Genomic DNA, 55691 nt, shown 5'->3' on the forward strand with positions numbered 1-55691 from the left:
GCAGGTGCCCGGCGTCTTCCAGCAGGCATTCCATCTGATGCGGTCGGGCCGCCCCGGCCCGGTCCTCATCGACCTGCCGATCGACGTCCAGCTGACGGAGATCGAATTCGACCCGGAGACGTACCAGCCGCTGCCCGTCTACAAGCCGGCCGCGTCCCGCGCCCAGATCGAGAAGGCGATCGGGCTCCTGCTCGCATCGGAGCGCCCGGTGATCGTCGCCGGGGGCGGCATCATCAACGCCGACGCCTGCGAACTCCTCGTGGAGTTCGCCGAGCTGACGGGTACCCCGGTCATCCCGACCCTGATGGGCTGGGGCATCCTCGCCGACGACCACGAGCTGAACGCCGGCATGGTCGGCCTGCAGACCTCGCACCGCTACGGCAACGCGAACTTCCTGGAGTCGGACTTCGTCCTGGGCATCGGCAACCGCTGGGCCAACCGGCACACCGGAGACCTGGCCGTCTACACCAACGGCCGTACGTTCGTCCACGTCGACATCGAGCCCACCCAGCTCGGCAAGATCTTCGCGCCGGACCTCGGTATCGCCTCCGACGCCAAGGCCGCGCTGGAGCTCTTCGTCGAAGTGGCGAAGGAGCTCAAGGCCGCCGGCAGGCTGCCGGACCGCAGCGCGTGGGCCGCCTCCACCCAGGACCGCAAGGCCCGGCTGCAGCGACGTACCCACTTCGACAACGTGCCGCTGAAGCCGCAGCGCGTGTACGAGGAGATGAACCGCGCCTTCGGACCGGAGACGCGCTACGTCACCACGATCGGCCTCTCCCAGATCGCGGGCGCGCAGATGCTGCACGTCTACCGGCCGCGCCACTGGATCAACTGCGGCCAGGCCGGTCCGCTCGGCTGGACCATCCCGGCCGCGCTGGGCGTCGCCACCGCCGACCCCGAGGGCCAGGTGGTCGCGCTCTCCGGCGACTACGACTTCCAGTTCATGCTGGAGGAACTGGCGGTCGGCGCACAGCACAACATCCCGTACGTCCATGTCCTGGTGAACAACTCCTACCTGGGGCTGATCCGCCAGGCGCAGCGCAACCTGGACATCAACTTCCAGGTCAACCTGGAGTTCGAGAACATCAACTCCCCGGAGCTGGGCGTCTACGGCGTCGACCACGTCAAGGTCGTCGAGGGCCTGGGCTGCAAGGCGATCCGGGTCACCGAGCCGGACCAGCTGCTGCCGGCGTTCGAGGAGGCCAAGAAGCTGGCCGCCGAGTTCCGGGTCCCGGTGGTGGTCGAGGCGATCCTGGAGCGTGTCACCAACATCTCGATGGGTGCCGCGGGCATCGACGCCATCAACGAGTGGGAGGACATCGCCACCGAACCGGGTCACGCCCCGACCTCGGTCCGCCCCTTCGTCGCGAGCTGACCACCCTCTCCTCTGCCGCCTGTGCGGGGGCGGACCGCCGGAACCCGGTGGTCCGCCCCCACACGTGTGTCCGGGCCTCGCGAAAGCGCCAACTCCCCCTACCCGTAGTACTTCAGGGTTACCGGGAAGGTGACCTCCCCGGGTGGACGCCGACCACGAGGTCCGCTCCCTAGCTTCTGTACCGGAAGCACCACTGACCGACTCCACGGACATCCGGTACGGAAGGAACATCCCTCATGGCGCCCAGCCCGCCCAGGAGCCGTCCGCGCAGGAACCTTCCGCGCGCCGTCCGGACGCTGCTCGCCTCCCTCGTCATCGCCGCGGTCGCCGTGCCCATGGCGGGTGCGGCTCGGCCCTCCGCCGTCCCGGCGCCGGCCCCGGCCCCTCTTGCCCCGCTGCGTGCTGCGACCGCCGCGGACCTCGCCGCCCGGTACGCCGTCAACCGCGGCTCCGTCCTCGCGGCCGAGCGGATGGCCACCCGCCACGGCGACGGCAAGCGGGCCGCAGCGCTGCGCGGTCTCGCCGACCCGGCGCGCCACTTCTTCTCCTTCGACGGCCGCGACGGTGGCCGCAGCGTCGAGGTCTTCGGCGACCTCTCCAGGGCGCGCCGGATCGCCGTACTGGTCCCGGGGGCGGGCATCAGCCTCGACCGGTACTGGCGGCTGCGGGCCGGCGCCGTCGCCCTGCGCCACGAGATGGGCGAGGGGGCAGCGGTCATCGGCTGGCTCGGCTACGAAACGCCGGACACGGTGAGCGGGGCGTCGGTGACCACGGGCCGGGCCGACGGCGCCGCCACCGAACTGCGTACGTTTCTCGCCGAGTTGAAGCGTGCCGAGCCGACAGCCCGGACCTCGCTGCTCTGCCACTCCTACGGGTCCGTCGTCTGTGCCGAGGCAGCGCCAGGGCTGGCGGTCGCGGACATCGTCCTGTACGGCAGCCCCGGCACCGGCGTCGACAACGTCGCCGCACTCCACACCCCGGCCACGGTCTGGGCAGGCCGGGGCCGCGACGACTGGATCGCCGAGGTGCCCCACGTACAGCTTCGGCTGCCGTTCGTCACCCTCGGGTTCGGAACGGACCCGGTCTCCCCGGAGTTCGGTGCCCGGCGCTTCGCGGCGGGCGACGGCGGCCACAGCGACTACCTGAAGGCCGGCTCCTCATCGCTGGAGAACATCGCCCGGATCGTCTCCGGCCGGGCCCCTGCCGAGGAGGGCCGTCATGCGTGAACTCGTCCGCAGGATCGACGCCGCCACCCCGCCCGACCGCGACCGCGCCGTCGACGCCCTGCGCGCCCTCGCCATTCTGGGCGTGGTGCTCGGCCACTGGCTGGTGACCGCCCTGATCGCCGACACCGGCACGGTGCGTGCCGCGAGCCCCCTCCAGCACATGCCCGAATTGACCCCGGTCTCCTGGCTCTTCCAGACACTCGCGGTGTTCTTCCTGGTGGGCGGCCAGGTCGGGGCGAAGAGTTACGCCTGCGCCCGCGCCCGCGGCACCACGTACGGGAAGTGGCTCGGCGCCCGTACGATCCGGCTGTTCAGGCCGGTCGCCGCCGTGCTGGTGGTGTGGGCCGTGATCGCGGGCGTGCTGCTCGCCTCCGGGGTGGGCACGGAAACCGTGCACGCGCTGCTCAAACTGGTGCTGTCACCGCTCTGGTTCCTGCTGGTCTTCGCGGTGCTGACGGCGGCGACCCCGCTGGTGGCGAAGCTTCATCCGCTGTGGCCGCTCGCCGTCGTGCTGCATGTCGACCTGATCCGGTTCGGGCTGGACGGTCCCGCCGGGCTCGGCTGGATCAACGTGGCGGCCGGCTGGATGGTCCCGTACTGCCTGGGCGCGAGCTGGGCCCGCGGCGGCCTGCGGAGCCGGTCGACCGGATGGGCCCTGCTGCTCGTCGGCGCCGCCACCAGCGCCGCACTCGTACTGTGGGCCGGCTACCCGGCGTCCATGGTCGGTGTGCCCGGCTCCAGGATCTCCAACCTCGACCCGCCCACCCTCGCGGCCGTCACCTTCGGCCTCGCCCAGTGCGGCGCGGCCCGGCTGATGCTCGGCCCGCTGCGACGAGTCCTGCGACGCCCCGCGGCCTGGGCGGCGGTGGCACTGGTCAACCTCTCCGCGATGACCGTGTTCCTCTGGCACCAGACCGCGATGATGGCGGTCACCGCCGTCGGACTCCTCGCGGGCGAGGCGTTGCCCGGTCTGCACACCGTGCCCAGTGACTCCGGCTGGGTGTTCGCACGGCTGGCCTGGCTGCCGGCCTTCGCCGTGGCGCTGCTGGTGTGCTGGGCGGCGTTCCGCAAGTACGAGGAGGGGCGGCCACGGAAAAGCGGCCGTATCGTCCGTGAGGGGCGTCCTGCCCGGGAGTCGGTGATGCGCCGTGCCTAAGGACTGTCCCGTCACCCCTGGCGGGCGCACGACGACAGCTACGGCACCTCGCTGCGTTGTCGGAACGCCCGAATACGACCGGTATGAGCCCGTCCCTCCGCCTTGCGATGCACCGCATCCGACGCCGCGCGCTGATCGACCAGGGATAACGGGACAGTCCGTAGTCTGGACCGGACGAGGGGGTCAGTGGTGAGGGACGGAAAGCGGTTGAGGGCCGCGCTGCGGAGGGCCCCGCGCGCGTTGTTCGAGGATCTGACGGCGCCCGCCGATCCGCTGCCGGCGATGGGGGAGCCCGGATGGCCGGTCTGGCGTCCGGTGTTCGCGATGGCGCTGGTCATCGGCGCCGTGTTCCTCACCGCGTTCCACATGACCCAGCTGAGCCCGGCCGACGGTGGCTCCATTCCCCCGTACGCGGTGCTGCTGGGCATGGTGCAGGGCGCGGCGCTCGTCGCCGGGATGTTCCGCCCGGTGGCGGCCTGGTGGGTGTCGACGATCGTCCTGGCGGTCACCGTGCGGCTCTCGGAGCCCGACATCAGCAGGGACCTGCTCTTTCCCTGGACCGTCCCCGGGTTGATCCTCCTGGGCGGAGCGCTGTTCCTGCTCGCGCTGCGGGTGCGGCCACGCCGCGCGGCCGTCGCGGTGGCGATCACCCTTCTCTCCGGGCCGGTGTGCACCGCCTTCACCACAGGGCACAACTACGACATCTTGCGCGGAGCGCCGTTTCTGATCGCAGCCGTGGTTCTCGGCACCGCCCTGCGGGGGCTGCGGGTGACCCGTAGTCAACTGGTCGTCCAGGAGGAACTGACCGCCGGGGAGCGGGCCCGGCGCACCCTGCTGGAGGAGCGCAACCGGATCGCCCGCGAGCTGCACGACGTGGTCGCCCACCACATGTCGGTGATCTCCATCCAGGCGCAGGTCGCCCCGCACCTCGTCGAGAACCCGTCCGACGAACTCAGGGAGAACCTCGCCGGCATCCGTCAGAACGCTGTCGAGGCGCTCACCGAACTACGCCATGTGCTCGGCGTTCTGCGTTCCGAGGACGCCCTTTCGAAGGGGGCGAGCCACACCCCGCAGCCCACTCTCGACCGCCTGGACGAATTGCTGGCCAATGTGCGCGGCGCCGGGCTCGTGGTCACCACCGTCACCGCCGGCGCGGCGCGCCCGCTGCCGCCGAGTGTCGAACTGTCGGCGTTCCGGATCGTCCAGGAGGCACTCAGCAACGCGATGCGGCACGCGCCCGGTGCCCAGGTGCGGGTGGAGACGGCGTACGGGACGGCCGGGCTCACCGTCCGGATCACCAACACCGCGCCGGACGGACCCGCCGCGCCGTCGCGGGGCATGGGTCACGGACTGCTCGGAATGCGCGAACGCGCCGCGATGCTGGGCGGCGAACTCGTCACCGGACGGACCCCGGACGGCGGCTACGAGGTCACGGCTATCCTGCCGGTGAGCGCCCCTGACCTGGCCGCCTTACCTGCTGAGGACACACTGTGACGAGCATCCGCGTACTGATCGCCGACGACCAGGTGATGGTCCGGCAGGGTTTTACGGTGCTGCTCGACGCCGAACCCGGCATCGAGGTCGTGGGTCAGGCGGTGGACGGCCTGGACGCCGTCTCCAAGGTCGCCGAACTCGCCCCGGACGTCGTCCTGATGGATGTCCGGATGCCCGTGCTCGGCGGTATCGAGGCGACCCGTCGCATCACGTCACCGTACGACGCACAGGTCAAGGTGCTCATCCTGACCACCTTCGATCTCGACGAGTACGTGTACGAGGCGTTGCGCGCGGGCGCGTCCGGCTTTCTGCTCAAGGACGCTTCGGTGGAGGAACTGGCCCATGCGGTCAGGGTGGTGGCGGCCGGTGACGCGCTGCTCGCCCCGAACATCACCAAGCGGCTGATCGCCGAGTTCTCCCGGATGACCGCCGCTCCCAGGGCTCCGCTCAGGGAGCGCGTCGGCGATCTGACGGAACGTGAGACGGAGGTGCTGTCCCTGATCGCGCAGGGGCTGTCGAACGCGGAGATCGCCACGCGCCTGGTGGTGGCCGAGCAGACGGCGAAGACCCATGTGAGCCGGATCCTGGCCAAGCTGGGGCTGCGCGACCGGACCCAGGCGGCGGTCTTCGCGTACGAGACGGGCCTCGTCCGCCCGGCCGGTTACTGACGCACACACGCAAAGGGCTGTCCCGTAATCCCTGGTGGATCGGCCCGCGGCGTCCGATGCGGTGCATCGCAAGGCGGAGGGACATCCTCATACTGGACGTATTCGGGCGTTCCGACAATGGGGCGAGGTGCCGTAGCTGTCGTCGCGCGCCCGCCAGGGATTACAGGACAGCCCTAAGGGCGGGGAGCCCGGGACCGTCCGTACTCGCCGCCCTGCAAGAGGGTGGTGACCGCCCGACGGCGAGAGGCCGGCGCGACCGTTTCGTTCGCGCCGCCGGGCGGAGTCCTGTGTGCGGGTTGTGCCGGGACCGCAGCGGCGGGCGACGGGCGGCCGGGCCCGCTCTCTCAGGTCGAGAGCGGCGGACGGCTGCCTTCACCACCGCACTGGCTCGCACGCCGCCGCGGTCCTCAGTGACGTCCGTCCCGCCGGATACCCCTCAGGGCCGGCCGGACGGACAGCGCAAGGGAAATGACCTCCCGTCAGATCCTCTGCGCGGTATCGGTGTTCTAGTCCTCGCGCAGCGCGCTGACCGCTTCCTCGACGCGCTTGCCGTACTCGGCGTCCGCGGCGTGGAAGTGAGCGAGGTTCTTCTCGATCACGTCGTCGCGGGTGACCTGGGAGAGGCCTCCGGCGATGTTGGCGACCAGGCGGCTCCTCTCGTCCTCGGACATCAGCCGGTAGAGCTCGCCCGCCTGGAAGAAGTCGTCGTCCTTGGTGTGGGCGGGCGCCGCGTGGGTGCCGGTCCAGCCGTGGACGGCGAGCGGCGCCGAGAGCGCCGCCTCGGTCTGGGCGGGACCCGCGTACGAGTTGGGCTCGTAGTTCTTGTCGTGCCGCGCCCCGTTGCGGGTGGCGTGCAGACCGTCGCGGCCGTAGTTGTGGACGACGGCGGTCCGCGGCGCGTTCACCGGGAGTTGGGTGTGGTTGACGCCGAGCCGGTAGCGGTGCGCGTCGGCGTAGGCGAACAGGCGGCCCTGCAGCATCTTGTCCGGGGACGGCCCGATGCCCGGCACGAAGTTGTTCGGGGAGAAGGCGGCCTGCTCGACCTCGGCGAACACATTGTCCGGGTTGCGGTCCAGGACCAGCCGGCCCACCCGCTGCAGCGGGTAGTCGCTGTGCGGCCACACCTTGGTGAGGTCGAACGGGTTGAAACGGTAGTCCGCGGCCTCGGCGGCCGGCATGACCTGCACGTACAGGGTCCAGGACGGGTTCACGCCCCGCTCGATGGCCTGCAGCAGATCCGTCTGGTGGGAGTTGCCGTCCCTGCCCGCGAGTTCGGCGGCCTGCTCGCTGGAGAGGGAGCGCACACCCTGGTTCGTCTTGAAGTGGTACTTGACGAAGAAGGCATCGCCCTCGGCGTTCGTCCACTGGTAGGTGTGCGAGCCGTAGCCGTTCATGTGACGGTACGAGGCGGGGATGCCGCGGTCGCCCATCAGCCAGGTCACCTGGTGGGTCGCCTCCGGGGCGTGCGCCCAGAAGTCCCAGACGTTGTCCGGCTCCTGACGGCCCGTGAACGGGTCGCGCTTCTGCGAGTGGATGAAGTCGGGGAACTTGATCGGGTCCTTGATGAAGAACACCGGGGTGTTGTTGCCGACCAGGTCGTAATTGCCTTCGTCCGTGTAGAACTTGAGGGCGAAGCCGCGCGGATCGCGTACGGCGTCGGCGCCGCCCAGCGAATCGGCGACCGTCGAGAACCGGATGAAGGTCTCGGTGCGCTTGCCGACGGCCGAGAGGAAGTCGGCACGGGTGAAGCCGGTGACGTCGTCGGTGACCTCGAAGTAGCCGTACGCGCCGGAGCCCCGGGCGTGGACCACGCGCTCCGGAATGCGCTCCCGGTTGAAGCGCGCGAGCTTCTCCAGCAGGTGCTGGTCCTGAAGGAGGATCGGGCCACCGACGCCTGCGGTGGTGGAGTTCTGGTTGTCGGCGACCGGGGCGCCTGACTCGGTCGTAAGCACACGCTGCGTCATGGTGTCGGGGCGACCTTCCGTACGGGAGTTGCTGAACTGCGACGCCCTGGGGGCTCCAGGAGCGTAAGTACGCTCCGAACCGAACGTCAACAGTTTGTTGAAATTGAGAGAGGGGTGTTCCGGATGGTGTCGACGCCTGGGCGCGACAGGACAGGTGTCGGCGCCGACACCATCCGGAAGTCTGGGGGCGGGCCGGTCAGGCCTGGACGGGCTGACCCGAGAGGCGCTCGACCGCGCGCAGCAGCGCCGAGTGGTCCAAGCCGCCGTCGCCCTGTGCGCGCAACGAGGCGACGAGTTGAGCGACCACGGCGCCGACGGGCAGCGCGGCACCGACATTGCGGGCGGCGTCGGTGACGATGCCCATGTCCTTGTGGTGCAGATCGATCCGGAAGCCCGGGGCGAAGTCCCGCTTGAGGAAGTTGTCCTTCTTGCGGGTCAGCACGGTCGAGCCGGCCAGCCCGCCGTTCAGCACGTCGAGCGCGGCGGAGAGGTCCACCCCGGACTTCTCCAGGAAGACGACGGCCTCGGCGCAGGCCTGGATGTTGACCGCGACGATCAGCTGGTTGGCGGCCTTCACGGTCTGGCCGGAGCCGTGCGGACCGCAGAGCACGATGGTCCTGCCGAGCGTCTGGAGGATCGGCTGCGCGGCGTCGAAATCGGCCTGCTCGCCGCCGACCATGATCGACAAGACCGCTTCGATCGCTCCGGCCTCGCCACCGGACACCGGGGCGTCCAGTACGCGGATACCCCGGTCCTTCGCGTTCTTCGCGAGGTCCACCGAGGTCTGCGGGGTGATCGAGGACATGTCGATCAGCAGGGCCCCGGACCTCGCGTTCTCCAGGATGCCGTCGGGGCCGTACGCGATGGCCTCGACCTGCGGGGAGGCCGGCACCATCGTGATCACGACATCGGCGTCCCGGACCGCCTCGGCGATCGAGCCCGCACCGTTCCCGCCGGCGGCGACCAGCCGGTCGATCTTGTCCTGCTCCAGGGTGTGACCGGTGACGTCGTAACCGGCCTTGATCAGGTTCTCGGACATGGGGGAGCCCATGATGCCGAGTCCGATCCACGCGACCTTGGGGAGGTTGTTGCTCATGAGGGTGCCTTCCTGAAAACGTGTGAACGAGGGGGGCCGACGCCCTCAGCGGGCCGCGCGCGCCTCGGCGGGAAGCCAGTCGAAGGACTCGGAGCTCGGTCGGTCGCCCGCCTTGTACTCCAGGCCGACCCAGCCGTCGTAACCGGCCTTCGTCAGCTCGTCGAGAAGTTGCTCGAGCGGCAGCGAGCCGGTGCCGGGCGCACCGCGCCCCGGGTTGTCGGCGATCTGGACGTGGCCGGTCTTCCCGGCGTACGCGGCAATCACCTGGCTGAGGTCCTCGCCGTTCATCGACAGGTGGTACAGGTCCAGCAGGAACCTGGCGTTGCCGAGGCCCGTCGCGGAGTTGACCTTGTCGACGACCTCGATCCCGGCCGGTGCGCTCACCAGCGGGTAGCGCGGCGACTCCGGCTTGTTCAGGGTCTCGATCAGCAGGACCGCCCCGATCCGGTCGGCCGCGCGGGCGGCCAGGACCAGGTTCTCCAGGGCGAGTTCGTCCTGCACGGCCGGGTCCACGCCGTCGACGCGGTTGCCGTAGAGCGCGTTCAGCGCCTTGCAGCCGACCGAGGCGGCGAAGCCGGCCGCCACGTCGATATTGGCGCGGAACCGGTCCGACTCCGCGCCGGGCACGGAGAGTGCGCCACGGTCGGGGCCGGGCAGCTGTCCGGCGTAGAAGTTCAGCCCCACCAGCTGCGTGCCCGCGTCGTCGAGCGCCTTCTTGAGGGCGTCGAGTTCGGTCTGCGGCGGGGTGGGGGTCTCGATCCAGGGCCACCACAGCTCGACCGCCGTGAAGCCCGCGGCGGCGGCGGCCGCGGGGCGCTCCAGGAGCGGGAGTTCCGTGAAGAGGATCGAAAGGTTCACATCGAAGCGCTGGTCCGGGTGTCCCATGAGGTCAGGCGCTCCTTCCGTATTGCGGAAGTTAGTTTCTGCTTAACGGAAGATTGCATGGCTGATGGGAGGGCTGTCAAGAGGGGGTCCGTACATCGGGCCGCCGGGGGCGATGCGCTCCGCCCTGTGCCTGGCGGTTGCGGAGGATGCAACCGGAATTGCGCCACTTGCGGCTTCGGTCGGGGCGGGAGAGTGTGGCTGACATGTCCGACGCAGCCGACCCCGAGGTGCCGCGCATGACGACCCGCACCAGCCGACGCACGCTTCTCGGAGCGCTCCTGGCGGGCGCCGCAGTCTCCTTCTCGCCCGCCCCGCCCCCGACGGCCGGCCCGACGGCCGGCCCGGACGCACCGGCTGCCCGTGACCGCAGGACCGGGACGCTCTTCCTGGGGACGTACACCTCGACCGCCGGAGGGGGTAAGGGGATCGGCGTCGCCGAGTACGACGTGGCTTCCGGGGAGATCGCCGGACGCACCACGATCACCGGCGTCGACAACCCCTCGTACCTCGCCCTGCACCCCTCGGGCACCACGCTGTACGCCGTCGACGAGCAGGAACAGGGCGGTGTGACGGCCGTTGCGCTCGCTTCGGACGGAACGTTCCGGGTGCTCGGCACCCGCTCCACCGCCGGCGCCGGCCCCTGCCATCTCTCGGTCCACCCGAGCGGCCGGTGGCTGCTGAGCGCCAACTACACCTCGGGCAGCGTCGCCGTGCACCCGATCGCGGCCGACGGTTCGCTGGGCGAGCGCACCGACCTGGTCGTCCATACGGCCCCGGCCCCCGGCCCCGGCCAGGACGGGCCGCATGCCCACCAGATCGTCACCGCCCCCGACGGCGGCCATGTCCTCGCCGTCGACCTGGGAAACGACACCGTCTACACGTACCGGCTCGACACGCGCCGGGGCACTCTCCGGCAGCTCTCCTATGCCACGCTGCGGCCGGGCGCGGGGCCGCGCCACCTCACCTTCCACCCGAGCGGCCGCTTCGCCTACCTCGCCTGCGAGGTCGACAACACCGTCGTCGTCTGCGGTTACGACCCCGCCACCGGCGCCGTGACCCCGGGGGCCGGGCAGTCCACCGGAACCGGATCCGGCACCAGCTATCCCGCCCAGCTCCTGGTCACCGGCGACGGCCGCTTCGCCTACCTCGCCAACCGAGGCCACAACAGCCTGACGCGCTATGCCGTCGAGGCCGACGGGGCCGCGCTGCGGCTGATCGACACGGTGCCGGTGGGCGGTGACTTCCCTCGGCAGATCGCCTTCTCACCGGACGGGGCGCTGCTCTTCGCCGCCAATCAGCGGTCCGGCACAGTGACGGTCTTCGACGTCGACCGGGCGGACGGCGGCCTGCGCCTCACCGGAACCCCGTTCGCCGCCCCGATGGCCGCCTGTGTGCTGCCGCTCCCGCCGTCGGGCCCGGCGGCGGTCCGTTAGGGTCGGGGCCGAGCCGCGGGCCCCCGGGTGCACGGCGAGCAGATGAGGGAGGCACAGTGCGCTTGAGAGTGGAGTTCACCACCGAGCCGTTCGATCTCGACGAGGCACCCGCACACGCGGTGGTGGCCCGCGAGGTCATCCAGTCGGCCGAACTGGACGCCGTGGACGTCGGCCCCTTCGGCAATACGGCGGAGGGCGGCGCGGACGCGGTGCTCACCGCGGTGGACTCCCTGCTTCGAAAGGCCCTGGCGTCGGGTGCCACCCGGATATCGCTCCAGGTCAACGTCGTCGGGGAGGACTCGAAGTGACCGAACCCGCGGACCACCCCCTCGTCACCGCGGTCAAGCCGCTCGTCGACGCCATGGGCGCCGAGCTGGTCGGGCCCGAGCAGGCACGGGCCGACGACGTGGTGCTGGCCTGGGAGGGCGAGGACGTCATAGCCGTACGCCTGCCGCAGCTGTCGGACTCGCTCGACCACATCCTGGCCGCCATGGAGCGACAGCACGGGATGCCACTCGCCGACCTGGACCGGAAGACGAAGCAGGCGGTCGTGCGGACCCTGGAGGCGCGCGGTGCCTTCTCCGTACGGCATGGCGTGGAGACGGTGGCGGGGGCCCTGGGTGTCAGCCGCTTCACCGTCTACAACTATCTCAACCGGGAGAAGGACGCCTGATGTGGAAGCGACATCCACACGGGTGAAAGGCTTGCGACTCGTAGAACCGCAGATCACCCCACATCTTGTCCCCTCAAGGTTCGGATGTGGAGTGATCTCGACGGATGTGGACGGCCGACATCCGAACCGTCCGGCAGCCGCTGCCGACTTCGGGTAGGCCTTCCCTGCGGGGTTCAGTAGCGCAGCACCGCGGCGATCCGGTCGTGTTCGGTGAGGCGGTCGTCGGGGAGGAAGACCACCTCGGTGCCGTGGTCCAGGGCGGTCTCGACGAGTTCGTCGACGATGTCCTCGCGAACGCCGGCCTCCCAGCCGCCCTCTGGTTCGCCGCCCAGCGGGGTGAGGTGGCCATCGGTCAGCCGAACGGTGGGTTGGAAGTGCTCCTCGACGGCGATGATCGCGGCACGCCCGGCGTTGGCAGCTTCCCAGACCTCATCCAGCCCGGCGGCGAAGGTTCGCCGACTGCGGGCATAGCGGCCTGGGGCCGGTCGGGGGGCATCGCCGCGTCAGGGCGCCGGCGCACCGTCTGGTCACACCGAGGCGAAGCATGTATCCCAATCGGGAAAATGCCGCCAAAGGTGAGTAGCGGAGCGAAGTGGCGCACAAGCGCTTGGAAGGCCGTTGTCAGGATCGTCCGGCGACGGACATTTCTGTTCGGGGAATTTCAACAAAGTGTTGACGTGGTGTTGCGGAAGGCGTTAGCTATCCGCAGCCCGACCAACGCACAGCGAAGAACAGCCACGGAGGTTCCCGTGACTTCGAGCTCCACACCGGGCCTCGCCCGGTTCAACATCCTGGCGGACGACGAGGCCATCACCGCGTTGCACGAGGTGTGTGCCAGCGGGGCATGGGGAAGAGCGATCCTCTCCCGGCGCCCGTACGCCACCGCAGAAGCCCTCCTCTCCGCCAGTGACGCCGCCACGGCCGAGCTGACCGAGGACGAACTAGCCGACGCGATGGCCGGACACCCCCCGATCGGCCGCCCGAAGCCCGGGGACCCCACCTCCTCACGCGAACAGCGGGGGATGGCCGGCGCCACCGAGGAACTCAAGGCCGAGATGCTCGAACTGAACCTGGACTACCAGGCGCGGTTCGGACACGTCTTCCTGATCTGCGCCACCGGCGCCACCGGTGAGCAGATGCGCGACGCGGTGAAGTCCCGGATCGGGAACTCGCCCGAGCAGGAGCGCGAGATCGTGCGCACCGAACTGGGCAAGATCAACCGCATCCGGCTGACCCGCCTCGTGACAGAAGGAGAGTGACGGTCTTGCGTACCGACACCACCGCATCGGTGTCCACACACATCCTGGACACCAGTATCGGCCGCCCTGCCGAAGCCGTCCCCGTCTCGCTCGCCGTCCGCAGCGGCGGCGACGCGCAGTGGGTGACGCTCGGTGGCTCCGCGACCGATGCGGACGGGCGATGCAAGGACCTGCCGGCGCTGCCGGAGGGCACCACCCACGTACGGCTCGACTTCGAAACCGAGACGTACTTCTCCGAAGAGCACAGTTCCAAGAAGCAAGCCGAGGCGCAGCAGGACGCCCCCCGCGTAAGGGACAGCGGCGCGTTCTTCCCGGAGGTGGCGATCACCTTCGCCGTCGATCCGGGCGAGCACTATCACGTACCGCTGCTGCTCAACCCGTTCGGCTACTCCGTTTACCGAGGGAGCTAGCACCGACATGCCCACGATTCTCGGCCAGAACCAGTACGGCAAAGCAGAGAACCGCGTCGTCAGGATCACGCGGGACGGGGACACCCACCACATCAAGGACCTGAACGTCTCGGTCGCCCTCTCGGGCGACATGGGGGACGTCCACTACTCCGGCTCCAACGCCAACGTCCTGCCGACCGACACCACCAAGAACACGGTGTACGCGTTCGCCAAGGAGCACGGCATCGAGTCCGCCGAGCAGTTCGGCATCCACCTCGCCCGCCACTTCGTGACGTCGCAGGAGCCGATCAAGACCGCTCGGATCCGGATCGAGGAGTACGCCTGGGAGCGCATCGCCGGCTCCGAAGGCAACTCGCAGTTCATCGGCGCCGACGAGGTCAAGCACTCCTTCGTCCGCAAGGGCCAGGAGACGCGCACCACCCAGATCACCTTCGACGGCGAGAAGTGGCAGGTCATCTCGGGTCTCAAGGACCTCGTGGTGATGAACTCCACCAGCTCCGAGTTCTGGGGCTATGTCAAGGACAAGTACACGACGCTCAAGGAGGCGTACGACCGCATCCTCGCGACCGAGGTGTCCGCCAAGTGGCGGTACAACTGGACCAGCGACGACGCGCGCATGCCGAACTGGGAGAAGTCCTACGAGCAGACGCGCAAGCACATGCTCCAGGCCTTCGCCGAGACGTACTCCCTCTCGCTGCAGCAGACGCTCTACCAGATGGGTTCGCGGATCATCAACAGTCGCAGCGAGGTGGACGAGATCCGCTTCTCGCTGCCGAACAAGCATCACTTCCTGGTGGACCTGGAACCGTTCGGCCTCAAGAACGACAACGAGGTCTACTTCGCCGCGGACCGCCCGTACGGCCTGATCGAGGCCACCGTGCTGCGCGACGGCACGGAGCCGCAGATCCCGGTCGACATGACCAACCTCTGACACGGCGCGGAACCGGTCCCCGTCCGCCGACGGGCGGGGACCGGCCGGACCGGAGGGAACCCCCATGGCACAGCACGCAACGAGGCCGGCCAGAAGGCTCGTGCACCGCATCAGCGGAGAGCACCGCGCATCCGGCCGGCCTGCTGAGCGCCGGATCTGCCACCGTCCTGCCGACGCCCGCAGGGCCCGGCCCCCGTGCCGGATCCCCGTCCTGGGTGCGGACCGTGCCGCGCTCCGGGATCGGTGCGGGCGGGCTCGTCGCCGTCCCGCTCAACCTGTTCTTCCACCATCTCGGCACCCACGGCCGCACGGCTGTGGCACTCAATCCTCCTAGGGTCCTGCCGTGCCCACGTCCCCGCAGAGAGAAGAAGGAAGCGCCATGGCAGCCCCTGATCGTGTGGAACGCATCGTCATCGAGAACTGTTCGATCGCGACCGTCGACGCCGACGACACCGAGTACGCCTCAGGCCATGTGGTCGTCGCCGGCAACCGCATCGAGCACGTCGGCGCCGGCCGGGCCCCCGAAGGCCTGGAGAATGTCGTACGACGCATCGACGGCGCCGGGCACCTCGTCACTCCCGGCCTCATCAACACCCACCACCACTTCTACCAGTGGATCACCAGGGGCCTGGCGACCGACCACAACCTCTTCGACTGGCTGGTCGCGCTCTATCCGACATGGGCGCGCATCGACGAGCCGATGGTCCGCGCGGCCGCGCAGGGCTCGCTCGCGATGATGGTCCGCGGCGGCGTCACCACCGCCATGGACCACCACTACGTCTACCCGCAGGGCTCCGGCGACCTGTCCGGCGCCATCATCGGGGCGGCCCGCGACATGGGCGTACGGTTCACCCTCGCCCGGGGCTCCATGGACCGCAGCAAGAAGGACGGCGGACTGCCTCCGGACTTCGCCGTAGAGACGCTCGACGGTGCGCTCGCCGCCACCGAGGCGACCATCGACGCGCACCACGACGGATCGTTCGACTCGATGACCCAGATCGCCGTCGCGCCCTGCTCACCCTTCTCCATCTCCACCGAACTGCTGTGTCAGGGAGCCGAGTTGGCCCGCCGACGTGGCGTCAGGATGCACACCCATGGCTCGGAGACCGTGGAGGAGGAGAAGTTCTGCCACGAGCTGTTCGGGATGGGCCCGACCGACTACTTCGAGTCGACGGGCTGGCTCGGCGACGACGTGTGGATGGCGCACTGCGTCCATATGAACGACTCCGACATCGCCGCGTTCGCCCGCACCGGAACGGGTGTCGCGCACTGCCCGTCCTCCAACGCCCGCCTCGCCGCAGGCATCGCCCGGGTTCCCGACATGCTCGCCGCGGGTGTTCCGGTGGGCCTCGGAGTCGACGGTACCGCCTCCAACGAGTCCGGTGAGCTCCACACCGAACTGCGCAACGCCCTCCTCATCAACCGCCTCGGCGCCCACCGCGAACGGGCCCTGAATGCCCGTCAGGCCCTGCGCCTGGGCACATACGGCGGCGCCCAGGTGCTCGGTCGCGCCGACCAGATCGGCTCCCTGGAGGTCGGCAAGCTCGCCGACCTGGTGCTCTGGAAGCTGGACACGCTCGCCCACTCCTCCATCGCCGACCCGGTTACCGCGCTGGTGTTCGGCGCGGCGGCCCCCGTCACCCTCTCCCTCGTCGACGGGAAGACCGTCGTCGAGAGCAACCACCTGACCACGGTGGACGAGGACGCCATCGCGCGCACCACCCGCGACGAGGCCCGCCGTCTCGCGCAGATCGCCGCCGGAGCCTGACGCTCCGGGGCGCCCCCGAGAACGGCCGGCCGAAGGGGGACGGCCCTTGGCCGGCCGCCGTGGGCCCGAGCGGGGTCCACGGCAGCCGGTCCGGCGGGCACGTACGCAGACGTACGCGCCCGCCGGACCGGTGACCGAAGCTGCCGCATCAGCTGCACGACCTGCCCCACCTGCACCAACGCACCACCTCCCTGACACCCGCGTCGCTTCGACGTGTAACCGACCGGAGGAACCGCCGTGGCAGCACAGCCCAGGTTTCGCAACGACGCAGTCGCAGAATCCGACCAGGAGCCGATACGGGACGACCCGCAGGTCGCCGACGGAAAGCATCCGGTCGACGAGACCCTCCCCCCACTGAAGATGTTCACCAGCGGGCTGCAGCACGTGGCCGCGATGTACGCGGGCGTGGTGGCTCCACCCATGATCGTGGGACCCGCCGTGGGCCTCACCCCCAAGGAGACCGCCTTCCTGATGGGGGCGAGCCTGTTCACCGCCGGCATCGCCACCCTGCTCCAGACCCTCGGCTTCTGGCGCATCGGCGCCCGGTTGCCGTTCGTCAACGGCGTCTCGTTCGCCGGTGTTACACCGATGATCGCGATCGGCAAGGACCGCGGACACGACGGCATCGCCGTCATCTTCGGCGCGATCATCGTGGCCGGCCTGCTCGGCTTCGTCCTCGCCCCCTACTTCTGCAAACTGGTCCGCTTCTTCCCGCCCGTCGTCACCGGCACCGTCATCACCCTGATCGGCGTCTCCCTCCTGCCGGTCGCCTTCAACTGGTCCCAGGGCGGCGACACCACGGCCGACGGATACGGGTCGACGACCAACATCTCCATGGCGGCCCTCACCCTGGTGATCGTCCTCGCACTGCGCAAACTGCTGCGCGGATTCCTCCAGCAGATCGCGATCCTGCTCGGGCTGGTCGCCGGCACGCTGATCGCGATCCCGGTCGGCATCACCGACTTCGGTGCGATCAAGGAGGCCGACCTGGTCGGCTTCCCGAGCCCGTTCCACTTCGGGGCGCCGCAGTTCGAGGTCGCCGCCATCGTCTCCATGTGCATCGTGATGCTGGTCTGCATGACCGAGTCCACCGCGGACATGCTGGCACTCGGCAAGATCGTCGGCCGGCCCGCGGACGAGCGGACCATCGAGGGCGGCCTGCGCGCCGACACCCTGGGCAGCGCCGTCAGTCCGCTCTTCAACGGCTTCATGTGCAGCGCCTTCGCACAGAACATCGGCCTGGTGGCGATGACCAAGGTGCGCAGCCGGTTCGTCGTCGCCGCGGGCGGTGGCATCCTCGTCGTGCTCGGCCTGGTACCGGTCGGCGCGTCCGTCATCGCGCTCGTACCGCTGCCGGTGCTGGGCGGGGCGGGCATCGTGCTCTTCGGCTCGGTCGCCGCGAGCGGCATCCAGACGCTGGCCGGCGCCGCCCTGGAGAAGGGCGAGAACGCGTTGATCGTCGCGGCCGCCGTCGGCATCGGCCTGATCCCGATCGCCGCGCCGGGGTTCTACCACGCGTTCCCCAAGGATCTCCTCGTCGTGCTGGACTCGGGGATCTCCACCGGGTGCGTCGTGGCGATCGTCCTCAATCTGGCCTTCAACCACCTGGGCAGGAAGCCGGAACCGGCGACGGAGGAGCCTTCCGTGACCGAGGCGGCGGCCCCGGTGGGCGCGCCCTGAGCGCATCCGGTACGGCGCAGTGGCGCGTACGGCGAGTGCCGTACGCGCCACCGGTGTGTCGCGGCAGGGCTCAGCCGATGTGGTAACTGTCGCCGTAGACCTTCCAGTCGAGCGGCGGATCCAGGTTCAGATTGCCGTTGTTCAGGAAGACGCGCTGGGCGGTGTCCACCCGGCTGGTGTCCGAATGGGCCTCCTCCTGCTGCATCGCCCAGACTCGCGCGTCCAGGAAGGCGTTCAGGTAGGTGACCTCGTTGCCGCCCTGGGCCGGCGGCTTCGCCCTGGCGAGAGCACGCTCACGGATGGCACCGAAGCTGGTGCTGTCGTCGCCGTCGCCGTGCATGACGATGGCGTCGTAGTACGCGAACTGGCCGAGCGTACCGACGCCGTCGGCCTTGCCCTGGCTGACCGCCGGATTGAAGTACACCCGGTCCCGCTCGTCGTTCTGCGCCTGCTCGAACGCCGGGTCCGAGGCGGCGGTCACCCAGTCCCTGGTGAAGTTCGGGTCGAGGCCGTCGTGCGAGTCGGTGCCGTCCACCTCCCGCAGCGCGGGCAGATACTTCGCGAGGACGTTGCCCGGCTTGCGCTCGGTGTAGAGCTCGACGAGGTCGAGCATGTCGCCGGTGCCGGAGCAGAATCCGATGATGCCCGCGGTGTAGCCGCGGCCGTCGTCGATGTCCTCGATGTACTCGTACTGGGCCTTCCAGTCGAGGGTGGAGTTCTCCGCGCTGGAGACCAGCTGCATGGCGATCTCCTTCTTCGCCGGGTCGTCGAGCCCGGTTGCGGCGGCCACCTGCCGGTCGGCGGAGGCTTCCTGATGGACTGCCGGATGCGTGGGGGCACCGGCATAGGCAGTGGCGGGGATCGCCGTGAGTGTCACCCCGAGTGCGACCAGCGCGAGCCGGACGGGGCGGGTGTTTCGACGTGCGGTGCGCTTATGGGGAGCGTGCACCAGTCCTCCAAAAGGGAGTTCGTCGCTGAGCTGTTCTGTTAGGAAGCTTTCCTATCAGAGTCGAACGCGGATCGTACACCCCTTCGACACAGGCGGGTTGCGTTCCACTCCGTAGGCGGAAGAGACGGCCATCAGGGTTCTGACACCAGGTCACCCGACCCGGTCCGGGGTACGCCGAGCCCGGGGGCGCACGCCGTCCGTCGCACGGGCGCCCGTGCGCCCCTCGATCAGAGGTTCACGGGCCGTCGATGCGGTAGCTGTCGCCGTACACCTTCCACCGCAGCGGCGTCTCCAGCTGAAATCTGCCCTCGCGTACGAAGACCCGCTGCGCCGTCTCGATGCGGCTGGTGTCGGAGTGTGACGGCTCCTTGCGGATCGCGGTGACGCGGGCGTCGAGGAAGGCGTTGAGATACGTGGTCGCGTCTCCGCCCCGCGACGGCGGTTCGGCCGCGCCGAGAGCCTCGCGGCGCATCGTACGGAACCCGACCGTGCCCTTCGAGTCGGCCGCACCGTGCATCACATAGGTGTCGTAGTAGATGAACTGTCCGAGAGCTCCCAGCCCGTCGTCCTTGGCCTGGCGCACCGCCGGATCGAAGTACGAGTGGTCCCGCTCCGTGTCCTGCGCCGACCGGAACGCGGCGTCGGAGGCCGCCTCCGCCCACGCGTCGGTGAACGGGCGGCCGAGACCGTCGTGCGCATCGGTGCCTTTGACGGCTCGCAGCGCGGGCAGGAACCGTTCCAGCGGATTGCCGGGGCGGGTCGCCGTGTACCGCTCGACGACCTTCAGCATGTCGCCGGTGCCGGAGCAGAATCCGATGATGCCCGCGGTGTAGCCGTGGCCGTCGTCGATGTCCTGGATGTACTTGTACTGGGCCTTCCAGTCGAGGGTGGCGTTCTCCGCGCTGGAGACCAGCTGCATGGCGATCTCCTTCTTCGCCGGAGCGTCGAGCCCGGGACCCTCGGGGCCCTTTCCGGAACCGGTCCCGGACGCGGAGCATCCGGACAGCAGGACGAGAGCCGTCACGAGGGCTCCGGCGGGGGCGAGGCGGGAACGCCGAACGAGCTTCACCCCGCCAGCCTGCCAGGCGCGGAGAAGGATCTTGGTCGATTCGGCTGTAGCGTCAGGGGCATGGAAGATCAGTCTGTTGTGGATGTCGGTGATGTGCGGCTGGCGTACCGGACCTGGGGTGACCCGTTCGGCTCGCCCGTCGTGCTGCTGCACGGACTCGGCGGTTCCGGCGCGAGCTGGGAAGCGGTCGGGAGCCTGCTCGGTGAGGAATGGCGGGTGTACGCCCTCGACCTGCGCGGGCACGGGGAGAGCGACTGGCCCGACGAGTACTCCTTCGAGTTGATGCGGGACGACGTCCTCGGCTTCCTCGACGAGTGCGAGCTCGACCGCGTCGGCCTGGTGGGCCATTCCATGGGTGGCGTCGTCGCCCATCTGCTCGCCCAGGAGCACGCGGACCGGGTGGAGCGGCTGGTGCTGGTGGAGACCCCGCCGCCGTTCCCCGGTGAGCCGAGGCCCGCCGCGCAGCCCGAAGGGCCGGTCGACTACGACTGGAACGTCGTCGCGCCCATCCGGGCCCGGATCGCCGACCCCGACCCGCAGTGGGCGGACGGTCTCGGCGAGATCGTCGCACCCACGCTGATGATCGCCGGTGGCCCGGAGAGCACCATGCCGCAGGGCCGGCTGGCCGACATGGCCTCCCTGATCCCGGACTGCCGGCTGATCACGCTCGGCGGCGGCCACCGGGTCCACGAGACCCACGCCGACCAGGTCGCCCAGCAGATCACCGAGTTCTTCACCAGCTGACCCGTGCGGCGGGCGGCATCCCGGTGGCGGCGTGTCATGGGCGCGGGCCGGAGTCCTGCTCTTTGCATCCGCCGTCCGCCGTCCGCCGTCCGCCGTCCGCCGTCAGTCGGCCTCGGAGAAACGTGCCGCCCGGCGCGGCGGGCGGGGCGCTGCCGGGGGCGTTGTCAGTGCTGGGTGCCAAGATCCTTTCATGGAACTCGCACCGTTCTTCGCCGAGGTCGACGCCCAGCCGTGGGCCGAGCTGCAGCATGCGTACGGAAGCGCCGCCGATGTGCCTGGCTGCCTGCGGGCGCTTGCCGGCGACGAGGACGAGGCGTCAGAGGCGCTCTCCGAGCTGTACGGCAGCATCCTGCATCAGGGATCGGTCTACGAGGCGACGGCCCGCGCGGTGCCGTATCTGGCACGGCTCGCGGCGGCCGGACACCGCACCGAGGACCTGCTGGTGATGCTCGGCGGGATCGCGGAGGGCGGCGAGGACCGGGGGGAGACCGACGAAGCCGCCTGCCGGGCGGCCGTCGTCGGCCAACTTCCGTTGGTCCTGGGCTGGATCGCCGACGAGAAGCCCGGGTTGCGGCAGGCCGCCGCGTGGACCGCGGCCATGACGGGGGCGTCCGGTCAGGTGCTGCCGGTGCTCCGGAGACGCTGGGCGCAGGAGACGGATCCCCTCGTCCGGGCCGAACTCCTCGGTGCCATGGCTCATCTGGACCCGGCAGGGAGCGCCGCCGAGGCGACCGAAGCCATGGGGCCGGACGAGCCGGGCGAGGTGAGGATCGCGGCCCTGCTGGCCGGTGTCGACGCCGGCCGGCTCTGGACACCCGCACACCACGAGGCGATGCTGACCCTCCTCCCGGCGGACGGGCTTGTCGCAAGCCGCCTCGACCAGGAGCGCAAAGAACCGCTGCAGTATGTGGTCGAATCGCTGCTGCTCCGGGACGCCCCTGCGGACCGCGAAGCGGCGTACGCCCTGCTCGACGGCGCACTGCGCAGCCCCGAGCCCGACGTCCGTACGGAGGCGCTGTGGGCGGCCGAGACCGCCTGCCGGCTCTCGCGCAGCGCTCCCGAACGGCTGGCCGCACCGGTGCGCGCACTGATCGCCGACCCGGCCGCCGTGCCCGCGGCGTACCCGCTCCTCACGAAGCTGGGCGCCCACGGAGCGGCGGCCGCTCCCGTACTGGCCCGACTCGCCGCAGGGGAGGGCGATCCGGCGGACCGGGCTCTCGAAGCCCTCGTCGCGGTGGCACCCGCGCAGGCCGCGCCGCTCCTCGCCCGCGACCTGGGGCAGCGCCCGCGCGCACTCGGTGCCGCATGCGGCTTCCCGACCCGGGCGGCGGTCGCGCCGTCGTTCCCGTACGACCCCGAACTGCTGGAGGCGATCCGTATCCGCCTCGGAGCCGGTGATCTCGAAGGGAACGAGCCGATCTGGCTCACGGCCCTGCTCGGTGCCTGGGGGAGCCGGGCGTCCTCCGCCCTGCCCGAGCTCCGGTCCGCGCTGCCGAGATTCCCGAAGGTCGTACCGAAGGCGCTGGCAGCGGTGTGCCCGCCGGAACAGCGCGTGAGGACGGCGGAACTGCTGACCGCCGCGGCCCGCTCCGGACCGAAGGGGGGCAGGCTCGCGGCGGCCAGGGCGGTACGCGACCTGACCGGCGACACCGCACCACTTCTGGCGGCGACGGCCGCGCAGCTCGCCGCGGGTGGTTTCGACGTACGGGAGGCTGCGGGCAGCGCAGGTGAGCTGGGCCCGGAGGCAGCCGGTCTGGCGCCCGCCCTGCGGTCCGCCCTCACTGCTCGCGGAGTGAACCGCACCGTCCCGCAGCTGGACGGTGACGTCGAGATCGCCACCGCCCTGTGGCTGATCACCGGTGACGCGGAGGAAGCGGTTCCCGTGCTCGCCGGAGTGCTCGCGGCGGTCGAACCGGCCTGGATGCGCTGGACGTTCATCCGTGCCGCCCGAGCGGCGGCCCTCATCGGAGAGCCGGCCCGCCCGCTGGTCCCCGCGCTGCAGGGACTGCTGGCGGACCGGCAACAGGCCCCGGCCGCGGTACTGGCCCTGCACGCGATCGCACCCGAATCCCTCGACGCACCCCGGCTGGCCGGCCTGCTCCTGGACTCCGCGGAGGCGGACGCCGAACCGGTCACCGCCATCGAAGCGCTGGTTGCCCTCGGCCCGACCGCGCTCACCGACGACCACATGAGCAGGCTGACCGCACTCGCCGAGCGGGACCTGCGGGTGACGGCGTCAGGAATCGAATCAGGCATCGCCCCGGCCGACGAACGCCTCCGCGACCGGGCGCGCGAGGCGGTGCGAACGCTGCGACCGCGCTGACCACGTGTGCCCGCAGGGACAGCGCTGATCGCCTGTGCCCGCGCTGACCGCGCGTGCCGCACCGGCGGCAGCGCGGCAGGGCCGGCGTGGTGTCGAGCGGATGCCATGAGCCGTCCGCCGGATCCGCCGACGGCAGGGGCGGACCAGGAGCCGGCCGAGGCCGGACGCGTCAGCCGCCCGGCTGCCAGTCCGGGCGTCGGCCGCTCATCGCGACCGCCCGGTCGACGAGGGGCGCGTCCGCCGGTACCGGGACCGGCGGCCCGAAGAGCTGTCCCAGCCGGGGGCTGTCGTCGCTCGGCGTCGTCAAGGCCAGGGAGACCCGCAGGCTCGCCTCGTCCACGTCGTACTTCTGGCCGGTCGACCTGGCCAGGTCCCAGCCGTGGATCACCAGCTCGTTCAGAGCGACCATCGCGGCCACCTCACCCGGCAGATCCACGCCACCGGCCCTGGTCATTCCCTGCCGGGCGGCGGGGTCGCGCCAGGCGGCCACCAGCTCGTCCAGCAGGGGCGGCAGTGCTTTGCGCCAGCCTTCCGGCAGGACCGGAAGAGCGGTGTCCGGAGAGGTGTCGGTCGTCGGTCCGAGGTTCTTGCGGCCCGCGTCACGGAAGGCCGTGACCAGCCCGACCAGGTGGGCGAGCACTTCCCGTACCGCATAGTCGGGGCAGGGTGTCGGGTCGGTCAGACAGCGGTCGTCGATGCCGTCGAGCAGTCCGGCGATCTGCCGTGCCGCGGGTTCGAGATCGAGCGCGGTCGTCGTTCCGTTCTCTTTGTCCATACTCCTCAGACCGCCGTGGCGGTCCGAACTCATCGCTCGGCGCACAACGTATCCGCGGCGCAGACCGGCATATTGCGGAAGGTGCCGCTCCACGCCCTTGTCCAGGACTCGCCGGCCGTGGCATACAGGTCCAGACCATTGCTGCCGGACGGAAGGCAAAACCGTGCAACGCCCCCACGTACACGCCGCGTTGGCCACCTCCGCCGCCCTGCTCCTCGTCACGCTCACCGCATGCGGCGACACCGCCGACGCCGCCGACAAGCAGAGACCGACCGAACCGGGCGGGGTGACGGCGCAGGCGAGCAGTGCCACCTCGGTCCACGTCATGTGGGACCCGGCCTCCGACAACAAGGCGATCACCGGCTACCAGGTGTACCGCCAGGGCATGCGGGTCAAGTCCGTCACGGCGGCCCGGCAGATGATCGACATCGACGGGCTGACCCCCTCCACCGCCTACACCTTCACCGTCCGGGCCCGGGACGCCGCCGGGAACCTCTCCGCACCGAGCCGGGCCGTCGCCGTCACCACGCCCGCCCCGACACCCGCGGACCACGAGCCGCCGACCCGACCGGTCAGGCTGCGCGGCAAGGCGGACGGCAGCCGGGCGGCGACCCTCTCCTGGGGCGGCTCGACGGACGACGTGGGCGTCACCTCGTACGACATCTATCAGGAGGACTCCCGCATCCACAGCGTGCCCGGCACCCAGACCACGGCCCGTCTGACCGGACTTCGCCCCGGTACCGTCTACACCTTCACCGTCCGGGCCCGGGACGCCGCCGACACGTCCTCGCCGGACAGCAACGCCCTTGACCTCACCACGCCCTCCGCCCCGGGCGCGCCGGCCGGCACCGCCCCCACCGATCTGCGGATCACGACCACGGCCCAGGGCAAGGAGTACGCGATCGACCTGGACTGGAAGCAGCCCGACACCGGCGGTGAGATCCCCGCGTACCAGCTCTACCTCGACGGCCGGCTCACCACCACCATCGTGTGGGGCGGCAAGCCTCCGGCAGGCCGGGCGAGCTACCGCCTCACCGTCGGTGACCCGCGCGGGACCCGCTACTCGATGAAGATCCGCGCCAGACTGCCGGACGGGAAGTGGGGCGACTTCTCCGCCCGGCGCGTGGTCGTCCTCGGCGACTGACAGGAGGTCGTGCCGTCAGTCATGGCGTGCGGGGAGTCGCACCGTATGGTCCAGCATGTGCAATCTGCACGCCCCGAACGAGCGGCTGCTGTTCTCGGAGCTGCGCTCGGCGGTCATCGCCGAGGCGGCTTTCCTGCGGGAGTACGCGGAGGCGTACCGCGCGGGGAACAGTTCCTGAGCACTCGGTGACGGGGCGGCCGCACGCAACCGCGCCCCCGGTGCTGTGCGGTACCGGGGGCGCGAGGTGCAGCGGGATCGGACGGGACTCAGACCAGCTGCTCGTACGCCGGCAGCGTCAGGAAGTCCGCGTAGTCCTGGTCCAACGAGACCTGCAGCAGCAGGTCGTGGGCCTGCTGCCACTTGCCGGACGCGAACGCCTCCTCGCCGATCTCCGCCCGGATCGCGGCGAGTTCCTCGGCCGCGACCTTGCGGGCCAGGTCCGCAGTGGCGTGCGCGCCGTTCTCGAAGACCACGTCCGCGTTGATCCACTGCCAGATCTGGGAGCGGGAGATCTCCGCGGTGGCGGCGTCCTCCATCAGGTTGAAGATGGCCACCGCGCCCATACCGCGCAACCAGGCCTCGATGTAGCGGATTCCGACCGCGACGGCGTTGCGCAGGCCGTCGTACGTGGGCTTGGCGTCCAGGGTGTCGATCGCGATCAGGTCGCCCGCCGCCACGGAGACGTCCTCGCGCAGGCGTTCCTTCTGGTTCGGCCTCTCACCGAGGACCGCGTCGAAAGAGGCCATCGCGATCGGGACGAGATCCGGGTGGGCGACCCAGGAACCGTCGAAGCCGTCGTTGGCCTCACGGTCCTTGTCCGCCTTCACCTTCTCGAAGGCGACCTTGTTGACCTCGGCGTCACGGCGCGACGGGATGAACGCCGCCATGCCGCCGATCGCGTGTGCGCCGCGCTTGTGGCAGGTGCGGACGAGGAGTTCGGTGTACGCGCGCATGAACGGGGCGGTCATCGTCACCGCGTTGCGGTCCGGCAGGACGAACTTCGAGCCGCCGTCGCGGAAGTTCTTGACGATGGAGAAGAGGTAGTCCCAGCGGCCCGCGTTCAGCCCGGAGGCGTGGTCGCGGAGCTCATACAGGATTTCTTCCATCTCGTACGCGGCGGTGATCGTCTCGATCAGGACTGTCGCGCGGACGGTGCCCTGCGGGATGCCGACGTAGTTCTGGGCGAAGACGAAGATGTCGTTCCAGAGGCGGGCCTCCAGGTGCGACTCCGTCTTCGGGAGGTAGAAGTACGGGCCCTTGCCGAGGTCGATCAGACGCTGGGCATTGTGGAAGAAGTAGAGGCCGAAGTCGACCAGTGCACCGGGCACCGGGGTGCCGTCGAGCTGGATATGACGTTCGTTCAGGTGCCAGCCGCGGGGGCGGGTGACCACCGTGGCGAGTTCGTCGGCGGCCTTCAGTGCGTAGGACTTGCCCGACACGGGGTCGGTGAAGTCGATGCGGCGCTCGTAGGCGTCGATCAGATTGAGCTGGCCGAGGATGACGTTCTCCCACGTGGGGGCGGACGCGTCCTCGAAGTCGGCGAGCCAGACCTTGGCGCCCGAGTTCAGGGCGTTGATGGTCATCTTGCGGTCGGTCGGACCGGTGATCTCCACCCGGCGGTCGTTCAGCGCGGCCGGGGCCGGGGCCACCTTCCAGGAGTCGTCCGCGCGGATCGCCGCCGTCTCGGGCAGGAAGTCCAGCGTGGAGGTGCGGGCGATCTGGGCGCGGCGCTCGCCGCGGCGGGCGAGCAGCTCGTCACGGCGGGGCGTGAACTGCCGGTGCAGCTCGGCCACGAACGCGAGGGCCGCGTCGGTCAGGACCTCATCCTGCCGGGGCAGGGGCTCGGCATCGACGATGGCCAGCGGGGACGGCGCTGGTGCGGACATGAGCTGTCACTCCTTCAGCGGGCGGTGCGGGCGGTGCCTCTACGGCCGCCGGGCCGCCAGAAATGGCACGGCGTGCCAGGGCTTCGGAACGTGGCCGTGGGCGCCGTCTGATGTACAGAGCGCTTCTGACCAGTGGATAGTAGTTTCCTCATGGTGGAAGTTCAATGGTTTGTTGATGTCGAGATTCTCCGGGTCGACAGAAGTCGGTCGGGGCTGGCGCAGCGTGCCAGCGCGCGCAACCCGTTCATTCGAGGTGCGTCAGGTCCTCCGCCGTGTCGATGTCGTACGCCTCCGCCACATCGGAACACTCGACGAGTGTGATCGCATGGCGGTGCGTCCGCAGGTATGTCCGGGCGCCCTGGTCGCCCAGCGCACCCGCCGCGACATCCGCCCACCGGTCTGCCCCGAACAGCACCGGATGGCCGCGTTCCCCGTCGTACGAGGCCGCAACCAGACTCGTCCGTGAGCGGTACGCCGACCGCACCCGTGCCACCGCCTGCGCGCCGATGCCCGGCTGGTCCACCAGCAGGACGAGTGCCGCATCGGCCCCCGCGCCGGCGAGCGCGCCCAGACCCGCCCGCAGCGACGAACCCATGCCTTCCGGCCACTGCGGATTGACGGTCACCGTGCAGCCGGAGAGGTCGGCCCGGGCCTGTACCGTCTCCGCCGCGGCGCCGAGCACCACATGGACGGGACCGCAGCCGCCGTTGCGCAGCGCGCGCAGCGCGTGTTCGACGAGCGGACGGCCGCGGTGTGCCAGCAGGGCTTTCGGCCGCCCGCCGAGCCGGCGCCCGCCGCCCGCGGCCAGCAGCAGACCGGCGATCACCGGCTGCTGTCCCCCGTCGGAGGGACGGGACGATTGCGGAGCGGCGGAAGTGGACAGGGTGTGGGGTGTATCAGCCATGAGGCCCTGAATACCTCACCGCACCGGTGATTTCCTATCGGACCGGCCAGTACGCTGCGTCCCCCGGTGGTCACCCTGATTTCTGTCCGTGGAGTGGCGCACGGCACCTGTCATGGCGTTAACTTGCGCACACTCCCGGGCACTTGACCACGGCTCGGGACGTGGTCGAAACACCGGCACAAGGACGTGCGAGGGGGAGTGCTTTGTTGCGAAGCGTGGGGCAGACGCGGGTGACCAGCAGTGGCGAGGACCCGAGGGTGACGGAGCTGCGTACGGCCGTCTCCCGGCTCCGTCGCGAGCTGGCCGGGCATCCTGCGGAGTTCTCCGACCGGGGGATCGCGGAGGACGAGCTGGCCGCACTGGACGCCATGGCCGTCACCGGTGTGCCCGAGATCCCGCGGCTGCGCCGTTCGCTGCTGCTGATCGCGGGGGCGATCGGCTCGGTCAGCGCACTGGCATCCGCACTCAGGGACGTCCGTAACGCCGTGGATCTCTTCGGCGAGCCGCCGCGCCGCTGACGGAGCGAGGGGGGCGCGTCGGACGCCCCAGGACATGACAGTGCCCGCCGGGTGTCCGCCCGGCGGGCACTGTCATGTCCGAGCTGCCTCAGCCGGTGGGGGCGCTGCTGGCCAGTGCATGCGCCAGCTCCTTCGCGACCTGCTGCAGGATCGGCACGATCCGCTCCGTCGCCGCCTCCGTTACCCGTCCCGCCGGGCCCGAGATCGAGATCGCGGCCGAGGTGGGGGAGTTCGGTACGGAGACCGCCAGGCAGCGGACCCCGATCTCCTGCTCGTTGTCGTCCACCGCATATCCGGCGCGCCGGACCTGGTCCAGCGCGTCCAGGAAGCCGTCCGGGGTGGTGATCGTCTTCTCGGTGGCGGCCGGCATTCCGGTGCGGGCCAGCAGCGCCCGTACCTCGTCCGGCGGGGTGTGCGCGAGGAGCGCCTTGCCCACCCCCGTGGAGTGGGGGAGCACGCGCCGGCCCACCTCGGTGAACATCCGCATCGAGTGCTTCGACGGCACCTGTGCGACGTACACGACCTCGTCGCCGTCGAGCAGCGCCATGTTCGCGGTCTCGCCGGTCTCCTCGACCAGCCGCGCCAGATACGGTCGGGCCCAGGTCCCGAGCAGCCGGGACGCGGACTCGCCGAGCCGGATCAGGCGCGGGCCGAGCGCATAGCGCCGGTTGGGCTGCTGGCGCACGTAACCGCAGACGACCAGCGTGCGCATCAGCCGGTGAATGGTGGGCAGCGGGAGTCCGCTGCTCGCGGAGAGTTCGCTCAGCCCGACCTCGCCCCCGGCGTCGGCCATCCGCTCCAGCAGATCGAAGGCGCGCTCAAGTGACTGCACGCCGCCGCTGGAACCGGCGGGCTTGGAGTCGGATGTGCTGGCGTGGGACGGCGGCACGTCAACGGTCCTTTCGAGGCGGAAGGGCGAGGCAGCAGCCTACCGGGAGGTTCCCGATCGGCCCACTGCTCCGGCACGGCGTCCTGGCCGGTCAGGGCCTGTCTGTCCGGGTGTCCGCGATCCACGGGACGGTGCTGCGAAGCCGTACCTGACCCATGCTACGTTCCGCTCTCCGAAATTACCCTTTTACTTTGTGGAAATCTCCAGTCGTCCAGGCGGGTGGTCGTCCGACCGTCCGGCGAGGAGGGTGGGGTCTTGACGGGCTGGAATCCCGCATGAAGACTCCTTCAACAGTTCGTTGAATTTCTTGAGCCGGAAGTGAGGAGCACGGGTGTCCGGTGCGGACGTGAAGCTGGTACTGCGCTCGACGCGCGTCGTCACCCCCGAGGGGACGCGCCCCGCGGCGGTGGCGGTCGCCGACGGGAGGATCGACGCCGTCCTGGCGTACGACACCGAGGTGCCGGCCGGCGCCCGGCTGGAGGACTTCGGCGACGACGTCCTGCTGCCCGGCCTCGTCGACACCCATGTCCATGTGAACGACCCCGGCCGCACCGAGTGGGAAGGCTTCTGGACCGCCACCCGAGCCGCCGCGGCGGGCGGCATCACCACCCTGCTCGACATGCCGCTCAACTCCCTCCCGCCGACCACCACCGTCGACCATCTGCGGACCAAGCGGCAGGTGGCAGCCGCCAGGGCGCACGTCGACACCGGTTTCTGGGGCGGTGCCGTCCCGGCCAACGTCAAGGATCTGCGGCCGCTGCACGATGCCGGGGTCTTCGGCTTCAAGTGCTTCCTGTCGCCCTCCGGCGTCGAGGAGTTCCCCGAGCTCGACCAGGAGCAGCTGGCCCGCGCCATGGCCGAGATCGCCGGCTTCGGCGGACTGCTGATCGTGCACGCCGAGGACCCGCGCCATCTGGCGGCCGCGCCGCAGCGCAGTGGACCCGCGTACGCCGACTTCCTGGCCTCCCGGCCGCGCGACGCCGAGAACACCGCCATCGAGGGCCTCATCGCCCACGCCAGGCGGCTGAACGCGCGCGTCCACGTCCTGCATCTGTCGTCCGGCGACGCACTGCCGCTGATCGCCGCCGCCAGGCGCGACGGCGTGCGGGTCACCGTCGAGTCCTGTCCGCACTTCCTCACTCTCACCGCCGAGGAAGTCCCGGATGGCGCGACGGAGTTCAAGTGCTGTCCGCCGATCCGTGAAGCCGCCAACCAGGACGCGCTCTGGGACGGGCTCGCCGACGGCACGATCGACTGCATCGTCTCCGACCACTCGCCCTGCACCACCGACCTGAAGACGCCGGACTTCGCCTCCGCCTGGGGAGGCATCTCCTCCCTCCAGCTCGGCCTGCCCGCCATCTGGACCGAGGCGCGCCGGCGCGGCCACTCGCTCGGCGACGTGGCCCGCTGGATGTCCGCCGCCCCCGCCGCGCTGGCCGGGCTGACCCGCAAGGGCGCCATCGAGGCCGGCCGCGACGCCGACTTCGCCGTCCTCGCCCCCGACGAGACCTTCACCGTCGACCCGGCCGAACTGTTCCACCGCAACCAGGTCACCGCCTACGCGGGACGGACCCTGTACGGCGTGGTGAAGTCGACCTGGCTGCGCGGCCGGCGGATCGCGGCGGCCGGCGTCCTCACCGAACCCACCGGCCGCCTCCTCGAAAGGAACCACTGACCATGACGGCGACAGCGCACTTCACCGGCGACGCCGATCCGTACGGCGGCGGGGACCCGTACGCCGACTACCGCACCGCCGACTTCCCCTTCACCCATCTCGTCGACCTCGCCGACCGGCGGCTCGGCGCGGGCGTGATCGCCGCCAACGACGAGTTCTTCGCCGAGCGCGAGAACCTGCTGAAGCCCGGGCCCGCCGAGTTCGACCCGGAGCACTTCGGGCACAAGGGCAAGATCATGGACGGCTGGGAGACGCGCCGCCGTCGTGGCGTCAGCGCCGCGCAGCCGCACCCCACGGACGAGGACCACGACTGGGCGCTGGTGCGGCTCGGCGCACCCGGCGTCGTACGCGGCATCGTCGTCGACACCGCCCATTTCCGCGGCAACTACCCGCAGGCCGTCTCCGTCGAGGCGGCCTCCGTCCCCGGCTCCCCGTCGCCCGAGGAACTCCTCGCGCCGCAGGTGAAGTGGACAACGCTCGTACCCCGTACGGCCGTTGGCGGCCATGCGGCCAACGGGTTCGCGATCGACGTCGAACAGCGCGTCACCCATCTGCGGGTCAACCAGCACCCCGACGGCGGGATCGCCCGTCTCCGGGTCCACGGAGAGGTCGTCCCGGACCCTGCCTGGCTGGCAGCCCTGTCCACCTTCGACCTCGCGGCGCTGGAGAACGGCGGTCAGGTCGAGGACGCCTCCGACCGCTTCTACTCCCCGGCCACCAACACGATCCAGCCCGGCCGCTCCCGGCAGATGGACGACGGCTGGGAGACCCGCCGTCGGCGCGACAAGGGCAACGACTGGATCCGCTACCGGCTCGCCGGGCAGTCGGAGATCCGGGCCGTCGAGATCGACACCGCGTACCTCAAGGGCAACTCGGCAGGCTGGGCGAGCCTTTCGGTACGGGACGGGGGGAGCGGCGACGGGGACGGCGGCGAGTGGACCGACATCCTGCCGCGGACCCGGCTGCAGCCGGACACGAACCACCGCTTCGTCCTGCCGGAGGCCGTGCGGGCCACCCATGTCCGGATCGACATCTTCCCGGACGGCGGCATCTCGCGGCTGCGGCTGTTCGGCTCACTGACGGCGGAGGGCGCGACGCGACTGGCCGCCCGCCACCGCGAGCTGGGCGGCTGACGAGGACGGGTGACTCCGACTCCTTCGCGGTGTGCCCGATGCGTCGTGATCCAGGGCTTATGGGACGCTGGGCGGATCGCATGTCCCGAGCAGGAGTCGAGCCGTCATGATCTTCATCGCCGTCAAGTTCACCGTCCGCAGCGCGGAGCGCGACAACTGGCTTCCGGCCGTCGAGCCCTTCACCCTCGCCACTCGCCAGGAACCGGGCAATCTGTTCTTCGAGTGGTCGTACAGCGTCGAGAATCCGGACCAGTTCGTGCTCCTGGAGGCCTTCGCGTCCCCGGAAGCGGGCGAGGCGCATGTGAAGTCCGAGCACTTCGCGGCGGCGATGGACGCGATGGCGGACCTCGTCGCCCGGACCCCGGAAATCATCAACGTCGAGGTTCCGGGCGACGGTTGGTCCCTGATGGCGGAGCTCACGCCCCGCGATGCATGACCCGGGAACGGTGAGCTCCAGCCGGTGAACCGCGAAGGGTGAAATCCCACGGGTGAAGCCGGGCCGGTGAGTCGCCGGTCAGAACTCCTCGTGGGCCTCCGGGTCGCCGCCGAACCGCCGCCGCGGACCCGCGGAGATCCGGGCCAGTTCGTCCGCCGTCAGCTCGAAGCCGAACAGGTCCAGATTCTCGTGCTGCCGGCCCGGATCGGCGGACTTCGGGATCGGCACCGCACCGAGCTGGGTGTGCCAGCGCAGCACGGCCTGACCGGGCGTCACACCGTGCGCCTCGGCGACGGCGACGATCTCCGGGTCCGCCAGCAGCCGGTGTCCGCGGCCCAGCGGGCTCCAGCTCTCGGTGACGATGCCCTTCGCCTCGTGCACGGCCCGCAGCTCCTCCTGCGGGAAGCGCGGATGCATCTCGATCTGGTTCACGGCGGGCAGCACCCCGGTCTCCTGCTCCAGCCGCTCGACATGGGCCGCGGTGAAGTTGGAGACACCGATCGACCGCACCAGACCGTCCTTGCGGAGCTGGATCATGGCCTTCCAGGTGTCGACGTACAGATCGACCCGGGGCAGGGGCCAGTGGATGAGATACAGATCCACGTAGTCGAGCCCGAGATTGCGCCGGGACTCCTCGAACGACGCCAGCGTCTTCTCGTAACCGTGGTGCCGGCCCGGGGCCTTGGTGGTGACGAAGACGTCCTCCCGCGGCACACCGCTGCGGGCGATACCGCGGCCGGTGCCTGTCTCGTTGCGGTAGTTGAGCGCGGTGTCGACGAGCCGGTACCCGAGGCCCAGCGCCCCGGCGACGGCCTGCTCGGCCGCGTCGTCGTCCATCGGCCAGGTGCCGAGCCCGACGGCCGGCATGGTGCGGCCGTCGTTGAGGGTGCGAGCCGGGGTCTCGATCATGATCTCCCTTTACGTTCGGAAACCTTCCTGGCCAGGGTAGGACGGACGACGGTGGACCACCCGTCCGGACGGCCACCGGTGGGGATCGGCGGCCTCGGCCGCTGAGACGGGTGTTCCCGCGGCCGGGGCCCGCCCGGTACCGTGATCGTTCCGCGTGTGAGCCGGTGAGGTCTCCACATCGTTTCCCGCTGTGGAGAATCAGGTGAACCAGGTGTCCGCTGTCGCCCTGCCCGCCCTCGCACCACCGCGCCGGGCCTGGCTCACCGATCTGCCCGTGCTGCTCGTCGCGGTCGTCTGGGGCACCAGCTATCTCGCGGCCAAGGGGATCACCACGACGTCCACCGTCGTCGCGGTCCTCGTCCTGCGCTTCGTCATCGTGCTGCCCGTGCTGGCCGTCGCCGGGTGGCGCAGGCTGCGGGCGCTCAGCGCGGCGCAGTGGCGCGGAGCGGGTCTGCTGGGGCTGGTCCTCAGCGGGATCTTCCTGGTGGAGACGTACGGCGTCGTGCACACCTCGGCGACCAATGCCGGGCTCATCATCAGTCTGACGATGATCTTCACACCGCTCGCCGAGGCCGCGGTGACCAGGGTCCGGCCGCCCCGAGCGTTCCTCGCCGCCGCCGCGCTGTCCGTCGCCGGTGTCGTTCTGCTCACCCAGGGCGGCGGTTTCACCAGTCCGTCGGTCGGCGATCTGCTGATGCTGGTGGCCGCGCTCGCCCGTACTCTCCATGTGCTGCTGATGGCCCGCATCAAGTCCGTCCAGGCGGCGGACTCGCTGTCGTTGACCACCGTGCAGCTCGGCAGTGCCGTCGCCGTCTTCGCCGTGCTCGCCGCCGTCCCCGGAACCGGGGAAGCCCCCTGGACGGTGGCTGCGGGGTTCGGCGTCCGGGAGTGGGGCGGGCTGCTGTTCCTCTCCGTCTTCTGCACGCTGTTCGCCTTCTTCGTGCAGATGTGGTCGGTACGCCGCACCTCCCCGTCCCGGGTCAGTCTGCTGCTCGGTACGGAACCTCTGTGGGCGGCCGCCGCGGGTATCGCGATCGGCGGCGAACGGCTCTCCGCCCTCGGCGTACTGGGCGCGATACTCGTCCTCGCCGGGACCGGCTGGGGCCGGCGCGCGGCAACGCCCGCTGCTCCTTGAGCCGGCGACGGAGCTGATCGCAGCGCACCGGGCTTCAGCCTGGTGGTGAAGCGATTCTGAGCGTTGCTCTGACCGGCAGGCTGGAGCGGACGGTTCTGCTGCTCGATGGACTGACGGACGATGGACAGCGGAGCCCCGCCCACCGAGCCGGCGAAGTAGGAGCCGGACCACAGGCGCTGAGCCCGCCGGTAGTGCCGGACCAGCTCCGGGTACTCCTGGCGGAGCCGGCGTGAGCTGACGCCCTTGAGCGAGTTGACCAGCTTGGACAATTCAGATCGCGCTGTTGGTGCACGACGCGGGCCTGCTCGGCGAGGATGGCGACTTCACCGCGACGTAGGCTGACGGAGGTCGATGCGAGCAGATCGACCGAACCGGCCGGGAGGGGGCGGACCGTGTCCGCAGTGGACGTCGATCTTCGCGGGATCCAGGACTTCACCGCGAATCCGTATCCGTACTACGCGAAGATGCGCGCCGAGGGACCGATGCACACCATCCGTACCGACGATTTCGAGCGGGTCTGGCTGATCGTCGGTTACGAGGAGGGCCGCGCGGCCCTCGCCGACCAGCGGCTCGGCAAGGACTGGCGGACGACGCCGTACGCGACGGGCGCGGGCGATCCGATCAACGCCAACATGCTGGAGATGGACGCGCCCCACCACACCCGGCTGCGCAAGCTCGTCGCCCGCGAGTTCACCGCCCGCAGGATCGAGTCACTGCGGCCGCGCGTCCAGCAGATCACCGATGAACTCCTCGACGCGATGGTGCCCGCCGGGCACGGCGACCTCGTCGACGCGCTCGCCTTCCCGCTGCCCATGACGGTCATCTGCGAGCTGATCGGTGTGCCGGACCTGGACCGCAACGAGTTCCGCCGGCTGTCGAACGGCATCGTCGCCCCGAAGACGGCCCAGGAGGAGGGCGAGGCGGTCCGGTCGATGGGCGCCTATCTGGTCGAGCTCATCGAGGACAAGCGTTGCTCGCCCGGCGACGACCTGCTGAGTGCGCTGATCCGTGTGCGCGACGAGGAGGGCGACGGACTGTCGTCCGACGAACTCGTCGGGATGGCCTTCCTGCTGCTCGTCGCCGGTCATGAGACCACGGTCAACCTGATCTCCAACGGGATGCGCGCACTGCTCGCCCACCCCGATCAATTGGCCGCGCTCCGCGCCGACCTCGGCTTGATCGACGGTGCGGTCGAGGAGATGCTCCGGTACGACGGTCCGGTGGAGACCGCCACCTTCCGCTTCACCCGTGAACCGGTCGGGATCGGCTCCCGGGTCATTCCGGCCGGCGAAGCGGTTCTGGTCGCCCTGGCCGGAGCCGACCGCGACCCCGCCCGCTATCCGGAACCCGATCGCTTCGACATCCGCCGCGACACCCAGGGACATCTGGCGTTCGGACACGGCATCCACTTCTGCATGGGGGCGCCGCTGGCCCGTATGGAGGGCCGGATCGCGATCCGTGCGCTGCTGGAGCGGTGCCCGGATCTCGAACTCGCCCCGGACACCGGGGAGCTCGACTGGCTGCCGGGAATGCTGATCCGAGGGGTGCGACGGTTGCCGGTGCGCTGGTGAGGTAGGAAAGCGTGTCATGACCGGACTTGATTTGCAGATGGCACAGAAGGTCCTCGACAGTCAGCCGTTCAGCCGGCTCGTCGGGGCACGGATCACCGCTTTCGGGGACGGTTCCGCCACCCTCGAAGTGGACATCCGTCCGGAACTCCAGCAGCAGAACGGCTTCGTGCACGGCGGGGTGCTGTCCTACGCCGCCGACAATTCGATCACGTTCGCCGCCGGGACGACCCTCGGACCGGCCGTACTCACCGGCGGCTTCTCGATCCAGTACATCCGGCCCGCCACCGGCCGCACCCTGATCGCCCGCGCCGTCGTCGTCCACACCGGCCGCCGCCAGGCCGTCGTCCGCTGCGATCTGTTCGCCGCCACGGACGACGGGGCGCAAACCCTGTGCGCGGTCGCCCAGGGGACCGTGCTTCCCGCCCGGAACTGAAGGGGCCGTTCCACCTCAGTCGGCCGGGATCTCCGCCACTGCCACCGGCCGGTGCTCGCGCCGGGACAGCTCGCACGCCTCCGCGATCCGCAGTGCGTGCAGAGCTTCCCGGCCGTCGCACGGGTTGGCCTCCTCGCCCTGCACCACTCGTACGAACGCGTGCAGTTCCGCCTCGTACGCCGGGGCGAACCGCTCCAGGAAGCCCGGCCAGGGCTTGGCCGGGGCGGCGGGGCCCTGTGGTTCCACCGACGTCAGCGGAGTGCGCTCGTCGAGACCGACCGCGATCTGACCGAGCTCGCCCGCCAGCTCCATCCGTACGTCGTACCCGGCGCCGTTGCACCGGGTCGCCGTCGCCGTGGCCAGTGTGGAGTCGTCGAGGGTCAGCAGGGCCGCAGCCGTGTCGACGTCGCCTGCCGCGCGGAACATCGCGGGCCCGGCATCCGAGCCGGTGGCATATACCTCCACCACCTCACGGCCCGTCACCCATCGCAGGATGTCGAAGTCGTGGACCAGACAGTCCCGGAACAGACCGCCGGAGTGAGGCAGATACGCGGCGGGCGGCGGCGCCGGATCGGATGTCACGGCCCGCACGGTGTGCAGCCTGCCCAGCGCTCCGCCCCGCACGGCACTGCGCGCCGCAGCGTACCCGGCGTCGAACCGGCGCATGAAGCCCAGTTGGAGTACGCTCCCGGCCCGCTCGACCTCGCGCAGCGCGTTCAGCGTCCCCACGGGGTCCAGCGCGATCGGCTTCTCGCAGAACGCGGGCAGCCCGGCACGGGCGGCCGTCCCGATCAGCTCCGCGTGCGCCGACGTGGCCGAGGCGATCACGACGGCGTCGACCCCCGCGCGCAGTACTTCGGCCACGGATCCGGCGGCTGCGGCGCCCGTCCGGGCCGCGACCGCAGCTGCCCTTGCCCCGTCGGTGTCCGTCACCACCAGCGTGTCCACCTCGGGGTGGCGGGCCAGCACACCCGCATGGAAGGAACCGATCCGGCCGGTGCCGATGAGTCCGATACGCATGGACCCAACGTGCCGCCCACCGGCTGAGCTGTCAACTATATGTCCTGACAAACGAGAGTGTGTTCGGGCGTCGGAACTCGGGGCGCAGGGCTCCCGGTCGGCTCGCCGTTCAGTGCCCGGCTCTCCGGCGGTGCGGCCCTGTCCGACCGATCTGTCGGCCCGTCAAATCGCCATGGATGCGACGGTTCGAAAAAGGGGCGGTGACTTGGCCGCATTCGCCCCGTCCTGCCCCCGCGGGACTCGTAACGATCTTCAGAAAGTCTGGTACTGCGTGTGTGGGCCACATAATCTCCCGTTGCCGTCGGCAACCGGCGGACGTTTCCGTGAACCCTGGGGGGACTGCATGGCCCTGCGCAAGCACGAAATCGACCGCCGAACGCTGTTCAAGTTCGGGCTGGGGGGAGCGGTCGTGGCGGTCGTCGGCACCGAACTGGCGCTCCCGGCGGCGGCCCAGGCGGCACCCTCGGCGGAATTCCCCTGGATCATCGACTGCGACAGCTGGGGCGCCAGACCGCCGGCCGACACCATCCAGATCACCGGCAACACCACGAACAAGATCATCCTGCATCACATGGCGTTCCCCAACGTCACCGACTACTCGCGCGAGCACGCCGTCCAGCTGGCCAAGGACTGCCAGGACCTGCACATGGACACCAACGGCTGGGCGGACACCGGCCAGCACTTCACCGTGAGCCGTGGCGGCTACGTCCTGGAGGGCCGTCACCGGAGTCTGGAGACCCTGGAAGCCGGGGAGCACCAGGTGACCGCCGCCCACTGTCCCGGCGAGAACGGGAACGCGATCGGGATCGAGAACGAGGGCACCTACATCACGGAGACCCCGCCCGAGGCCCTCCTCGACGCGCTGGTCGACCTGTGCATCGTCGTGTGCCGCAAGTTCGACCTGAACGCCTGGGACATTTTCGGCCACTGGGACTTCCGTGAAACCGACTGCCCGGGCATCGCCTTCTACGCACAGTTCCCGATGGTCCGCTCGCGCGTCCTGAAGTCACTGGGCACGCCGGCCGGCGCGATACCGGAGCGCCGGTGGCCGGACATCTGGCGGTTCGTCGGCGGCCCCGTCGTCAAGGTGGCGCAGTACCTGCTCGCCGACCTCGGATACGGACTGGCCGCCGACGGCGTCTTCGGCCAGGACACGATCTCGGTCGTGAACGACTTCCAGGCGAGGAACGGCATACCGGTCGACCCGGACTGCACCTTCGACCTTGCCACCTGGGAGGCGCTCGTCCCCACCCTCGAGAAGCACGCCACCGGGCTGCCCGTCGTGGCGCTGCAGGAGATGCTGGTCCGCAAGGGGTACGCGGATGCCGAACCGACGGGCACGTACGACCACGAGACCATGAAGGCCGTCCAGGACCTGCAGCGGCTCCATGGGCTCACTCCCAACGGCAAGGTCGGGAAGAGCACGTGGTGCGCCGTCGTCGGCGGCTCGGTACGGCAGGCGTTCCAGGTCTGAACCGGTCCGCGGCAGCCGACCGGCACGTGTGCGAAGGCCCGCAGCCCTGCGGGCCTTCGCTTCCCCGGCCGGCTGTGGCGGGTCGGTACCCCGGCGGGTGGTCAGCCCGGTTGGCTGTTGTCCTTCAAGGTGCCCCAGCCGTGCCAGCGTTCGATCTCGATCCAGGCACTCACCCGGTCGCGGTCCCGCGTGGGGTAATCGGTGCCCATGTACTGACGGGCCAGCCTGTCGATGTCGGCCAGGCCCTCGTCCGGGCGTGTCTCGGCGACGCGGCCGATGATGCTGATGTGCGTGTACCAGCCCGCCTCGTCCAGCACGGTGAGACTGACGCGCGGGTCGTGGCGGATGTGCTCCAGCCGCTTGCGGCCCTCGTCCATGTTCACCAGTACCCGGCCGTCGTCCCAGAGGTACCAGGTCGGGGTGGACACCGGCTGGCCGTCCGCGCGGAGCGTGGTGATGACGGCAGGGTTCGCCTTCTTCAGCATGGTCACGGCTTCGTCCGGCAACGGTGGCTTGGACATCTGCTCTCCCTCACATCGACCCGTCGTACAGCACCGGTGGTGCGCCCCCTGGGCGCCCCATCCGCAGACTACGATCACCCCGCCCAGGGCGCTCGCCGAGCCGCCCGCGATCGGGTGGGCCCGGCCGCATCGCATCTCCTGACAGAGTTGTCAGGACAACTGGACAACGGGACGACCTGACTACCGGTGATCCTGACATGAGGGCTACGCTCCTGCCGTGCCCAAACCCGTCGCCGACCCCGCCGCCCTCGAACTCGGTGTGGACCGCAGCAGCCCGGTCCCGCTCTATTACCAGCTGTCCCAGCAGCTGGAAGCGGCCATCGAACAGGGCCGCCTCGCCCCGGGCAGTCTCCTCGGCAACGAGATCGAGCTCGCGGCCCGGCTCGGCCTGTCGCGACCCACCGTCCGCCAGGCCATCCAGTCGCTCGTCGACAAGGGTCTGATGGTCCGACGCCGCGGGGTGGGCACCCAGGTCGTCCACAGCCAGGTCAAGAGACCCCTCGAACTGAGCAGCCTGTACGACGATCTCGAGGCGGCCGGCCAGCGCCCCGCCACCCGCGTCCTGTGCAACCGGATCGAGCCCGCCACTGCCAGGATCGCCGCCGCCCTCGGCGTCCCGGAAGGCACCGACGTCCACCTCGTGGAGCGGCTGCGGTCCGCGCACGACGAACCGATGGCCCTGCTGCGCAACCACGTGCCGGCCGGCCTGGTCGACCTGGGTACCGAACGGCTGGAGGCCACCGGTCTCTACCGGATCATGCGGGCCGCCGGTATCACCCTGCGCAGCGCGCGCCAGAACGTCGGCGCCCGCCTCGCCACGGCCGAGGAGGCCGCCCAGCTCGCCGAGCCCGAGGGTGCGCCGCTGCTGACGATGGAGCGCACCACGTACGACGACACCGGGCGGGCGGTCGAATTCGCCTCCCATGTCTACCGGGCCTCGCGCTACGCCTTCGACTTCCAGCTCCTCGTACGCTGACGAGCCGCTCCGGAGGCCCCGTTGACGACGCCGACGCACCCCGCTAGAACACCCCAAGCCGCACTCGGGCGGCCGGGAGAGAAGGCGGACCCACCATGCGTACCCCTCGCAAGGCAGCAACCGTGATCGCCATATGCACCATCGGCCTCGCGCTCACCGCCGTGGCCGGATGCAGCAGCTCCGGCGGCAAGAGCTCGGAGGACAAGCCCGGGAGCGGCAGCGGGCAGGGTGTCAAAGGCGTCTCCACACCCCGGATGAAGATCGCCATGGTCACGCACGCGGGGGAGGGCGACACCTTCTGGGACATCGTGCGCAGCGGTGCGAAGCAAGCCGCGGCCAAGGACAACGTCGAGTTCCTCTACTCCGCCGACAAGGAGGGCAAGGAGCAGGCCCAGCTCGTCCAGGCCGCCATCGACCAGAAGGTCGACGGCATCGTCGTCACGCTCGCCAAACCGGAAGCCGTCAAGGCGGTCGTCGCCAAGGCGGTGAAGGCCGGCATCCCCGTCGTCACGATCAACTCGGGCGCGCAGTTCTCCGCGGAGGTCGGCGCGCTCAGCCACATCGGGCAGGACGAGAAGGTCGCAGGTGAGGCCGTCGGTGAGGAACTCAACAAGCGCGGCCGCAAGAAGGCCGTCTGCGTCATCCACGAACAGGGCAATGTGTCGCTCGAGGAGCGGTGCGCCGGGGTGAAGAAGACCTTCAAGGGCTCGGTCGAGAACCTCAACGTCGAGGGCACCAACATGCCCGCCTCCACCTCCTCGATCGAGGCGAAGCTCCAGGCCGATCAGGGCATCGACACGATCGTCACCCTCGGCGCGCCGTTCGCCGCCGCCTCCGTCAAGGCCAAGGACGGCTCCGGCTCCAAGGCCGAGGTCGACACATTCGATCTGAACGCCGAGGTCGTCAAACGACTCAAGGCGTCGGAGGTCGGCTTCGCCGTCGACCAGCAGCCCTACCTCCAGGGCTATCTCGCCGTCGACGAACTGTGGCTCAACAAGACGAACGGCAACGTCATCGGCGGCGGCAAGCCGGTGCTCACCGGCCCGGCGATCGTCACCGCCGACGACGTCCCGCAGCTGGAGGAGTACACCGCGCGCGGCACCCGATGACCGCCGTACGCGCGACCGCGCGCACCCCCTTCCGACGCACGCGTCCCGCCCCTGCCGGGCAGCGCCGACTCGCCCTCGGGGATACTTGGCCAGCCGGACCGGGAGGCAACACCCCCGGGCGGCACCAAGCACTACAGCGAGCAGCACAAGAAGGGCACGGCGTCGTGGCAAGGGTTCGGACAGGGGTACGTGCGATGGGCGCCGTGCTTGCGGCGGTGCTCGGGGCCTCCCTCGTGGGATGCAGCAGCACCGGTGGCAAGCGGGCGGAGGAGCGCGCGGCCCGGGCCGCCGCCGAGGGCCGGGCCGCAGTGAACACACCCCGCTGGACCTTCGCCATGGTCACCCACTCGGGCGACGGCGACACCTTCTGGGACATCGTCCAGCGGGGCGCCGAGCAGGCGGCCGTCAAGGACAACATCAAGTTCCTGTACTCGCACAACGACGAGGCGCAGCAGCAGGCCCAGCTCGTCCAGGCCGCGATCGACCAGAAGGTCGACGGCCTGATCGTCTCGCTCGCCAAGCCCGACGCGATGAAGGACGTCGTCGCCAAGGCCACCAGGGCCGGGATCCCGGTGATCACGGTCAACTCGGGCTCCGCGGAGTCCAAGGCGTTCGGCGCGCTCACCCACATCGGCCAGGACGAGTCCATCGCAGGCGAGGCGGTTGGCGACGAGCTCAACGCGCGCGGCCGGAAGAAGGCCCTGTGCATCCTGCACGAGCAGGGCAACGTCGGCCATGAGCAGCGCTGCGCCGGGGCGAAGAAGGCGTTCGACGGGCAGATGCAGAACCTGTACGTCGAGGGCACCAACATGCCCGACGTCCAGGCGTCCATCGAGGCGAAGCTGCAGGCGGACAAGAGCATCGACGCGGTCGTCACGCTCGGCGCGCCGTTCGCGGACGCCGCCGTGAAGGCGAAGCGGACCGCGGGCTCCAAGGCCGAGATCGACACGTTCGACCTGAACGCGAAGGTCGCCACCGCACTGCAGGACAAGACCCTGGGCTTCGCCGTCGACCAGCAGCCGTACCTCCAGGGGTACGAGGCCGTCGACCTGCTCTGGCTCTACCGCTACAACCGCAACGTGCTCGGTGGCGGGCGCCCCGTCCTCACCGGCCCGCAGATCATCACCTCGAAGGACGCCGCCGAGCTGGCGGAGTACACGAAGCGGGGGACCCGATGACCACGACGGAACAACCACCGGCCCCGGCGGCCGGGTCCGACGAGCGGCTGCTGCACACCTCGGCGCTGCGCAGGCTGCTCGGCCGCCCCGAACTCGGTTCGGTCGTGGGCGCCGCGGCCGTCTTCATCTTCTTCTCGATCGTCGCCGACAGCTTCCTGCGCGCCTCCAGTTTCGGCACGGTGCTGTACGCGGCATCCACCATCGGGATCATGGCGGCGCCGGTGGCGCTGCTGATGATCGGCGGTGAGTTCGACCTTTCGGCCGGTGTCCTGGTCACCAGCTCCGCGCTGGTCTCGTCGATGTTCAGCTACCAGATGACGGCCAATATCTGGGTCGGCGTCCTCGTGTCGCTGCTGGTGACCCTGGCGGTCGGCGCGTTCAACGGATTCATGCTGACCCGTACCAAACTGCCGAGTTTCATCATCACGCTCGGTACGTTCCTGATGCTGACCGGTCTCAATCTCGGCTTCACCAAGCTGATCAGCGGAACCGTGTCGACGAAGTCCATCGCCGACATGGAGGGCTTCGACTCGGCCCGCAAGGTCTTCGCCTCGCAGTGGACCGTCGGCGGGGTCGAGCTCAAGGTCACCATTCTCTGGTGGGCGGTGCTCGTCGCGATCGCCACCTGGATCCTGCTCCGTACCCGTTTCGGCAACTGGATCTTCGCGGTCGGCGGCGAGGCCGACGCGGCTCGCGCCGTCGGTGTCCCGGTGATCCGCACCAAGGTCGGTCTCTACCTCGGCGTCGCCTTCGCCGCCTGGATCTCCGGGCAGCACCTGCTGTTCTCGTTCGACGTGGTGCAGTCCGGCGAGGGCGTCGGCAACGAGCTGACGTACATCATCGCGGCCGTCATCGGCGGCTGCCTGATCACCGGCGGCTACGGTTCCGCCATCGGCTCGGCGATCGGCGCCTTCATCTTCGGCATGACCAGCAAGGGCATCGTGTACGCGGAGTGGAACCCGGACTGGTTCAAGTTCTTCCTCGGAGCCATGCTGCTCCTGGCCACCCTGCTCAACGCATGGGTACGCAAGCGCGCGGAGGCGACGAAATGACGACCGCGGCCCCCCGGGCGCTGATCGAGCTGGACCACGTCAGCAAGTTCTACGGGAACATCAAGGCCCTCCAGGACGTCTCGCTGGAGGTCCACGCGGGTGAGATCTCCTGCGTCCTCGGCGACAACGGCGCCGGCAAGTCCACCCTCATCAAGATCATCGCAGGGCTGCACCGGCACGACGCAGGCCGGTTCCTCGTCGACGGCGAGGAGACCGCTCTGGCCAACCCGCGCGAGGCCCTCGACCGGGGCATCGCCACGGTCTACCAGGACCTGGCCGTCGTTCCGCTGATGCCGGTCTGGCGAAACTTCTTCCTCGGCTCCGAGCCGACGACGGGTGTCGGCCCGTTCAAGCGGCTCGACGTCCGGACGATGCGTGAGACGACCCGCTCCGAGCTGCTGCGCATGGGCATCGACCTGCGCGACGTCGACCAGCCGATCGGCACCCTGTCCGGCGGCGAACGCCAGTGCGTCGCCATCGCGCGGGCCGTCTACTTCGGCGCCAAGGTGCTCGTCCTGGACGAGCCCACCGCGGCGCTCGGCGTCAAGCAGTCCGGGGTCGTGCTGAAGTACGTGGCGGCCGCCCGGGACGCCGGGCTCGGCGTGGTTCTCATCACGCACAACCCGCACCACGCTTATCTGGTCGGCGACCGGTTCGTGCTGCTCAAGCGGGGCGCCATGTCAGGCAGCCACACCAAGGACTCCATCACCCTGGACGAGCTGACCCGCCAGATGGCCGGTGGCAGTGAGCTCGAGGAGCTCAGCCACGAGCTCGAACGGGCCCCCTCGCCGACCCACCTGGGCGGCCATCCGGTCACCGGCGACACCCCGTAGGAGAGGGCGCGGACGGGGCGCCGTGGACCCCGACCGCCCGCCCCGACGCTCCGGCAGTGGCAGAATCGAGCCCGACGGGCGCCGCCCGCCGCCGGGAGCTGGCACCACCCGGTCCCCCCAGACAATGCAGGGACGATGAGCACGTACCGCGACTTCACACACCGCGGCTCCGCCCGCGCAACCGTCCTGCGGACCGTCGGCACCCGCGAGCGGCGCTCGCACCTCACGGCGCCCCGGGTACCCACCGTCGGCATCGACATCGGGGGTACGAAGGTGATGGCCGGCGTCGTCGACGCCGACGGGAACATCCTGGAGCAGCTGCGCACCGAGACGCCGGACAAGTCCAAGAGTCCCAAGGTCGTCGAGGACACCATCGTCGAGCTGGTCCTCGACCTCTCCGACCGGCACGACGTGCACGCCGTCGGTATCGGCGCGGCGGGCTGGGTCGACGCCGACCGCTCCAAGGTGCTGTTCGCCCCGCACCTCGCCTGGCGCGACGAACCCCTGCGCGACGCCCTCGCCTCCCGCCTGGTCGTCCCCGTCATGGTGGACAACGACGCGAACACCGCGGCGTGGGCGGAGTGGCGGTTCGGCGCGGGCCGCGGCGAGGACCATCTCGTCATGATCACGCTCGGTACCGGCATCGGCGGCGCGATTCTGGAGGACGGTCAGGTCAAGCGCGGCAAGTACGGTGTCGCCGGTGAGTTCGGCCACATGCAGGTGGTGCCCGGCGGGCACCGCTGTCCGTGCGGCAACCGCGGCTGCTGGGAGCAGTACAGCTCCGGCAACGCCCTCGTCCGCGAGGCCAGGGAACTGGCCGCCGCCGACTCGCCCGTGGCCCACGGCATCATCGAGCGGGTCAAGGGGAACATCCCCGAGATCACCGGGCCGCTCATCACCGAACTGGCCCGCGAGGGCGATGCGATGTGCATCGAGCTCCTCCAGGACATCGGCCAGTGGCTCGGTGTCGGCATCGCCAATCTGGCCGCCGCGCTCGACCCTTCCTGCTTCGTCATCGGTGGCGGTGTCAGCGCTGCCGACGACCTGCTGATCGGTCCCGCCAGGGATGCCTTCAAGCGACACCTCACCGGCCGTGGCTACCGCCCCGAGGCCCGGATCGCGAAGGCGGAGCTGGGCCCGGAGGCAGGTATGGTCGGCGCCGCGGACCTGGCCCGGCTGGTCGCCCGCCGGTTCCGCCGCACCAACCGCCGTCGTGTCGAGCGGTACGAGCGGTACGCGCAGATCTACGACCAGGCCGCGAGCACCATCCGGTCGACCCGCAACACCCGCACCTCCTAGGGGCCCCAGAACATGACCACAGCGGAACATCCCGTCCTGCCGCGCCAGTCCTCGCCGCCCGACGAGGGCGGCGGACGGCCCCCGGAGGGCCGGCGCCGGATGATCCGGCGACGCCTGATCACGGCGACCATCATCGTCCTGCTGATCGGCGTCCCGGCCGGCTATCTGCTGATCTCCGCCGGCCAGAGCCGCCGCTCCGGGCAGGACAAGGAGGCCGAGGCCTCCGCGCAGGGGCTCCGCGAGGGCTGGCCGTCCCGGATGCAGCGCCGGATCTTCGAGGTGCCGATCCCCGGCGACGCGGTGGACGTCCAGTACTACGAGACGAACAACTGGAAGGCCAGCCGGATGTACGCGCAGTTCCGTACGTCGTCCGCCGGTCTCGACCGCTTCCTGTCCCGTCTGGGCTCCGGCCGCGCGGCCCTGACCGAGGGCGACGTCACCGTCGGCGCCCGCGACACCAAGATCGCGGGCTGGTACTTCGGCCAGGGCGTCGACTGGGCGGGCACCACCCACACCAACAAGGACCCGCGCCCCACCCAGGACATCACCGTCGACATGACCGATCCGGCATCTCCTGTCGTATATGTCGTCTCTGCGGCGACCCCCTGACCGGAGGCCGACCGACGGCTCACTAACCTGGAGCAAGTGAGCGATGTGAGTGAGACGAACACCCCGCAGTCCCCGCAGTCCTTCCCGGGCACGCAGTCCGCACCTGTGGCGCAGCAGTTCCAGGGCCCGCCGACGCTGGAGCCGTTCCTGGGACCGCAGGCAGCGCAGCCCGGACACACCCTGCAGCCGGTGCCGCCGATATCGGCCGCGCAGACCGGGCAGGTGCCGCTGCAGCCGTCGCACGCACAGCCGGTGCAGCCCGCCCGGCCCATGCCCCCGCAGCCGGTGCCCGCCGCCCAGCCACGGCCGGTCCCGCAGGGCTCCCGCGCGCTGCCGATGCACACCCTGCAGTACCGGTTCGACGGCCCGCAGGACGCCCCCGTCCTCGTCATCGGTCCCTCGCTCGGAACCACCTGGCACATGTGGGACCGCCAGATACCGGAACTCTCCCAGCACTGGCGGGTCTTCCGTTTCGATCTGCCCGGCCACGGCGGTGCCCCGGCCCACCCCGCCACCGCCGTCGGTGAACTGTCCGACCGGCTGCTGGCCACCCTCGACAGCCTCGGGGTCCAGCGCTTCGGGTACGCCGGCTGCTCCATCGGCGGCGCGATCGGCGCCGACCTCGCACTGCGCCACCCGCACCGGGTCGCCGCGCTGGCCCTGGTCGCCGCCTCGCCCCGGTTCGGCAGCGCGGACGAGTTCCGCCAGCGCGGCGTGATCGTCCGCACCAACGGCCTGGAGCCGATGGCCCGCAGCGCACCGGACCAGTGGTTCACCCCCGGCTTCGCCGCCGCCCAGCCCGCCATCGTCGAGTGGGCCGTCCAGATGGTCCGCACCACCGACCCCGGCTGCTACATCGCGGCCTGCGAAGCACTCGCCGCCTTCGACATCCGCCCCGAACTCGGCCGCATCAGCGTCCCGACCCTCGTCCTGGTCGGCGCCGAGGACCATGTCACCGGGCCGGCCGAGGCCCGCACCCTGGTCGCGGGCATCCCTGACGCCCGGCTCGCCCTCGTCCCCGGCGCCTCGCACCTCGCCCCCGTCGAGCAGCCCGGAGCCGTCACCGATCTGCTCCTCACCCACTTCTCCACCAGCTGGCAGGACACCCTCGCCGCAATCCCCGTACCGGGCACCGGCCCCACACTCTCCGCCCCCGTCCTGCCCATCGCGGAGATCGCCGCCGCCACGACCGCGCCCGGCGGTGCGGCCTCCGGCCGCCCGGACCCGTACGACCCGGGGATGAAGGTCCGCCGCGAAGTGCTCGGCGACGCCCACGTCGACCGGGTCATGGCCGCGTCCGACGACTTCACCGGCGAGTTCCAGGAGCTCGTGACGCGCTACGCCTGGGGCGAGACCTGGACCCGGGAGGGCCTGGACCGCCGTACCCGCAGCTGCGTCACGCTCACCGCACTGGTCACTTCCGGCCATCTGGAGGGCCTCGCCCCGCACATCCGGGCCGCCCTGCGCAACGGGCTGACCCCCGCCGAGATCAAGGAAGTGCTGCTGCAGACCGCCGTGTACTGCGGCATACCGGGCGCGGGCGCAGCCTTCACCATCGCCCAGTCGGTGATTCAGGAAGAAACCACGCCCCGGCCGTAGCAGGATGAGCTCCATGAACGCTGCGAACCCTGTGCACCTGACCCTGACGAAGAAGTCGCACTCCTGCATCCGGCTGGAGAAAGACGGGCGCACGCTCGTCATCGACCCGGGCGGCTTCTCGGAGCAGGACGCGGCACTCGGTGCCGACGCGATGCTCGTGACCCACGAGCACGCCGACCACTTCGACGAGGGCCGGCTGCGGGCCGGTCTGGAGGCGAACCCGGCCGCGGAGATCTGGACCCTGCGCAGCGTCGCGGAACAGCTCTCCGCGGCCTTCCCCGGCCGGGTGCACACCGTCGGTCACGGCGACACGTTCACGGCCGCGGGATTCGACGTGCAGGTGCACGGCGAACTGCACGCGGTGATCCACCCCGACATCCCGCGGGTCACCAACATCGGCTTCCTGGTGGACGGTTCGCTCTTCCACCCGGGGGACGCGCTCACCGTCCCCGACCACCCCGTCGACACGCTGATGCTCCCGGTGATGGCCCCCTGGAACAAGATCTCCGAGGTCATCGACTACGTGCGCGAGGTCAAACCGCGCCGGGCGATCGACATCCACGACGCGCTGCTCACCGATCTCGCCCGCCCGATCTACGACCGGCAGATCGGCAGCCTCGGCGGCGCCGACCACGGCCGGCTGACCCCCGGGGACTCGACCGGCCTGTGACCGGCGCCGGTCCTTCGACTGTCAGTGGGAGCCGCTAGGTTTACGTACATGCGCATCGCCACGTGGAACGTCAATTCGATCACCGCCCGCCTCCCGCGGCTGCTGGCCTGGCTGGAGAGCACCGGCACGGACGTGCTGTGCATCCAGGAGACCAAGTGCACGGCCGAGCAGTTCCCGGCGGAGGCTCTGCGCGAGCTCGGCTACGAGTCCGCGGTCAACGCCACGGGCCGCTGGAACGGGGTCGCGCTGGTCTCCCGGGCCGGCCTGTCCGACGTCGTCATGGGGCTGCCCGACGGCCCCGACTACGACGGCGTGCAGGAGCCCCGGGCCATCTCCGCGACCTGCGGCCCGGTCCGCGTCTGGTCGGTGTACGTGCCGAACGGCCGCGAGATCGAGCACCCGCACTACGCGTACAAGCTGCGCTGGTTCGAGGCCCTGCAGAAGGCGGTGGCCGCGGACGCCGCGGGTTCGCAGCCGTTCGCGGTGCTGGGCGATTTCAACGTGGCCCCGACCGATGAGGACGTCTGGGACCCGGCCCTGTTCGTGGGTGCCACCCACGTCACCCCCGCCGAGCGCGCCGCCCTCGCCGCGCTGCGCCAGGAGGGCCTGTCGGACGTCATGCCGCGCCCGCTCAAGTACGACCGCCCGTACACCTTCTGGGACTACCGCGAGCTGCGCTTCCCGAAGAACAAGGGGATGCGGATCGACCTGGTCTACGGCAACGCCCCGTTCACGGTGGCGGTCAAGGACAGCTACGTGGACCGCGAGGAGCGCAAGGGCAAGGGCGCGTCCGACCACGCGCCGGTGGTCGTCGACCTGGAGCTGTGAACCGTCGGCCGGTGACGAACGGCCTGGTCCTGGCGCAGAATGGCCCCCTGATCATGCGAAGTCCTGGGGGGACCATGCGCATCCATACCCGCACCGCCGCAGCCGTCACCGGCGTTTCCGCCCTGCTCCTCGTCCTCACCGGCTGCGGCGACGAGCCCGTCAAGGCCGATCCGAAGGCCTGCAGGGCCGTCATGGAGAAGCGGTTCGTGGAGAACACCGCCGACGGCACCGCCCCGTCGGAGTGCAAGGGCATCGACGACAAGGTCCTGGCCGGCTTCGTCGAGGAGATCTTCAACGCCCATATCGACGAGGCCACAAGAGAGGCCGCCAAGGACCTGGAGGACGAGCCGGGCGGTATGAAGGTGACGGTCGGCGGCCCGCCCTCGCCCCGCACCTGACCGCGCCACCCGGCATGATCGGAACCAGGGGACCTACGACGCCTCCAGGTGCGGCGCGTGGGTCCGGACGGCGGCCAGCACCTGCCGCTTGGACGGGTTGACCATCGAGTGGCCGGCCACGGACACCGTCGGCACGGTCTCGTTCCCGTCGGCGACCGAGCGGACGAATGCCGCTGCCTCGGGATCCCGCCAGATGTTCACCTCGGTGTAGGTGAGGCGGCTGAACCGCAGCCGCAGCCGCAGCTTCATGCAGTACGGGCAGCCGGGCCGCCAGTAGACGACCATGCCGTCGTGGTCCTCGGCCATGCGGGTCCCCCGTTCGCGTAGGCGTGGGGTGGATCCTAACCGGCCCGGCCCGAGCCCGGGCGGGCGGCGCTGCCGGCGGTCGCCGCTACGGTGGTTCCTGTCGTCGTCCCCTTTGCCGGCTGCTTGCGAAGACGCGGACCGCGCCCCGCCTGTTCAGCGCCGGGCGGGGCGCGCGGATGGCGCGTGCGGCGGCGCGCGGGCCGGGTGTGCGCGCCGGATTCAGTCCTCGAACGACAGGCCGCGCGCCCTGTGGTGCGTATCCCGGCCGGGATGCGACCCTGAGTGGTATGAACATCCCTTTCTTGGACAACTGGCTTAAGCGGCACGACGGTACGCGCGGGGCGGGCCTCGCGGCCGCCGTCGAGGTCGACCCGGAGGGCGTTGCCGAGCTGCTCGCCGAGTGTGAGCTGCTGCGTGTCCGAGTGGGGCAGCGCGGACTGGAACTCGACGACACCCCGGCCTCCTTGACCGCGCTCGATCAGCTGCCACCACGCTGGCGCGACGACCCCGAGGAGCTGCCCTGGCTGGGCAACGACGCCGGGCTGTATCTCGGCACCGTTCTCGTGCGCAATGTCCCGGGCGCTGCCTGGCACATCTGGCCGAGTGGGCAGCCCGTGGTGCGGCTCGCCTCCGGGCGGGAGATCGATGTCGTCGAGGCGGGGCTCGACTGGGCGATGACCGGCAGCCCCGAGCTCTCGCAGGTGTACGCGGAGTCAGCCGAAGGGTAATCGATCACCAAAACCAAATAAAACGCCTTATGCCCTATTTATGCGTGTCGGGAGCGAAGTCCCTTATCGCGATGGATAGTTTGCGCTGACCTCGACACAGCGATAAGTGGGTAGGGCAGCGTATGGCCGTCGATCCGTTGATCGAGCTGCGGGACGTCAATAAGTACTACGGAGCGTTGCACGTACTGCAGGACATCAATCTCACCGTCGGCCGCGGGGAGGTGGTGGTGGTCATCGGCCCCTCCGGCTCCGGTAAATCAACGCTCTGCCGGACCATCAACAGGCTCGAGACGATCGAGTCGGGTCATATCGCGATCGACGGCAGACCCCTCCCGGAGGAAGGGAAGGGGCTCGCGCAGCTGCGCGCCGAAGTCGGCATGGTCTTCCAGTCGTTCAATCTCTTCGCACACAAGACCGTGCTGGCCAACGTCTCGCTCTCCCAGCTCAAGGTCCGTAAACGCAAGAAGGACGAAGCCGACGCGCGGTCGCGGGAGCTCCTGGAGCGGGTCGGGCTCGCCTCGCAGGCCGACAAGTATCCCGCCCAGCTCTCCGGCGGTCAGCAGCAGCGGGTGGCCATCGCCCGCGCACTGGCCATGGACCCCAAGGCCCTCCTCTTCGACGAGCCGACCTCGGCGCTCGACCCGGAGATGATCAACGAGGTGCTCGAGGTCATGCAGCAGCTCGCCAGGGATGGCATGACCATGGTCGTCGTCACGCACGAGATGGGGTTCGCCAGATCCGCCGCCAACCGCGTGGTCTTCATGGCGGACGGCCGCATCGTCGAGGACCGCACCCCGGAGGCGTTCTTCACCGCCCCGGAGAGCGACCGTGCCAAGGACTTCCTGTCCAAGATCCTCAAGCACTGACGGGAGGCCCCAGTTGCGTACGAGAAAAGTTCTGGCCGCCTGCGCGGGGCTCCTGCTGGCCGTCCTTGCGGTCGGCTGCGGCAAGGAGGGCAGCCCTCCGGTGAAGGGGCCGAAGGTCGCGCAGCTGCCCGTGTACAAGGTCGACACCAGCTTCCGGCTGCCCGAGTCGAAAACATGGACGAAGGCGAAGAAGCGTGGCTACCTCAGGGTCGGGGCCAAGGAGGACCAGCCGTACCTGGGGGAGAAGGACCCGGCCACCGGCCTCTACTCCGGTTTCGACATCGAGATCGCCAAAATGATGGCCGCCTCGCTCGGCTTCGACCCGAAGACGATCCGCTTCAGGACGATCGCCTCGGCCAACCGCGAGACGGCGCTGCAGAACGGTCAGATCGACTACTACGTCGGCACCTACACCATCAACGAGATGCGCAAGAAGCTCGTCGGCTTCGCCGGGCCGTACTTCATGGCCGGGCAGTCGCTGCTCGTCCGCACGGACGAGCACGACATCAACGGACCGCAGGACCTGGCCGGCAGAACGGTCTGCTCGGCGGCCGGATCGACCCCGTACCAGCGGATCGCGGCCGACTACCCGAAGGCGATCCTGGTCTCCTACGACACGTACTCGATCTGTGTCGACAACCTGCTGACCTACCAGGTCGACGCCGTCACCACCGACGACGCCATCCTGCTGGGCTTCGCCGCCAAGGCACCCAAGGAGCTGAAGGTGGTCGGCAAGCCGTTCTCCGAGGAGCCGTACGGCATCGGGGTACCGCGCAGCGACAACGCCCTGCGGTTCGCGCTCAACGACGCCCTTGAGGCCAACGAGAAGAACGGCAACTGGAAGAAGGCGTTCGAGGCCACCCTCGGCCTCTCCGGAGTGCCCGCACCGACTCCGCCGCCCATCGACCGCTACCCGGCGACCTGAGGGGACGGGCCACACCGTGGACGTACTGACAGAGAACTTCTCGACCTACGCCGAAGGCTTCCTCGGCACCCTCGAACTCACCGTCTTCGCCTCGATCCTGGCGCTGGTGCTCGGCTTCGTGATGGCCTCGTTCCGGGTGGCGCCCGTCGGCTCGCTCCGGGTGTTCGGCACCGTCTGGGTGATGGTGCTCCGCAACACCCCGCTGACGCTGCTCTTCTTCGCGGTACTCCTCGGCCTGCCGCGCTTCGGCCTGGTCCTGCCGTTCAAGGTCTTCGCGGTCCTCGCGCTCGGCTGCTACACCTCCGCGTTCATCTGCGAGGCGCTGCGCTCCGGCATCAACACCGTGCCACGGGGGCAGGGCGAAGCCGCCCGCAGCCTCGGTATGACCTTCGGGCAGACGCTGGGCTCCGTGGTGCTGCCGCAGGCGTTCCGCTCGGTGATCCCGCCGGTCGGCTCGACGCTCATCGCCCTCGCCAAGAACTCTGCGATCGCCGGCGCGTTCAGCGTCATCGAACTGCTCGGCACCTACAAGACACTCAACGAGCTGGGCTACAACATCATCTGGACCTTCGTCTGGATCGCCGTCGGCTACCTGATCATCACTCTGTCCATCAGTGCGCTCTTCAATGTGATGGAGAAGCGCTGGGGAGTCGCCCGATGACCACCCACGCCCCCGAAGTCACCGCGCTCTACGACATCCCGGGTCCGGTCACGCGCAAACGCCACCGGGTGTACGGGATCGTCGCCACGGTCGTGATTCTCGCCCTGGTCGGCTGGGTCATCTATCTGCTCTTCGCCACCGAGCAGTTCACCAGCGCCAAGTGGACACCCTTCGTGTACAAGGGCATCCAGGAACTGCTGCTGCGCGGTCTCGGCAACACGCTGAAGGCGTTCGCGTACGCCGCGGTGCTCTCGCTGGCACTAGGGGCTGTCCTGGCCGTCGGGCGGCTCTCCGAACACCGGCCGGTGCGCTGGCTCGCCACGCTCCTCGTCGAGTTCTTCCGGGCCATGCCCGTTCTGGTGATGATCTTCTTCATCTTCGTGGCGCTCAAGGTGCAGCCGCTGCCCGCGCTGGTCGCCGGACTGACGCTGTACAACGGCTCGGTGCTCGCCGAGGTGTTCCGCACCGGCATCAACTCGGTGGACCGTGGCCAGCGCGAGGCCGCGTACGCCCTCGGCATGCGCAAGACGCAGGTGATGACCTTCGTGCTGGCACCGCAGGCGGTGCGCGCCATGCTGCCCGCCATCATCAGCCAGCTGGTGGTGGCGCTGAAGGACACCTCGCTCGGATTCTTGATCACGTACGAGGAGTTCCTCCACGCCGGCAAACTCATCGCGTCCAACCTCGACTACGATCTTCCCTTCATCCCCGTGGTGATGGTGATCTCGCCGATCTACATCGGGATGTGCATGCTGCTCTCCTGGCTCGCCACCTGGGTGGCCAGGCGGGAGCGGCGCAACCCGAAGACCAAGGCGGTGGAAGTCGCACCGGCCGAACCAGAAACGCTGCTGCCGGGAGTGCAGTAGCCGAGACCGGCCGTACAGCGGTCTGGAGGAGCGGTGCCCGCCCGGCAGCAGCCGGTGATCACTTCTCGCGCAACGGAACGGACAGGTACGAGGGGTCCGTGTCCGGCGAGGAGAAGGTCAGCTGTGAGCCGGCCGGGTTGTGCTCGATATAGAGCGGGTCGACCGTGTCGACGACCAGGGCAAGTCGGTGACCGGCCGGAAGGTCGTAGGCCGTGGAGAACAACTCCAGGTCCACGCCGAACGGCCGCCCCGGCGTCTGTCCGTGGAAGGTATAGGGGGCGTTACTGACCAGCTTGCCGAGGCCGAGCGGCCCTTCGTCGTAGAGATAGGCGACGAGGGTGCCGCTCTCCTTGTTGCCGGTGACCGTGGTGTGGAGCTTCGCGGTGCCGCGGATGTGCTGTGCCGAGCCGTATCGCTCGGACTGCCAGACACCCGCGAAGGTGCGTGGCAGCAGGGGAATCGAGGCGATCGGAGGCAGCTTCACGAACTGGTCGAGGGCGTTCGACAGCATCACGATGCCGCCATCGGCGCCCGAGTCGACGTTCGTGTAGATCTTCTTCGTACCGCTCAGCGCGATCCGCCTCCGGTCGGCACCGACCGACTTCCAGTCCGGGTAGCCCTCGTAGCCGCTGTCCGTACGGGACTTGAGCTGGACCGGCTGTTCCTGATCGATGCCGTTGCGCTCGCCCTTGAGGTAGCGGTCGAACCAGCGGTGGGCGTCGGTCCAGGTGTCGTTGGGCAGGCCGAGCAGACCGGTGGCTTCGGCGGTGGCGTGGTCGCCGGGGCGGAACTCCAGGCGCTTGGGGCCGTTGAGCTTCTCGTAGAACGAGGCGTACTGATTGGGTGGGAAGATGGTGTCGCCCCACGCGTTGCCCATCATGACGGCGGCGCCGTTGGCGTTGATCCCGTCCAGATACGTGACGGGGGAGCGCTTCTTCCCCCAGGCGATCATGTCCGGTTCCTTGGCCAGGTCGGACCCCAGGAAGTCGGCGAGCGTCGTGTTCAGTTCGTCGCTCGGGCGACCGGTGAGCAGGCCGGCCCCGCCGAGCAGGGCGGCGGCCTGAAGGTGCTGGGTACGGCCGCTGTAGATGGAGTCGATGAGGTCGGCCCAACCGCTCAGCGCGACCACGGCCTTGATCCGCTTGTCGTGGCCTGCGGCGAGCAGGCTGATGCCCGCTCCGTACGACACGCCGCCCATGCCGATGCGCTGCGGGTCGGCAGGGGTGTGGGCGAGGGCCCAGTCGATGACGGCGGAGACATCG

Annotated in this window: 55 protein-coding genes and 1 pseudogene (2 of these 56 running past the window's edge); 41 read left to right on the plus strand and 15 right to left on the minus strand. The window is 70.0% G+C overall.

Annotated features, from left to right (window positions below):
- The 5 genes from gcl to ACFYP5_RS18125 all read left to right on the plus strand — a co-directional run.
- A protein-coding gene (gcl, locus tag ACFYP5_RS18105; protein ID WP_389036645.1) for a glyoxylate carboligase crosses the window boundary here: on the plus strand, positions 1 to 1375 show its 3' portion. It extends 410 nt beyond the left edge of the window; the window shows 1375 of its 1785 coding nt (coding positions 411-1785); its start codon lies off the left edge, out of view; its stop codon occupies positions 1373 to 1375.
- Positions 1376 to 1611: 236 nt separating this feature from the next.
- The gene (locus tag ACFYP5_RS18110; protein ID WP_389036647.1) at positions 1612 to 2601 is read left to right on the plus strand and encodes an alpha/beta hydrolase; all 990 of its coding nucleotides are present in this window, start codon (positions 1612 to 1614) and stop codon (positions 2599 to 2601) included.
- A complete protein-coding gene (locus ACFYP5_RS18115) occupies positions 2594 to 3757 on the plus strand; it encodes an acyltransferase (protein ID WP_389036650.1) in 1164 nt (387 codons plus the stop codon). The genes ACFYP5_RS18110 and ACFYP5_RS18115 overlap by 8 nt, the downstream gene beginning before the upstream one ends.
- A 189-nt stretch (positions 3758 to 3946) precedes the next feature.
- Positions 3947 to 5251 carry a sensor histidine kinase gene (locus ACFYP5_RS18120; RefSeq protein ID WP_389036653.1) on the plus strand — a complete coding sequence of 435 codons (1305 nt, stop codon included), beginning with the start codon at positions 3947 to 3949 and terminating at the stop codon, positions 5249 to 5251.
- On the plus strand, positions 5248 to 5919 hold the full coding sequence (locus ACFYP5_RS18125) for a response regulator (RefSeq protein ID WP_389036655.1): 672 nt from the start codon (positions 5248 to 5250) through the stop codon (positions 5917 to 5919). Before ACFYP5_RS18120 ends, ACFYP5_RS18125 begins: the two co-directional genes overlap by 4 nt.
- A 506-nt stretch (positions 5920 to 6425) precedes the next feature.
- Here ACFYP5_RS18125 and ACFYP5_RS18130 read toward each other — a convergent pair.
- The 3 genes from ACFYP5_RS18130 to ACFYP5_RS18140 all read right to left on the minus strand — a co-directional run bounded on the left by ACFYP5_RS18130 (position 6426) and on the right by ACFYP5_RS18140 (position 9864).
- Positions 6426 to 7883 (minus strand): catalase, encoded by a 1458-nt coding sequence (locus tag ACFYP5_RS18130; RefSeq protein ID WP_389036657.1) that lies wholly within the window; start codon positions 7881 to 7883, stop codon positions 6426 to 6428.
- A gap of 196 nt (positions 7884 to 8079) precedes the next feature.
- On the minus strand, positions 8080 to 8979 hold the full coding sequence (locus ACFYP5_RS18135; protein WP_389036659.1) for a 2-hydroxy-3-oxopropionate reductase: 900 nt from the start codon (positions 8977 to 8979) through the stop codon (positions 8080 to 8082).
- A 45-nt stretch (positions 8980 to 9024) separates the two neighbouring features.
- Positions 9025 to 9864 carry a TIM barrel protein gene (locus ACFYP5_RS18140; RefSeq protein WP_389036662.1) on the minus strand — a complete coding sequence of 280 codons (840 nt, stop codon included), beginning with the start codon at positions 9862 to 9864 and terminating at the stop codon, positions 9025 to 9027.
- A 236-nt stretch (positions 9865 to 10100) separates the two neighbouring features.
- Here ACFYP5_RS18140 and ACFYP5_RS18145 point away from each other — a divergent pair, with 236 nt between their 5' ends.
- The 8 genes from ACFYP5_RS18145 to ACFYP5_RS18180 all read left to right on the plus strand — a co-directional run bounded on the left by ACFYP5_RS18145 (position 10101) and on the right by ACFYP5_RS18180 (position 18018).
- Complete coding sequence (locus ACFYP5_RS18145; RefSeq protein WP_389037063.1) at positions 10101 to 11297, plus strand: lactonase family protein; 1197 nt, start codon at positions 10101 to 10103, stop codon at positions 11295 to 11297.
- Between the two features lie 56 nt (positions 11298 to 11353).
- A complete protein-coding gene (locus ACFYP5_RS18150; protein ID WP_078878704.1) occupies positions 11354 to 11605 on the plus strand; it encodes a hypothetical protein in 252 nt (83 codons plus the stop codon).
- Positions 11606 to 11658: 53 nt separating this feature from the next.
- Complete coding sequence (locus ACFYP5_RS18155) at positions 11659 to 11970, plus strand: helix-turn-helix domain-containing protein (RefSeq protein ID WP_352305250.1); 312 nt, start codon at positions 11659 to 11661, stop codon at positions 11968 to 11970.
- A gap of 749 nt (positions 11971 to 12719) precedes the next feature.
- Positions 12720 to 13229: a 2-oxo-4-hydroxy-4-carboxy-5-ureidoimidazoline decarboxylase gene (gene uraD, locus ACFYP5_RS18160; protein WP_389036665.1), complete on the plus strand. Its 510-nt coding sequence runs from the start codon at positions 12720 to 12722 to the stop codon at positions 13227 to 13229.
- Positions 13230 to 13234: 5 nt separating this feature from the next.
- Positions 13235 to 13639, plus strand: a complete 405-nt coding sequence (uraH, locus tag ACFYP5_RS18165; RefSeq protein ID WP_389036668.1) for a hydroxyisourate hydrolase — start codon at positions 13235 to 13237, stop codon at positions 13637 to 13639.
- A gap of 7 nt (positions 13640 to 13646) precedes the next feature.
- Positions 13647 to 14570 carry a factor-independent urate hydroxylase gene (gene pucL / locus ACFYP5_RS18170; RefSeq protein WP_389036670.1) on the plus strand — a complete coding sequence of 308 codons (924 nt, stop codon included), beginning with the start codon at positions 13647 to 13649 and terminating at the stop codon, positions 14568 to 14570.
- Positions 14571 to 14949: 379 nt separating this feature from the next.
- The gene (locus tag ACFYP5_RS18175; RefSeq protein ID WP_389036673.1) at positions 14950 to 16338 is read left to right on the plus strand and encodes an 8-oxoguanine deaminase; all 1389 of its coding nucleotides are present in this window, start codon (positions 14950 to 14952) and stop codon (positions 16336 to 16338) included.
- A gap of 294 nt (positions 16339 to 16632) precedes the next feature.
- Positions 16633 to 18018: a nucleobase:cation symporter-2 family protein gene (locus ACFYP5_RS18180; protein WP_389037066.1), complete on the plus strand. Its 1386-nt coding sequence runs from the start codon at positions 16633 to 16635 to the stop codon at positions 18016 to 18018.
- Positions 18019 to 18088: 70 nt separating this feature from the next.
- On the opposite strand, the gene ACFYP5_RS18185 is transcribed toward ACFYP5_RS18180, so the two are convergent.
- Together ACFYP5_RS18185 and ACFYP5_RS18190 are read right to left on the minus strand one after the other, a co-directional pair.
- Positions 18089 to 18967, minus strand: coding sequence for a chitosanase (locus tag ACFYP5_RS18185; RefSeq protein ID WP_389036675.1), 879 nt, complete (start codon positions 18965 to 18967; stop codon positions 18089 to 18091).
- A gap of 235 nt (positions 18968 to 19202) precedes the next feature.
- On the minus strand, positions 19203 to 19991 hold the full coding sequence (locus tag ACFYP5_RS18190) for a chitosanase (protein WP_389036678.1): 789 nt from the start codon (positions 19989 to 19991) through the stop codon (positions 19203 to 19205).
- A 105-nt stretch (positions 19992 to 20096) separates the two neighbouring features.
- Between ACFYP5_RS18190 and ACFYP5_RS18195 the strand changes: the two genes are divergently transcribed.
- A complete protein-coding gene (locus ACFYP5_RS18195; RefSeq protein ID WP_389036681.1) occupies positions 20097 to 20780 on the plus strand; it encodes an alpha/beta fold hydrolase in 684 nt (227 codons plus the stop codon).
- Positions 20781 to 20970: 190 nt separating this feature from the next.
- On the plus strand, positions 20971 to 23103 hold the full coding sequence (locus tag ACFYP5_RS18200) for a hypothetical protein (protein WP_389036683.1): 2133 nt from the start codon (positions 20971 to 20973) through the stop codon (positions 23101 to 23103).
- Positions 23104 to 23272: 169 nt separating this feature from the next.
- Here ACFYP5_RS18200 and ACFYP5_RS18205 read toward each other — a convergent pair whose 3' ends face one another.
- Positions 23273 to 23878, minus strand: a complete 606-nt coding sequence (locus ACFYP5_RS18205; RefSeq protein ID WP_389036686.1) for a TIGR03086 family metal-binding protein — start codon at positions 23876 to 23878, stop codon at positions 23273 to 23275.
- A 163-nt stretch (positions 23879 to 24041) separates the two neighbouring features.
- Here ACFYP5_RS18205 and ACFYP5_RS18210 point away from each other — a divergent pair, with 163 nt between their 5' ends.
- Positions 24042 to 25022: a fibronectin type III domain-containing protein gene (locus ACFYP5_RS18210; RefSeq protein ID WP_389036689.1), complete on the plus strand. Its 981-nt coding sequence runs from the start codon at positions 24042 to 24044 to the stop codon at positions 25020 to 25022.
- Between the two features lie 55 nt (positions 25023 to 25077).
- Positions 25078 to 25200 carry a hypothetical protein gene (locus tag ACFYP5_RS18215; RefSeq protein ID WP_389036692.1) on the plus strand — a complete coding sequence of 41 codons (123 nt, stop codon included), beginning with the start codon at positions 25078 to 25080 and terminating at the stop codon, positions 25198 to 25200.
- An 88-nt stretch (positions 25201 to 25288) separates the two neighbouring features.
- On the opposite strand, the gene aceB is transcribed toward ACFYP5_RS18215, so the two are convergent.
- Together aceB and ACFYP5_RS18225 are read right to left on the minus strand one after the other, a co-directional pair.
- Complete coding sequence (gene aceB, locus ACFYP5_RS18220) at positions 25289 to 26908, minus strand: malate synthase A (protein ID WP_389036695.1); 1620 nt, start codon at positions 26906 to 26908, stop codon at positions 25289 to 25291.
- A gap of 244 nt (positions 26909 to 27152) precedes the next feature.
- On the minus strand, positions 27153 to 27722 hold the full coding sequence (locus ACFYP5_RS18225; RefSeq protein WP_389037069.1) for an NTP transferase domain-containing protein: 570 nt from the start codon (positions 27720 to 27722) through the stop codon (positions 27153 to 27155).
- A gap of 305 nt (positions 27723 to 28027) precedes the next feature.
- On the opposite strand from ACFYP5_RS18225, the gene ACFYP5_RS18230 reads away from it, so the two are divergent.
- A complete protein-coding gene (locus ACFYP5_RS18230; protein WP_389036697.1) occupies positions 28028 to 28330 on the plus strand; it encodes a DUF5955 family protein in 303 nt (100 codons plus the stop codon).
- An 88-nt stretch (positions 28331 to 28418) separates the two neighbouring features.
- On the opposite strand, the gene ACFYP5_RS18235 is transcribed toward ACFYP5_RS18230, so the two are convergent.
- Positions 28419 to 29219: an IclR family transcriptional regulator gene (locus ACFYP5_RS18235; RefSeq protein ID WP_389036700.1), complete on the minus strand. Its 801-nt coding sequence runs from the start codon at positions 29217 to 29219 to the stop codon at positions 28419 to 28421.
- A gap of 331 nt (positions 29220 to 29550) precedes the next feature.
- On the opposite strand from ACFYP5_RS18235, the gene allB reads away from it, so the two are divergent.
- The 3 genes from allB to ACFYP5_RS18250 all read left to right on the plus strand — a co-directional run bounded on the left by allB (position 29551) and on the right by ACFYP5_RS18250 (position 32463).
- Complete coding sequence (allB, locus tag ACFYP5_RS18240) at positions 29551 to 30894, plus strand: allantoinase AllB (RefSeq protein WP_389036702.1); 1344 nt, start codon at positions 29551 to 29553, stop codon at positions 30892 to 30894.
- Between the two features lie 2 nt (positions 30895 to 30896).
- On the plus strand, positions 30897 to 32027 hold the full coding sequence (gene alc, locus ACFYP5_RS18245; protein ID WP_389036704.1) for an allantoicase: 1131 nt from the start codon (positions 30897 to 30899) through the stop codon (positions 32025 to 32027).
- A 106-nt stretch (positions 32028 to 32133) separates the two neighbouring features.
- Positions 32134 to 32463: a putative quinol monooxygenase gene (locus ACFYP5_RS18250; RefSeq protein WP_389036706.1), complete on the plus strand. Its 330-nt coding sequence runs from the start codon at positions 32134 to 32136 to the stop codon at positions 32461 to 32463.
- Positions 32464 to 32541: 78 nt separating this feature from the next.
- Here ACFYP5_RS18250 and ACFYP5_RS18255 read toward each other — a convergent pair whose 3' ends face one another.
- The gene (locus ACFYP5_RS18255) at positions 32542 to 33372 is read right to left on the minus strand and encodes an aldo/keto reductase (protein ID WP_389036709.1); all 831 of its coding nucleotides are present in this window, start codon (positions 33370 to 33372) and stop codon (positions 32542 to 32544) included.
- A gap of 211 nt (positions 33373 to 33583) precedes the next feature.
- Here ACFYP5_RS18255 and ACFYP5_RS18260 point away from each other — a divergent pair, with 211 nt between their 5' ends.
- The gene (locus ACFYP5_RS18260; RefSeq protein ID WP_389037072.1) at positions 33584 to 34507 is read left to right on the plus strand and encodes a DMT family transporter; all 924 of its coding nucleotides are present in this window, start codon (positions 33584 to 33586) and stop codon (positions 34505 to 34507) included.
- 86 nt (positions 34508 to 34593) lie between these two features.
- On the opposite strand, the pseudogene ACFYP5_RS18265 reads toward ACFYP5_RS18260, so the two are convergent.
- A pseudogene (locus tag ACFYP5_RS18265) lies at positions 34594 to 34776 on the minus strand (transposase); the annotation flags it as partial.
- A 195-nt stretch (positions 34777 to 34971) separates the two neighbouring features.
- On the opposite strand from ACFYP5_RS18265, the gene ACFYP5_RS18270 reads away from it, so the two are divergent.
- Together ACFYP5_RS18270 and ACFYP5_RS18275 are read left to right on the plus strand one after the other, a co-directional pair.
- On the plus strand, positions 34972 to 36078 hold the full coding sequence (locus ACFYP5_RS18270) for a cytochrome P450 (protein ID WP_389037075.1): 1107 nt from the start codon (positions 34972 to 34974) through the stop codon (positions 36076 to 36078).
- A 16-nt stretch (positions 36079 to 36094) separates the two neighbouring features.
- Complete coding sequence (locus ACFYP5_RS18275; protein WP_389036711.1) at positions 36095 to 36511, plus strand: PaaI family thioesterase; 417 nt, start codon at positions 36095 to 36097, stop codon at positions 36509 to 36511.
- 15 nt (positions 36512 to 36526) lie between these two features.
- Here the strand turns inward: ACFYP5_RS18275 and ACFYP5_RS18280 are convergent, their stop codons facing one another.
- The gene (locus tag ACFYP5_RS18280; RefSeq protein WP_389036714.1) at positions 36527 to 37531 is read right to left on the minus strand and encodes a Gfo/Idh/MocA family oxidoreductase; all 1005 of its coding nucleotides are present in this window, start codon (positions 37529 to 37531) and stop codon (positions 36527 to 36529) included.
- A 295-nt stretch (positions 37532 to 37826) separates the two neighbouring features.
- Here ACFYP5_RS18280 and ACFYP5_RS18285 point away from each other — a divergent pair, with 295 nt between their 5' ends.
- Positions 37827 to 39005: an N-acetylmuramoyl-L-alanine amidase gene (locus ACFYP5_RS18285; protein WP_389036716.1), complete on the plus strand. Its 1179-nt coding sequence runs from the start codon at positions 37827 to 37829 to the stop codon at positions 39003 to 39005.
- Between the two features lie 101 nt (positions 39006 to 39106).
- On the opposite strand, the gene ACFYP5_RS18290 is transcribed toward ACFYP5_RS18285, so the two are convergent.
- A complete protein-coding gene (locus ACFYP5_RS18290; protein WP_389036719.1) occupies positions 39107 to 39526 on the minus strand; it encodes a PPOX class F420-dependent oxidoreductase in 420 nt (139 codons plus the stop codon).
- Positions 39527 to 39743: 217 nt separating this feature from the next.
- Between ACFYP5_RS18290 and ACFYP5_RS18295 the strand changes: the two genes are divergently transcribed.
- The 11 genes from ACFYP5_RS18295 (at position 39744) to ACFYP5_RS18345 (ending at position 50077) form a co-directional block, all read left to right on the plus strand.
- A complete protein-coding gene (locus tag ACFYP5_RS18295) occupies positions 39744 to 40502 on the plus strand; it encodes a GntR family transcriptional regulator (protein ID WP_389036722.1) in 759 nt (252 codons plus the stop codon).
- Between the two features lie 95 nt (positions 40503 to 40597).
- Positions 40598 to 41611 (plus strand): sugar ABC transporter substrate-binding protein, encoded by a 1014-nt coding sequence (locus ACFYP5_RS18300; RefSeq protein ID WP_389036725.1) that lies wholly within the window; start codon positions 40598 to 40600, stop codon positions 41609 to 41611.
- Between the two features lie 194 nt (positions 41612 to 41805).
- Positions 41806 to 42789: a sugar ABC transporter substrate-binding protein gene (locus ACFYP5_RS18305; RefSeq protein ID WP_389036727.1), complete on the plus strand. Its 984-nt coding sequence runs from the start codon at positions 41806 to 41808 to the stop codon at positions 42787 to 42789.
- A complete protein-coding gene (locus ACFYP5_RS18310) occupies positions 42786 to 43841 on the plus strand; it encodes an ABC transporter permease (RefSeq protein WP_389036730.1) in 1056 nt (351 codons plus the stop codon). Before ACFYP5_RS18305 ends, ACFYP5_RS18310 begins: the two co-directional genes overlap by 4 nt.
- Positions 43808 to 44674 carry an ATP-binding cassette domain-containing protein gene (locus ACFYP5_RS18315; RefSeq protein ID WP_389036733.1) on the plus strand — a complete coding sequence of 289 codons (867 nt, stop codon included), beginning with the start codon at positions 43808 to 43810 and terminating at the stop codon, positions 44672 to 44674. The genes ACFYP5_RS18310 and ACFYP5_RS18315 overlap by 34 nt, the downstream gene beginning before the upstream one ends.
- 135 nt (positions 44675 to 44809) lie before the next feature.
- Positions 44810 to 45973: an ROK family glucokinase gene (locus ACFYP5_RS18320; RefSeq protein ID WP_030916796.1), complete on the plus strand. Its 1164-nt coding sequence runs from the start codon at positions 44810 to 44812 to the stop codon at positions 45971 to 45973.
- 12 nt (positions 45974 to 45985) lie between these two features.
- Positions 45986 to 46582 carry a hypothetical protein gene (locus ACFYP5_RS18325; protein WP_389036736.1) on the plus strand — a complete coding sequence of 199 codons (597 nt, stop codon included), beginning with the start codon at positions 45986 to 45988 and terminating at the stop codon, positions 46580 to 46582.
- Positions 46583 to 46918: 336 nt separating this feature from the next.
- Positions 46919 to 48181: an alpha/beta fold hydrolase gene (locus tag ACFYP5_RS18330; protein ID WP_389037077.1), complete on the plus strand. Its 1263-nt coding sequence runs from the start codon at positions 46919 to 46921 to the stop codon at positions 48179 to 48181.
- A gap of 13 nt (positions 48182 to 48194) precedes the next feature.
- Positions 48195 to 48851 carry an MBL fold metallo-hydrolase gene (locus tag ACFYP5_RS18335; RefSeq protein WP_389036738.1) on the plus strand — a complete coding sequence of 219 codons (657 nt, stop codon included), beginning with the start codon at positions 48195 to 48197 and terminating at the stop codon, positions 48849 to 48851.
- A gap of 48 nt (positions 48852 to 48899) precedes the next feature.
- Positions 48900 to 49679 carry an exodeoxyribonuclease III gene (locus ACFYP5_RS18340; protein ID WP_389036741.1) on the plus strand — a complete coding sequence of 260 codons (780 nt, stop codon included), beginning with the start codon at positions 48900 to 48902 and terminating at the stop codon, positions 49677 to 49679.
- A gap of 74 nt (positions 49680 to 49753) precedes the next feature.
- A complete protein-coding gene (locus ACFYP5_RS18345; RefSeq protein ID WP_389036744.1) occupies positions 49754 to 50077 on the plus strand; it encodes a hypothetical protein in 324 nt (107 codons plus the stop codon).
- 33 nt (positions 50078 to 50110) lie between these two features.
- Here the strand turns inward: ACFYP5_RS18345 and ACFYP5_RS18350 are convergent, their stop codons facing one another.
- Positions 50111 to 50383 carry a mycoredoxin gene (locus ACFYP5_RS18350; RefSeq protein ID WP_030916780.1) on the minus strand — a complete coding sequence of 91 codons (273 nt, stop codon included), beginning with the start codon at positions 50381 to 50383 and terminating at the stop codon, positions 50111 to 50113.
- A 287-nt stretch (positions 50384 to 50670) separates the two neighbouring features.
- On the opposite strand from ACFYP5_RS18350, the gene ACFYP5_RS18355 reads away from it, so the two are divergent.
- The 5 genes from ACFYP5_RS18355 (at position 50671) to ACFYP5_RS18375 (ending at position 54429) form a co-directional block, all read left to right on the plus strand.
- Positions 50671 to 51111 carry a DUF6278 family protein gene (locus ACFYP5_RS18355; protein WP_389036746.1) on the plus strand — a complete coding sequence of 147 codons (441 nt, stop codon included), beginning with the start codon at positions 50671 to 50673 and terminating at the stop codon, positions 51109 to 51111.
- 122 nt (positions 51112 to 51233) lie between these two features.
- Complete coding sequence (locus ACFYP5_RS18360; protein ID WP_389036749.1) at positions 51234 to 51977, plus strand: amino acid ABC transporter ATP-binding protein; 744 nt, start codon at positions 51234 to 51236, stop codon at positions 51975 to 51977.
- Between the two features lie 13 nt (positions 51978 to 51990).
- Positions 51991 to 52902 carry a glutamate ABC transporter substrate-binding protein gene (locus tag ACFYP5_RS18365; RefSeq protein WP_389036752.1) on the plus strand — a complete coding sequence of 304 codons (912 nt, stop codon included), beginning with the start codon at positions 51991 to 51993 and terminating at the stop codon, positions 52900 to 52902.
- 16 nt (positions 52903 to 52918) lie between these two features.
- On the plus strand, positions 52919 to 53563 hold the full coding sequence (locus tag ACFYP5_RS18370; protein WP_030916767.1) for an amino acid ABC transporter permease: 645 nt from the start codon (positions 52919 to 52921) through the stop codon (positions 53561 to 53563).
- On the plus strand, positions 53560 to 54429 hold the full coding sequence (locus tag ACFYP5_RS18375; protein WP_389036756.1) for an amino acid ABC transporter permease: 870 nt from the start codon (positions 53560 to 53562) through the stop codon (positions 54427 to 54429). The genes ACFYP5_RS18370 and ACFYP5_RS18375 overlap by 4 nt, the downstream gene beginning before the upstream one ends.
- Positions 54430 to 54487: 58 nt before the next feature.
- Here ACFYP5_RS18375 and ACFYP5_RS18380 read toward each other — a convergent pair whose 3' ends face one another.
- Positions 54488 to 55691 carry the 3' portion of an alpha/beta fold hydrolase gene (locus tag ACFYP5_RS18380; protein WP_389036759.1) on the minus strand. It continues 392 nt past the right edge of the window, so the window shows 1204 of its 1596 coding nt (coding positions 393-1596); the start codon falls outside the window, past its right edge — the gene reads right to left on this strand; the stop codon is at positions 54488 to 54490.

This window comes from Streptomyces sp. NPDC005262, from assembly GCF_042872425.1.
Classification (GTDB): Bacteria; Actinomycetota; Actinomycetes; order Streptomycetales; family Streptomycetaceae; genus Streptomyces.

What these genes read in the sequence shown, in the direction of transcription:
- ACFYP5_RS18255 (WP_389036709.1), bottom strand. Translation starts at nt 33,372, where the DNA reads ATGATCGAGACCCCGGCTCGCACCCTCAACGACGGCCGCACCATGCCG.
- ACFYP5_RS18375 (WP_389036756.1), top strand. Translation starts at nt 53,560, where the DNA reads ATGACCACCCACGCCCCCGAAGTCACCGCGCTCTACGACATCCCGGGT.
- ACFYP5_RS18195 (WP_389036681.1), top strand. Translation starts at nt 20,097, where the DNA reads ATGGAAGATCAGTCTGTTGTGGATGTCGGTGATGTGCGGCTGGCGTAC.
- ACFYP5_RS18215 (WP_389036692.1), top strand. Translation starts at nt 25,078, where the DNA reads ATGTGCAATCTGCACGCCCCGAACGAGCGGCTGCTGTTCTCGGAGCTG.
- ACFYP5_RS18300 (WP_389036725.1), top strand. Translation starts at nt 40,598, where the DNA reads ATGCGTACCCCTCGCAAGGCAGCAACCGTGATCGCCATATGCACCATC.
- ACFYP5_RS18290 (WP_389036719.1), bottom strand. Translation starts at nt 39,526, where the DNA reads ATGTCCAAGCCACCGTTGCCGGACGAAGCCGTGACCATGCTGAAGAAG.
- ACFYP5_RS18275 (WP_389036711.1), top strand. Translation starts at nt 36,095, where the DNA reads ATGACCGGACTTGATTTGCAGATGGCACAGAAGGTCCTCGACAGTCAG.
- ACFYP5_RS18345 (WP_389036744.1), top strand. Translation starts at nt 49,754, where the DNA reads ATGCGCATCCATACCCGCACCGCCGCAGCCGTCACCGGCGTTTCCGCC.
- ACFYP5_RS18310 (WP_389036730.1), top strand. Translation starts at nt 42,786, where the DNA reads ATGACCACGACGGAACAACCACCGGCCCCGGCGGCCGGGTCCGACGAG.
- ACFYP5_RS18205 (WP_389036686.1), bottom strand. Translation starts at nt 23,878, where the DNA reads ATGGACAAAGAGAACGGAACGACGACCGCGCTCGATCTCGAACCCGCG.
- ACFYP5_RS18130 (WP_389036657.1), bottom strand. Translation starts at nt 7,883, where the DNA reads ATGACGCAGCGTGTGCTTACGACCGAGTCAGGCGCCCCGGTCGCCGAC.
- aceB (WP_389036695.1), bottom strand. Translation starts at nt 26,908, where the DNA reads ATGTCCGCACCAGCGCCGTCCCCGCTGGCCATCGTCGATGCCGAGCCC.
- ACFYP5_RS18110 (WP_389036647.1), top strand. Translation starts at nt 1,612, where the DNA reads ATGGCGCCCAGCCCGCCCAGGAGCCGTCCGCGCAGGAACCTTCCGCGC.
- ACFYP5_RS18320 (WP_030916796.1), top strand. Translation starts at nt 44,810, where the DNA reads ATGAGCACGTACCGCGACTTCACACACCGCGGCTCCGCCCGCGCAACC.
- ACFYP5_RS18350 (WP_030916780.1), bottom strand. Translation starts at nt 50,383, where the DNA reads ATGGCCGAGGACCACGACGGCATGGTCGTCTACTGGCGGCCCGGCTGC.
- ACFYP5_RS18145 (WP_389037063.1), top strand. Translation starts at nt 10,101, where the DNA reads ATGACGACCCGCACCAGCCGACGCACGCTTCTCGGAGCGCTCCTGGCG.
- ACFYP5_RS18135 (WP_389036659.1), bottom strand. Translation starts at nt 8,979, where the DNA reads ATGAGCAACAACCTCCCCAAGGTCGCGTGGATCGGACTCGGCATCATG.
- ACFYP5_RS18315 (WP_389036733.1), top strand. Translation starts at nt 43,808, where the DNA reads ATGGGTACGCAAGCGCGCGGAGGCGACGAAATGACGACCGCGGCCCCC.
- ACFYP5_RS18155 (WP_352305250.1), top strand. Translation starts at nt 11,659, where the DNA reads ATGGGCGCCGAGCTGGTCGGGCCCGAGCAGGCACGGGCCGACGACGTG.
- pucL (WP_389036670.1), top strand. Translation starts at nt 13,647, where the DNA reads ATGCCCACGATTCTCGGCCAGAACCAGTACGGCAAAGCAGAGAACCGC.
- ACFYP5_RS18340 (WP_389036741.1), top strand. Translation starts at nt 48,900, where the DNA reads ATGCGCATCGCCACGTGGAACGTCAATTCGATCACCGCCCGCCTCCCG.
- ACFYP5_RS18250 (WP_389036706.1), top strand. Translation starts at nt 32,134, where the DNA reads ATGATCTTCATCGCCGTCAAGTTCACCGTCCGCAGCGCGGAGCGCGAC.
- ACFYP5_RS18200 (WP_389036683.1), top strand. Translation starts at nt 20,971, where the DNA reads ATGGAACTCGCACCGTTCTTCGCCGAGGTCGACGCCCAGCCGTGGGCC.
- ACFYP5_RS18335 (WP_389036738.1), top strand. Translation starts at nt 48,195, where the DNA reads ATGAACGCTGCGAACCCTGTGCACCTGACCCTGACGAAGAAGTCGCAC.
- ACFYP5_RS18270 (WP_389037075.1), top strand. Translation starts at nt 34,972, where the DNA reads ATGCGCGCCGAGGGACCGATGCACACCATCCGTACCGACGATTTCGAG.
- alc (WP_389036704.1), top strand. Translation starts at nt 30,897, where the DNA reads ATGACGGCGACAGCGCACTTCACCGGCGACGCCGATCCGTACGGCGGC.
- ACFYP5_RS18115 (WP_389036650.1), top strand. Translation starts at nt 2,594, where the DNA reads ATGCGTGAACTCGTCCGCAGGATCGACGCCGCCACCCCGCCCGACCGC.
- ACFYP5_RS18330 (WP_389037077.1), top strand. Translation starts at nt 46,919, where the DNA reads ATGCACACCCTGCAGTACCGGTTCGACGGCCCGCAGGACGCCCCCGTC.
- ACFYP5_RS18175 (WP_389036673.1), top strand. Translation starts at nt 14,950, where the DNA reads ATGGCAGCCCCTGATCGTGTGGAACGCATCGTCATCGAGAACTGTTCG.
- ACFYP5_RS18140 (WP_389036662.1), bottom strand. Translation starts at nt 9,864, where the DNA reads ATGGGACACCCGGACCAGCGCTTCGATGTGAACCTTTCGATCCTCTTC.
- ACFYP5_RS18355 (WP_389036746.1), top strand. Translation starts at nt 50,671, where the DNA reads ATGAACATCCCTTTCTTGGACAACTGGCTTAAGCGGCACGACGGTACG.
- ACFYP5_RS18305 (WP_389036727.1), top strand. Translation starts at nt 41,806, where the DNA reads ATGGGCGCCGTGCTTGCGGCGGTGCTCGGGGCCTCCCTCGTGGGATGC.
- ACFYP5_RS18280 (WP_389036714.1), bottom strand. Translation starts at nt 37,531, where the DNA reads ATGCGTATCGGACTCATCGGCACCGGCCGGATCGGTTCCTTCCATGCG.
- ACFYP5_RS18360 (WP_389036749.1), top strand. Translation starts at nt 51,234, where the DNA reads ATGGCCGTCGATCCGTTGATCGAGCTGCGGGACGTCAATAAGTACTAC.
- ACFYP5_RS18325 (WP_389036736.1), top strand. Translation starts at nt 45,986, where the DNA reads ATGACCACAGCGGAACATCCCGTCCTGCCGCGCCAGTCCTCGCCGCCC.